Origin of the sequence: Paenibacillus sp. FSL W8-0186 (genome assembly GCF_037969765.1) — a bacterium.
Taxonomy (GTDB): Bacteria; Bacillota; Bacilli; order Paenibacillales; family Paenibacillaceae; genus Fontibacillus; species Fontibacillus woosongensis.
Genome location: NZ_CP150207.1, coordinates 1674386 through 1731933, shown reverse-complemented (window position 1 = coordinate 1731933; position 57548 = coordinate 1674386). Strand labels below are relative to the sequence as shown.

The window sequence follows — 57548 nt, the reverse complement described above, 5'->3', positions numbered from 1 at the left end:
GAAACAACTGGCCGAAGCACACTTTGTCAATACCCGTCCGTATTTGGAAGGCGTGCTGCGTGACAACAACACAGGCCAAGAAATTCCGAATGCGAAAATCATCGTGACGAACAAGAAGACCAACGAACAGCAGACGATTTGGACAAATGATAAGGGTGAATATTCGATCCCTGCCCAGGCGGATACCGACTATACGATCACGTATACGAAGCTGTATCAGGTAGGCGGGACGGATGTCCCTGTCGAGTTCACGCAAAAGGCCAATGTGGACAGCAGCGTGACGGACCAGACCGTTCCGGCGGACATTACGGCGGTAGGGATCGTTATTTTCAAGCAGCTGGATGGAACAACAGAGCTATTCAACGATTCGTTTACCAGCAATATGTATATCTATTTGAAGGACAAAGACGGCAATTATATTAAGGAGAACGGCCACCTCAAGGCGTTTCCGATAGCTTCGAACGGCACCTTCTCTGTGGAAGGGCTAAGCGAGCAGAAGTACACCATGGAAGTTCGCTATAAAGCTGAAACCGGCGAGGAACTGCTCTTCAAGGTGACGCAACTGAACGTGAAAGCTAACGGAGAGCTGAATATTTCCGAGGAATTGGTCGACCCTTACGGTACGGTTTATGATGAATCGACAGGAGATGCCATTACTGGCAAAAAAATTGACGGAGCCAAAGTAACACTGTATTATGCGGATACACAGCGGAATAGAGATAACGGCCGCATTCCGGATACGAAAGTAACGCTTCCTCCAGTTCCGAATTTCCCGCCGCACGATAACGAGAGCCCGGAACAGGATAGCGATGCAAACGGCTTCTACGCGTACATGGTGTTTCCTGAAGCGGATTACTATCTGATCGTAACGAAGGACGGATACGAAACGCACAGGAGCGATACGATTTCTGTCGATTTTGACATTGTAAGATACGACGTGCCAATGAAGCCGATCCGTTCCGGTGGCGGCTCCGGTGACGGCTCCGGCAACGGTAACAGCGGAATCGGCAACGGTAACAGCGGAACCGGCAACGGCTACAGCGAAGCTGACAACAGCAACAGCGAAGCTGACAACGGCTACAGCGAAGCTGACAACGGCTACAGCGAAGCTGACAACGGCTACAGCGAAGCCGATAACGGCAACACCGAGGCCGCTAACGGCAATAGCGAGGCCAATAACGGCAATAGCGAGGCCAATAACGGCAACAGCGAGGCCAATAACGGCAATAGCAAAGTTGGTAACGCCAACGACGAGCTGGACGATGTTCCGAAAACAGAGGATAATAGCACATCGCCATTCTTCTATATGGCTTTGGCGTTGATGTCCTTAATGGTAATCGCGTTCTGTCTGTCCAGCAGCAAGAAGAAGAAGCACATTCAGTAACCGGAAAGGCGGTAAGAAAATGAGCAAATTCAAAAAAGTTCTTATCGCCTGTTCCACTCTTCTGTTAATTTTCTCTCTCTTCTCTGTTGCGCGAATTCTTTTACGGGATTATGCTGAACAGCAGCGAATGAAAGAGCTGGCAGCGGTCTGGAAAAACGGATCAGACACAGGCGGGGGCTCTGCCTCCCCCTCCCCTTTCAGCACGAAAGCGCACGGGCAAGTCATGCTCCCCGAATTTCAAGAGCTTTACGAGAGGAACCCGGACATCATCGGTTGGCTGAAAATGGACGGCACCCGTATTGATTACCCGGTTATGCGGAACCCGCAGGATCCGCAATACTATCTCGATCATGATTTCGATAAAAAGAAGAGCAAAAACGGCCTCCTCTTTTTGGACGCATCCAGCCGGATAAACGATGCAGGCATTTTGCTGATTCACGGACATCATATGAAAAGCGGCCTGATGTTTGCAGACCTGATGAAGTACAAGAAAGAAAGCTATTATAAGGAGCATGCTACCTTCGAGTTTAGTACGCTTTACGAGAAGGAAGAGTATGAGATCGTTGCGGTTTTTCTTTCACAGGTCTATCGCAAATCGGACGAGGTTTTTAAATACTACCAGATTGAGAAGGCAGGAACCCCGGCCGAGTTCGAATCTTATGTTCAGAACATCAAAAAACTTGCTCTCTACGACACAGGCGTAACAGCCCGGTATGGCGACAAGCTGCTTGTTCTGTCTACTTGTGAGTACTCAACCGAAAACGGCCGGTTAGCGGTGGTCGCCCGAAAGCGTATATGACACTGTTGAACCACGGGTTCAAGCAAAGCAAATTTTTCATATCACGTTCTCCACTGGAGGACGTGATTTTTTTGATTAGGTTTGACTTTCACTGTGAACATTTATCGCAGCCAAGCTGGAAATGTGATTTTGCGGACGATTTGTCCATGGTTCACTAACACGAAGAAGAAAAAAATGCCCTTAGGATAAGGGCATAGAAGAAAAGATTATGAAGGAATTAAGGAAGCACATTCCCCGCCGCGCGGTAAATTTCATACCACTCTTCACGCGTCAGCGTGATGTCAGCGGCTTTACAGCAGTCCAGAATTCTCTCCAGATTCATTGTACCGGTTACCGGCTGCATTTTGGCCGGATGACGGAGAAGCCATGCAATCGCGATCGTCGTGTTGGAAACCTCGTATTTCGCGGCGATTTCATCGATTTTGCGGTTCAGCTCAGGGAATTTCTCGTTGCCGAGGAAAACCCCTTCAAAAAATCCGTATTGGAACGGCGACCAAGGCTGGATCGTAATATCATGCAATCGGCAATAGTCGAGAATGCTGCCGTCACGGTTAACCGCAGCTGCGTTCTCCATGTTCACGTTGATTCCGCTGGAAATCATCGTAGCATTCGTGATGCTCAGCTGCAGCTGATTCGCAACCAGCGGCTGCTTCACATGCTTCTTCAACAGCTCGATCTGCATGGGATTTTGATTGGAGACCCCGAAATGGCGCACCTTGCCTGAGCTCTCCAGCTTGTCGAACGCCTCTGCTACTTCCTCCGGTTCCACCAAAGCGTCAGGACGATGCAGCAGCAGCACGTCGAGATAATCGGTTTTCAATCTTTTCAGAATACCGTCTACCGAATTTAATATATGCTCTTTGGAGAAATCAAACATGCCCTGGCGAATGCCGCATTTGGACTGCAGAATGATTTTCTCGCGCACATCGTCATTCATATGGATCGCGTCTGCAAAAATCTCCTCGCATTTGCCGCTGCCGTAAATATCCGCATGGTCAAAAAAATTCGCCCCAGCTTCAAGCGCCGTCTGCACAAATTTCTCCGCCTCGGCTTGTTCCAGCGAATTGATGCGCATGCAGCCAACAGCAATCACCGGTACCTCCAGGTTGCTGGTTCCCAGTTTCATCGTTCTCATGATTCATATCCTCCTTGTCTAAACTTTTGAATCAACGGCTTGTATTGTACAATAGAATCTTAAAGCTTAAAGTTAACTTCAAGTCAAGAGCTGCACACCAAATTATATTCGGGAGAGAAATAAGATGGCGATGATCTACTCCATTAAACAAGTATCGGAAAAAACCAATTTACCTAGTCACACACTGCGTTATTATGAAAAAGAGGGGCTGCTGCCGTTCGTGAAACGGAGTGAAGGCGGCATACGCCGCTTTACCGACGACGACTTGGAATGGCTCGGGTTAATCTGCTGTCTGAAGGAAACGGGCATGCCCATTAAGCAGATCAAAGAGTTCGTCGATTTAAGCGTGCAAGGCGGTGGCACCCTGAAGCAGCGCTGCGAAATATTGATCGAGCACAAGAAGAACGTCGAGAATGAAATCCAAACGATGCAGAAGCATCTGAAAAAAGTAACGATGAAAATCAACCATTTCAGCGCGCAGTACGAAGAATACGCTCGCCGGTGACCTGTTGCAATAAAGCCAGCTCTCTGAAATAATAAAAGGACACTAGTCTTCCATCTTTATGCAAAGGAGGCGATTGACTTGGATTCATCCATGATCCATGAATTTTTTGATGCAGTACAGGCAGGCAACGCAGCCAGGCTGGAGGAGCTCATGGAAAATCATCCTCATTTGGCGAATACGGCTAACAGCGACGGTCTCACCCCGCTAGGATATGCAGCGCATTTCGGACAGAGGGAAGCAGTGCGGGCGCTGCTCGATCACAACGCTGATGTGAACGCGGTGTCCCGCTCCACAATCTCTTACATCCCCTCGAACACGGCTCTGCATGCTGCCATCGCAGGGGCAAGAAATCTGGAGGTCATCCGCCTTCTGCTTGCCCGTCATGCCAAAACTGATCTGCTGGACAGCAATGGCCATACCTGTCTGCATACTGCGGCCTTTCACGAGGATAATCGAGAGATCATTGAGTTATTGATCGAGCATGGCGCCGACGTCAATGCTCGGACGAAAGACGGCGAAAGCCCGTTGTCTCTTGCCATCAAACAAGGGAACCACCTTGTGGCAGAGCTTCTTCGCGAACATGGAGCCCTGTTATGATTCATAGCAGGGCTTTTTTTTTACCTCGCTTTCTCTTGACCTTTCCTCGCTTTATTGCTGTTTGCGATCCACCGCTCCGTATAAATTCCCCTGGTATTTCGGCTTTTCTCCCCTAGCAGCATGCTCCGGTTTGCAGCTTTTATTTTATTCACAAATGGTAGATTTTTCTCCCCGGATCACATAAACCTCCCCCTTCATACAAATCTATCTACCAATTACAATAATAGGTAACTCAGGGTGATAGATACGGTATTCCGATCCCTTGTATTGAAAACGCTTCATTACGGCCGCTCGACTCTCTGTTTCCTGTTTCCCGCTGATTATTTCATGAAGGGGGTGATAGATTCTTAGATTTGCCTGCAATCTTCATGCACTACAAAACTATGGGACGAGAGGTGGATTTAAGTAATGGCACTACACAAACAATGGTTTTCAAAGAGCAGCATCCTGCTGCTGGCTGTCGTCACGACTCTATCTGTGTTTTCCTCATTAGCTTACGGGGGGCAAAAAGCGGAGGCTGCTTCGGATTATAAAATCATCGGATATTATCCATCCTGGGGAGCGTATGGAAGAAACTATAACGTCTCCGACATCGATGCCAGCAAAGTGACGCATATCAACTATGCGTTCGCGGATATTTGCTGGAACGGCATTCACGGAAACCCGGATCCTACCGGACCTAACCCGGTCACATGGTCCTGTCAGGACGAGGTCGGCACGATCAACGCTCCGAACGGAACGATCGTACTCGGCGATCCCTGGATCGATGCCCAGAAATCCTTCCCGGGCGATACTTGGGACAAACCGATTAAAGGGAATATCGGCCAGCTGATCAAGCTGAAGCAGGAGAATCCCGGACTGAAAACGATTATATCCGTCGGCGGCTGGAGCTGGTCGAACCGCTTCTCCGATGTGGCGGCAAACGCGCAAACCCGCGAAACCTTCGCCAACTCGGCAGTTGACTTCCTGCGTAAATATCAGTTTGACGGCGTGGATCTGGATTGGGAATACCCGGTTAGCGGCGGGCTGTCCGGCAATAGCGTCCGGCCTGAGGATAAGCAGAACTACACACTGCTGCTGCAAAAAGTCCGCGAGAAGCTGAACGCCGCCGGTGCGCAAGACGGCAAAACCTATCTGTTGACGATCGCCTCAGGCGCAGGCCCTTCATTTGCACAGAATACCGATCTCGCCGGCATCGCCTCGGTAGTCGACTGGATCAATATTATGACCTACGATTTCAACGGGGGCTGGCAAACCATTAGCGCGCATAACGCTCCTCTGTACTACGATCCTGCCGCTGCTGCCGCAGGAGTGCCCGATGCAGCGACATTTAATGCCGCCGCCGGCGTACAAGGCCATCTGAATGCGGGCGTTCCAGCCAGCAAAATCGTGCTGGGCATGCCGTTCTACGGCCGCGGCTGGGCCAATTGCGGCTCCGGCAGCAACGGACAGTATCAAAGCTGCTCCGGCGTATCGAATGGAACATGGGAGTCGGGGATCTTCGATTTTAGCGACCTGGAAGCAAAGTATATCAATAAAAACGGGTATACGCGGCATTGGAACGATACGGCTAAAGTGCCGTACCTATATAACCCTTCAAACCGGACTTATATTTCCTATGACGACGTAGAGTCCTTCGGCCACAAAACGGCCTTCATTAAGAGCAATGGCTTAGGCGGGGCTATGTTCTGGGAGTTCAGCGGCGACCGGAACAAGACGCTCTTGAACAAGCTGGCGAACGATTTGTCTATCGGCGCAGGCGGTCCTGGCAACGGTTCGGATACGACGCCTCCAACGGCACCGGCGAATCTCCAGGCCACTGGAAAGACATCGAGCAGCGTTACCCTATCCTGGAGCGCATCCACCGATAACGTCGGCGTTACGGCTTATACGGTCAGCTACGGCTCGAACGAGCTGAACGTATCCGGTACGAACGCCACAATCAGCGGACTTGCACCAAACACGACGTATACGTTCACAGTGAAAGCACGGGATGCCGCGGGCAATGTCTCCGCCCCAAGCAGCCCATTATCCGTCACGACCGACCCGGCCTCCGGCGATACGACACCGCCAACGGAACCGGCGAACCTTCAGGTCACCGGAACGACGGCGAACAGCGTTACCCTGAGTTGGAGCGCGTCGACCGATAACGTCGGTGTTACGGGTTATACGGTCAGCTACGGCTCGAACGAGCTGAACGTATCAGATACGAGCGCCACAATTAGCGGACTTGCACCGAACACGGCGTATACATTCACGGTCAAAGCCCGGGATGCCGCTGGCAATGTATCGGATGGCGTTGCCGTAACAGCAACGACCGATGCAGACGGCGGGAACGCCATCGCTCCTTGGGCGCCAAACGTCAACTACAAGGCTAACGACCAAGTAACTTACGAGGGCAAAACATACTATTGTATCCAATCCCACACTTCCCTGCCGGGCTGGGAACCGGCAAACGTTCCGGCATTATGGGGTTTGCTGTAAAAATCAAATACAAAACAGCAGCACAGGAGCAGAGCTCTTGGCTGCTGTTTTTCTAAGTGGTGTTACATAAGAAAATATTTCCCCAGATTCCTTCCGGAAGCTTCAGCGGCTCGCACCGCTGCGCTTGCCTTCTGCAGCTCAAAGCGCGGCCCTGGCGGCTGCAGCGCCAGCTTCTTCGCCTGAATTAAGGATATCAGCTCCCTGAACGTATCCTGCCACACTTGAGCGCTAACCGTCTGATTCCATTGCCGCAGATGAAACATCGTCGCTGAAGCATTCGTACTGCGCCTGATTTCAGCCCAATCCAGCGGCACGCCCGACAGAAGCCCCACTGTGACGAACATTCCATCTGTACGCACACAGCAAGCCAGCTCCGTACCAGGACTGCCGCCGATCATATCCACCGCAGCGTCTGCCCCCAAGCCGCCCGTCAGCTCCATGACAGCCTGCTTTAGCGGAGTCTCGCCCGTATTGATCACAGATTCCGCGCCCAGCTCAAGCAGCTCTTTCGTATGATGATCGTTTCTCGTCACAGCGATGAGTCTTATGCCAAGAAAAGCGCACAACTGGGCCAATATCCGCCCGAGCGCAGAGCCGCTTGCATTGACGACAAGGACGGCCCCCGGCCTCAAACTCAGTATATTCCGGCAAATAAGCCAAGCAGTTACCGGGTTGATATACAGCTGCGCTGCCTGATCATCCGTGACGTCATCGGGAATCACAACGGCCCAGGACGCCGATGCCTTCACAAATTGCTGCCAGGTGCCTTCGCCCCGCAGCGGCAGCACCCGCTTGCCGATCAGCTCCGGGGCGACATCCATTCCAACGTCCTCCACAATGCCAACGCCTTCGTATCCGGGAATGCAGGGAAGCGATATCCGGTGCGAATACGCTCCCCGGATCGGAATAAGATCCGAAGGATTGATCGGCCGTGCGATCATTCGTACCAGCACCTCGCCCTGTCCGGGAGGTGTAACGGGCCTTTGCTCGACCCTTAGGACGTCTTCAGGCGTTCCAAATTCATTAAAGACAATATATTGATTATCGACACGCATCGCCTAGCCCCCTGTTGCCGTAGCCTATCATATTTATGTTCTAACCATTTATTAAGCTCTAGCATCCCTTGGTCAAGTTGATGACCCTGTCCGCCGCTAAATCAGCTGCGGGCGGTCGGACATGAGCATCGTATTGCCGTAAGGGTCAGCCCCGAACACCATCGTTCGGAAGCCGCCATAATAATCTTGTGTTTCCTGCTCCCTTAAATTATGGTAAGTACCAGGTTCTATTTCCACAAAACGGCTCATTTCTCCTGCATGGCTGACGAGCAGGCATCCCTCTTTGTCCAGCTGTACAGCCGGTCCGGCATTTTAAAGTCCAAGTAATGATATCGGCTTTTATCCATCATAAATGCGGGAGGTTATGAAATAATCCTAGTTATGGTAATTAAGACAAAACGATGAATAACAGCTGTCAGTTGTCGACAGGCTAACTGGTTTATGCTATCGTTATTGTATAAGGCATTTCGCTTCCAACGAAGCGGGGTGCCTTCACGCATATATACATTTTATTACATTTAATGTTAACCAGGGCGGTGATGTCATGGTGCTCTTTATATCCCCCGCGCAGGGGGCGAAATCAATGTTCACGGACGGATAGGGATTTTGGGAGCACAAAATATTATGGTTGAATAACAAGGAGTGTTGTAGTGATGAGAGCATGTTTTGCAGCGGAACAAAGATCACCCATGAACAGGTCGGGCCTGAAGCGCCTGCGTCAAAGCGGACGTCTTCCGGGCGTAGTTATGGGATTGAACAAAGAAAGCGACATGATTCATATTTCCTCGCAGGAATTTCAACGTTGGGTCAGAGGCGGAGGATCAGGGTTATTAGAGGTTCAAGTGGGAGGCTCCGATAAAGTCCCTGTACTGCTCGAAGGATTGCAGCGGGATGCTGTGACACGCGAATATATTCATGTGGATTTCCTCCGTGTAAAGAAGGATGAACTCGTTCGTACGAGAGTAACGCTTGATTACGTCGGTACCCCGAAGGGTACTAAATTAGGCGGCATCGTGCAGACACAGAGCACATTCATCGAGGTCGAAGCATTGCCTCACCAGCTGCCGTCATCCATCAGCGTCGATATTAGCGAGCTGGATGTTGGCGATTCACTTCTAGTCGGAAATGTAGAGCTTCCGCCTGAAGTTACGCTGCTGTCTTCGGAAAACGAGCTTCTCGTTTCTGTCGTTACTCCGAGAATCCAAGCTGAGGATCTCGAGTCCCAGGACGAGTCGGCGGAAGAATAATTATAAATGCACAAGCACAATGCGGCGGGTCCGGAATAATAACGGGCCTGCCGCTTTTTTTAATTGGATGAAGATGATACATATTCCTCTTGCAAAATGCCGTAGATTTCCAAATCAACCACGCCCTTGCCGGACCATAAATGAGCTTGCCGCAGGATGCCTTCCTGCCTAAAGCCGTTTTTGAGCAGCACCTTCTTGGATGATTCGTTGGGCGATTAGGTCTCTCGATTCCAACAGCGGAAATGCATCAAAAACAGCTTGCATATTCATCGGACCGCTCCTCTGCAAATAAAGTGCCTACTCCATTATAATCCATATTTCTTTCGGCCGTTAGGGATATGGAAGAATGGGTATAAAGATAATTAAGGCATATCATTTCTTAACGGAGGCTGCTATGACACTGACACCGAAGCAGCGTGTAGAGCTGCACGAATTCAACAATCTGACCAAATCGCTAAGCTTTAATATGTATGATATCTGCTACACGAAAACGAAGGAAGAACGGCAGGCCTATATAGAATATATCGACGAGCAGTACAATTCCGACAGACTGACCCAGATTCTGATAGCCGTGTCCGACATCATCGGAGCCCATGTGCTCAATGTGGCCAAGCAGGATTATGTGCCGCAAGGGGCGAGTGTAACCGTTCTTGTATCGGAGGGCCCTGTCGTGGAGGTGCCTACGGAATCTTTTGAGGAATCGCCGGGGCCGCTGCCTGACAACGTAGTGCTGCAGCTCGACAAGAGCCACATTACGGTCCATACGTATCCCGAATATCACCCGGACGAAGGAATCAGCACGTTCCGGGCTGATATCGACGTGTCGACCTGCGGTGAAATTTCGCCGCTGAAGGCGCTAAATTATTTAATCCATTCCTTTGATACGGACATTATGACGATCGATTACCGGGTCCGCGGGTTCACCCGGGATATCAACGGACACAAGCTGTTCATCGACCACGAGATCAGCTCCATTCAGAATTACATCCCGGATGAAGTTGTCGATGCGTACCATATGATTGATGTAAACGTCTATCAGGAGCATATTTTCCATACCAAATGCAAGCTGAAGGAATTTGACCTGAACAATTATCTGTTCGGCTATACGAAGGACAAGCTAAGCCCGCAGGAGCAGGCGGAAATCACTGAGCTGCTGAAAACGGAAATGGATGAGATTTTCTATGGCAGAAACATCTCATCCTAAGGCTTTAAAGCTATTCGTTAAGTGCTAATTTTAACGCCTCTAAATTTTGCCGCATCAGTACGATGTAATCCCGGCTGCTGCTCAAATCTTCCTCCGTCAACCCTTCGATCGGGTTAAGAACGGCCGTTTGGGCGCCGATTTCCTTAGAGATGGCTTCGGCTACTTTGGAGGATACCAGAGTTTCGAAGAAAATCGTTTTTACATCATTTTCCTTAGCAAACTTAACGATTTCTGCCATCTGGGCTGCCGACGGCTCCAGCTCCGGCGACAGCCCGGCGATCGGCACCTGCCGGAGCCCGTATTCCCGGGCAAGATAACCAAATGCGGCGTGCTGTGTAATGAAATCCTTGCGCTTCACGCTTGCAAGCGTCTCTCTGAACTCCTGATCCAATGCCTCCAGCTTCGCCACGTAGGCGTCCGCATTTTTCTTGAATAGCTCTTGGTGTTCCGGCGCAGCCTGGGACAGACCTGCTTCAATATTGCGAACCTCTTTGATCGCAAGGGCCGGAGAGAGCCACACATGCGGATCCAGCCCGCCGTGATTATGAGCGTGATCATGATCATGGTGACCGGCTGCTTCATGTTCATGGTTGTGATCGTGCGCCTCTTCATGCGCCTGCTCGTGGTCGTGGTGATGCTCCTGGTCATGCTCATGCTCGTGGTCATGCTCGTGAGCCTCTTCTTCAGCAGGTTCATGCTCATCTCCGTCAGGATGATCATGAACTTCAGCATCCTCGATCATATCGATCCCTTGGCTGGCTTCGATTTTCACGAGCTTCCTGCTGCTGACGGCGGATAGAACCTGCTCCACCCAGCCCTCCATGCCAGCGCCGTTATAGACGAACACATCGGCCTCCTCCAGCTTGGCGATATCCCGGGGGGTTGGCTCCCAGTCATGCGGCTCCACACCGCCTGGAACAAGCATCTGCACATCAGCCGCATCTCCCGCCACCTGTTTCGTGAATTCGTACATCGGATAAAAGCTGACCTGAATATCGAGTTTACCTTTGCTGGGAGAATCGGGAGACTCCGCTTCTGCTCCGCTGGCGCCTGCTCCCCCCTTAGCGCCGCATGCCGCCGTAACCATGATGACTGCAAGCAGCAGTGCGGCGGCAGCCAGCCCTTTATTCCATACTCTATTCCTCTTTGAACTTTCTGTTTGATTGCGATATTGATTCACCTTTCCACTCCCTCTCGAAGATTTGTAGTTCTGTTTCCTTGTCCCATAAGCAGAGCTTGTTGCTTGTACCTGCCCTGTCTTCGCAGCAGCTTCTGCGCAAGCATGGCGGACAGCAGCATCAATAGCAGCATGAGTGAAATCGTCCCCCCGGGCGGTACGTTCACATAATATGAAATGGTCAAACCGCTGAAGATGCCCAGCCATCCGGCAGCCACCGAAACCAGAATTGCCATCGTGAACCCGCTGGCCATGCGCAGGGCCAGCGAGGCTGGCAGAACCATAAGCGAAGAGACGAGCAGGACGCCGACGATCGGCATCGCTGCGGCCACCGTCATCCCGGTCAATATCGCAAACGAGAATGACAGCCGCTTCACCTGCATACCGCTGATCTGCGCCGTCTCTTCGTCAAAGGTCATATTATAAAGCGGCCTTCGCAGCACGAACAAATAAATCAGGCCTGCAGCCGTCACGCTGCCAATCAGCCATAGTCCCGCATCATTCACCGCGACGATCGAACCGAACAAATAGGAGCTGAAGCTTTTGCTCCAATTGGTGCGCAGGCTCATGAGCACGATGGCAAGGGCAAGACCCGAGGTCATAATGATCGCTACAGACATTTCGCTATAGGTCCGATAAGCCCGCCTCAGCCCATCCACAAGAACTCCGCCAAGCACCGCGGCTGCGATTCCGGTCACGGCAGGACTCATTCCAAGGAGGGAACCAAGCGCCACCCCGGCCAAAGAGACATGGGACAGCGTGTCCGCCATCAATGCCTGCCGCCTGAGCATCAAATAGACGCCTAAGACGGGAGCGATTATTCCAAGCATAGCTCCGGCCCAAAACGCACGCTGCATGAATTCGTAGTCAAACACTGCCATCCCTCGCTCTCCCGCTGTTCCAATGAAATGATGCGATCCAAGTATTTTCCCGACTCCTGAAGCTCATGCGTCACCATGATAACGGTCATGCCATGCGATGTAACATAATGGCGCATAAGCTGATAGAAGCCCAATCTACCCTGCTGATCCATTCCCGCCGTAGGCTCATCCAGAACAAGCACGTTCGGCTGCCCCGCCAAAGCTCTGGCAATGCAGATCCGCTGCTTCTGTCCCCCGGACAGCTCCCCGACTTTACGATGCCGGTATTCCCACATTCCGACCTGCTTCAAGCTCTGTTCGACGATCTCGTGCTGATCCGCGGCAAGCCGCTTGAACAGGCCCAGCCGGGAATAACAGCCTGACCTGACCAGCTCCAGTACGCGGCTGGGAAAACCGCTATTGAAAGACGCCACGTTCTGCGGCACGTAACCGATACTCAAACGTTCCCCTTCCAATGCCTCGGTGTGAATATGCACCGAGCCGCTCCATGGCTTCAGCAAGCCGAGCAATAGCTTTAGCAGCGTTGTTTTGGCGGCGCCATTCGGACCGGTAATCCCGACGAATTCCCCTTGATGAATATCCACGGAAATGCCGCTTAGCACGGGCGTATCCCCATATCCGAATACGACATTCCGCATGGAAGACAAAATCATGCAAATCCCTCACTTATACGTAAATATTACGATTAAACAAAACGGCATTTCGCCCTTTCATCCGTCGAAGTAAGACGCTGCAGCGCGTTTATGTCCTCACCCTATCTAGTTTCGCGATGAATCGTATATTTCTTTAGACGCGGCGAGTACTTTCTTAACTCTAGGCGTTCGGGATGCGTTTTTTTGTTTTTCGTTGTGGTATAGTTGCGGTCCCCGCATTCAGTGCATGCCAGCGTTACGACTACTCTCATTCGATACCCTCCTTTCTATCCGTTAGCTCTTCCTGCTCTGTTCCCTACCTAAGGCCTGCTGCCAAATATTCCTCATCGCTGATCCACGGCAGCGGGTTATGGAAGCTGGCCCAATCCAAGCTCATTTCTTCCTCAGTTAACAGACATTGATCCAACGATTCTTCGATCTCGGCACGGTTCATATGTATGCCGATAAAGACTATTTCATTGAGACGGTCCCCCCATACTTCATCCCATTTCCGCCTCATCTCCGGCTCGCTGTGGAAGACCTCCTCCTGCTGCTCTGGAGGAAAAGACGCCAGCCACTGCCCCGCCGGACCGAATTGAATCGACGGCCCGGCCTGGCTCAAGCTGGCCGCCAAATCCGTCTTGGCCGCGATCCATGCCAGACCTTTCGCCCGTACGACCTCTTCAGGCCAGTCGCTCATAAAGCCAGCCAGACGCTCCGGATGAAACGGCCGCACTCTGCGGTACACGAAGGAACTGATGCCGTATTCCTCCGTCTCGGGGGTATGGCTCTCCTGCTGCAGCTCCTTGATCCAGCCCGCAGACATACTCACCTCATCAAAATTGAACAAGCCTGTATTCAATATTTCCGCAGGATCAATGCTGCCATGCTGCGTCCGGATGAACTTGGCAGCGGGCTGCAGCTTCCTGAGGACTCCCTCCAGCTCATCCAGCTCCCCCTCTCCGACCAGGTCGCATTTATTCAGGATCAGCACATTGCAGGTTTCGATTTGATCGATCAGCAGATCCACAACATCCCGTGCATCCCCTTCACCACTGGCTTCGCCTCTCTCCAGCAGTGTCTCTCCGGAGGAGAAGTCATGCCAGAAACGATAAGCGTCCACGACAGTTACCATGCAGTCCAGCCTAGCCAAACCACGCAAATCAATCCCTGTCTCCGTATCCTCATAAGTGAAAGTCTGGGCAACCGGGATCGGTTCGCTTATGCCGGTAGATTCAATGAGGATATAATCAAATCTCCCTTCCTCCGCCAGGATCTGTACTTCCTTCAGCAAATCATCCCGCAGGGTGCAGCAAATGCAGCCGTTGGACATCTCCACCAGCTTCTCCTCTGTCCGCGACAGATTCGTTTCTGCGCTTACCAGCTCTGCATCGATGTTTATTTCGCTCATATCGTTGACAATGACGGCAACTCTCAGCCCTTGGCGATTATTCAGCACATGGTTCAGCACCGTTGTTTTCCCTGAGCCCAAGTACCCGCTGAGCACGGTAACCGGTAATGGTTGATCAGTCATTCAACCAACTCCCTTCGCAATTCAGATTAGTTTTTTACAGCGATAATTATTCGTAATTATTACGATTAACAAAACCTAATATAATGCCAACTCCCCGGTTTGTCAATGCTGGATGACCGGCAAAATTCATGATTTATTGTTCTGAACCTCGTCCGTTATTAATAGTAATTATTATGATTAAGATAATCCTATGAAAAATAGAGGAGATTGCTATGAACCCATTGCCCCTAACCCGATGGCTTCCCTTTTTGCTTCCCGCCGCCTTTGTGCTGGCCTGTCTCATTGTCATCGCCCCCGCTCTGCCGCCTTTGGTATCGTTCGACTTCAATTATCTCCATCTGTTCAAGACAAGCTTTATCGGCATACTGCTGGAGGCGCTCCCTTTCGTGCTGATCGGGGCCCTGCTCTCCTCGCTCGTACATCTGTATATTTCCGAGGACATGTTAAGCAGATGGATTCCAAAGCACCCTGCCGCCGGCATTTTGTTCGCCTGTACGCTGGGCTTCATATTTCCGGTGTGCGAATGCGGGATGATCCCCCTAATCCGCAAGCTCATTCAAAAAGGCATGCCCGTATACATGGCCGCCGTGTTCATTCTGGCCGGACCGATCGTGAATCCGGTTGTGTACGGAGCGACCTATATGGCGTTCCGGCTGCATCCGGAAATGGTCTATGCCAGAATGGGATTAGCCTTCCTTGTCGCCGCAGCGATCGGCTGGATGATCTACGCCACCTGGAAAGGAGATCCGCTAAGAAGCAAACCCCTTTCCGGCGCAGCTTCAAGCCACCATCATAATCATAATCACAGCCATCCCCATGAGCATGCCCATGAACATCCCCATAAGCATGAGCACAACCATAGTCATCATCACGGCCCTTCCCGGCACGGCGGGAAAATAACAGCGATATTTGTTCACGCGGCCGACGAGGTATTTGATATGGGAAAATACTTGATCATGGGCTGCCTCATTACGGCCGCGATTCAATCCTTCGTTCCCAGAGAGAGCCTTCTCGCCATCGGCGGGGGTCCTGTTGGTTCCTACGCCTTCATGATGGGCTTCGCTTTTCTATTGTCGCTGTGCTCAACCTCCGACGCCTTTGTCGCTGCCGCGTTCACGCATACGTTTTCCGCCGGCTCCCTGCTCGCTTTTCTCGTATTTGGACCGATGCTGGATCTCAAGAACGTCCTCATGCTCCTGTCCGTCTTCAAAGCCAAATTTGTCATATATTTCGCTTTTCTCATCTGTACTGTCGTATTTGTTGGTTCTGTCCTCGCAGGCAAACTCTATTTAAGCTAATATCCAATTCTTAAGCGATGAAAGGAGGTTACCGGAATGACAAATCCCCGCACAACGCTGCGGCGGCAGCAGCTGGCACGAAGCTTCATTTTGCTGGCCTTTGCCTTATTTATCGCCCATTTGTCCAGAAGCGGCACGCTGCATTACTACATCGCCCCGAAAATGGAGCCTTGGCTCCGCTACAGTGCGATCCCGCTTACGGCCATGTCCCTGAGCCTCGCCTGGGAGGCGCTGTTTTCCAGCGCTTCTCCCGCATGCGGCTGTGAGCACCATGATACCCCTGCATCCCCTCTAAAGAATGCCGCTGTATACACCCTCTTCCTCGTTCCGCTGCTGCTAGGCGTAGTTATGCCGGATCAGGCGCTCGGCAGCATGGCTGCCGATCAAAAGGGCATGCAGCTCTCTTCACCTGCGCTGAACGCAGAGCATCTGAACGATATTTTCACCGCCCCGGATAAGTACAACACGGAATTCGCCGAACTCGCCAAAAAATTATACCCTCAAGACATTATCGAGGTTAAACCGGAAATTTACTCTGAAACGATAGGCGCCTTCGAGCTGTTCAAGGATCAATTCCGGGGTAAAACCGTAAAGCTGAGCGGTTTCGTCTATGAGGATCCCGGCACGGACAGCCCGCGTGAATTTGTAGTTGGCCGCTTCCTTGTCCAATGCTGTACCGCGGATGCCTATCCGTTCGGCGTCGTCGTTTCCTCTGCGCAGCCTCTTCCCTGGTTCAAGCGGGACGCCTGGATCGAAGTACAGGGAACCCTGCAAACGACGGTCAGGAACGGCCGGGAAATCCTCGCTGTCTCAGCGGAGGAAATCCGCGAAATCCCCCGCCCTGCAACGCCTTACGTTTATCCGAATGATCATCCCCTTGAAGCTCTCGACAAATGATGCAAAAAAAGCTGCCATCCCGCGCCGCATTTACATGCGTCAAGGGAATGGCAGCTTTATGTTATGCGCACAATCTGCTGAGCAGATGTCGCATGATTTCTATCCGAGCACGACGCGGTCATCCGACAGCTTGTGCCCGCTGATTCTCTCGAATTCACCGAGCAGCTCTTCGATCGTCAGCGTCTTCTTCTTCGCTTCATTCACGTCAAGAATGATGCGGCCCTTATCCATCATGATGAGGCGATTGCCTAGACGTATGGCCTGCTCCATATTATGCGTCACCATCAGCGTCGTCAGCTTCATCTCGTTTACAATGCTCTGCGTAAGCTGGGTCACCAGCTCGGCACGGGCCGGATCAAGCGCGGCGGTGTGTTCGTCCAGCAGCAGAATTTTCGGCTGTGTGAAGGTTGCCATCAGCAGGCTGAGCGCCTGGCGCTCACCCCCGGATAACGTACCGACCTTGGCCCGCAACCTGTTCTCGAGTCCGATCCCAAGCCGGCTAAGCTGCTGGCGGAACAGAACGCGGCGCGAGGCGTTGATGCCCAGCCCCAGTCCTCTTGTCTTCCCCCGTGAATACGCCATCGCCAAGTTCTCTTCGATCGTCATATTCGGCGCCGTTCCGGCCATCGGATCCTGGAACACCCGGCCGATCCAGCGGCTTCTCCGGTGCTCGCTCAAATGGCTGACCTTGCTGCCCGCGATGCGAATTTCACCAACGTCAGGTTTGAGTACGCCGGAGATCATATTCATCAAGGTGGACTTCCCGGCGCCATTACTGCCAACTACGGTGACAAAATCCCCTGGCTGTAAATGCAGACTAACGTCAGCGAGCGCAATCTTCTCATCCGGTGACCCGGGATGAAACAGCTTGGATACATTCGACAGCTCCAGCATTAACGCCCACCCCCCAAACCTGCATGTTCACCAAGCGACTCCGCAACCTCTGTTGAACGTTTCCGGGCAAGCGAGCGCTGCTTCGATGCGCGGCGCGCGGATGGAAGTACCAAAGCAACGATGACGATCACCGCAGTAATCAGCTTCAAATCCGAAGACTCGAACCATGGGATACGAAGAGCGAGAGCGACCACTACCCGGTATACGATTGAACCTACAATAGCGGCCAGCGTAGCAAAGAATACCGTTCTCGCCCCCAGAATGGCTTCCCCGATAATGACGGAAGCCAGCCCGATCACGATCATGCCGATCCCTGACGTAATATCGGCAAAGCCGGACTGCTGGGCGATCAGCGCACCCGACAAGGCAACCAGCCCGTTCGACAAACTTAGGCCAAGAATAATTGTATTATCGGTATGCGCACCGAAGCTGCGAATCATGCGCTTGTTGTCTCCGGTCGCGCGCAGCGCAAGCCCGAGATCCGTCTTAAAGAACAAGTCCAGCAGCAGCTTGACCACTACGACGACAAACGGCATCAGCAGCAGCGGAGAAACGGAGCTAAAGAGCGTTGTTTCACCAAGCAGCGCAACGTTTGGCTTGCTCAGAATCCGCATATTAATCGAGTACAGCGCGATCATCATCAATATCCCTGAGAGCAGCCCGTTAATGCGGCCTTTCGTATGAAGCAGCCCCGTCAGCATTCCGGCGATAATCCCGCCGAAGCAGGCGAGCAGGGTAGCCGTTACCGGATTTGCTCCTTTCGTAATCATTACCGCAGCGATCGCGCCGCCCGTCGTAAAACTTCCATCTACCGTTAGATCCGGAAAATCCAAAATCCGAAAAGTTATATATACCCCGAGCGCCATCAACGCATAGAGCAGGCCGGATTCAAGGGCTCCGATTAACGAGTTCACCATGATGAGTACCTCCTAAATGATTGAAACCAGCCTATTCAAGCAAGTTATTCTCCTTGTCGTTAACCATGTCCTTCATGGCGTCGGTAACCTCGATTCCTTGCTCGGCGGCTGCCTTGAGGTTCAGGATTAGATCCAGCTTGTCAGGGAAGGTAACCGGCATGTCGCCAACTTTCTTGCCTTCCTTCAGCACTTCAACGGCCATCTCGCCCACCTGGTAGCCATGATCGTAATATTTAAAACCAACGGTGGCAAAAGCACCCTTCTCTACCGTATCACGGTCGCTGGAGAAGAACGGGATATCATGCTCATTCGCAATTTGAATGACGGTGCTGACTGCTTCGACAACCGTATTGTCCAGCGTCGTATACAGTGCATCGGCACGGCCAACGAGCGATTCTGCCGCCTGCTTCACTTCAGAGGTGTTCGTTACCGGCGCTTTGATCAGCTTGATGCCGTGTTTTTCAAGCGCTTTTTCCGCATGATCCGCCATAATCACGGCATTCGGCTCGCCTTGGTTAATCACGACGCCAACCGCTTTTACTTCCTTGAAGTTCTCAGCGATGAAATCCATCAGCTTGACAATGGCTTCCGGGTTCGTGTCAGATGCCCCCGAGACATTTCCGCCTGGCTTCTCCAGATTATCGACCAGCTTGGCATCCAGTGGATCGGTAACACTCGCGAACAAAATCGGCGAGTTCTTAACCTGGCCTACAAGAGCTTGAGCAGGAGGAGTTGCAATCCCGAGTACGAGATCGTATTTCTCTCCGGCAATTTTTTGCGCAATCGTTAAGTTATTGGTTGGGTCTCCCTGCGCGTTGTTATAGTCGAGCTTCAGGTTCTCTCCCTCCACGATGCCCGCATCTTTCAGCGCAGCGAGGAACCCTTCGCGAGTCGCGTCCAAGGATGGATGCTCGACGATTTGCGAAATCGCAACTTTGTAGCTTTCCTTGCTCGTATCGGCCGGAGCCCCAGCCTCAGCATTGCCTTGGTTGGCCGCATTACCAGTGTTGCTGCCGCCTCCGGCATTATTGCTGCCGCAGCCGATCACCGTAATCAGCATAGCGGCAATAACCATGAATACTCCAATCTTCTTTTTCATACCGATAACCCCTCTCAAAACAATAATAGATAACCCCCATAAAGATTTAGGCCACGAAAGCATGATCCTGCTAACGCTTTCACAGATGAAAGTATTAAAGCAACAAATCATGACGGGCTGCTCTTTTTGAAGAAAGTATTATTCCTATCTTAAATGGAGGTTTATTGTACGTCAATTATTAAATAGCGGTCAATTTGCTAACTAAAAAAAAGAACTGCGAGCCTATCCGGTTCCCCGAACAAGCCGCAGTTCTTCTCTGCTGAATCTGGTTCACGCCGACGACTGGCAATTAGTCGCGCGTTACCGTAATCCAGCCATCCTCGTCTACATGCACCTTCGCTCCCAATGCTTCAGAGATGAACCGAAGCGGCACATACGTCTTGCCGTCCGTATGGATGAACGCCGGCTCGGACAGTGCTGCTGCCTGCCCGGCTACTTTGGCTTGGCTGGAGCCGACCGTCAGCACAATCTCCGCTTGCGTGATATCATCGATGATCGTAATTGTCTTCGTTTCCTTGTTCCATTTGATCTCTGCGTCCAGCTCAGCGGACATATAGCGGAGCGGCACGAAGCTGGTGCCGTTCTTCTTGATCACTTCATAGTAATCGCCCGGATAACCGATCAACACATATTTGGAAGTGATTTGCATCTCGTCCTTAAGCAGCTTGTAAATGATCGAACCCGGCTCGAAATTACGCAGGATTTGCCCCGGAGTGATCTCCTCGTCCGCAAGATCCAGCTTGCCTGCGCTTAAGTCAACTTGATCGACAGCTACAGCTCCGCCAATATTCCACATTTCGGCTTCGCTGCTCACCTTAAACGCTTTGACAGGCACGCCTTCACCTTGAGGGATCGCTACCGTCAGCTCCATGTTCTGTTTGCGCGTGTTCAAATCGCCGTCAAAATACAGATCCGTTGTGAGCACGGTATCTTTGCCGAGCACAGTGCTTAGCTCCGGCGATTCTTCAAACAGAGCGGCAGCCTGCTGGTCGTAATCCTTCAAGATCTCGTCCAATGCTTCCTTAACTACGCCGTACATGGCGGCTACGACGAACTCTTTGGAGGATGCCGGTTCTTCATCAAAAGCGTCCGTTCCCAATTGGGCGCTAAGCATCGGATACATGGCGTCATAGAAAGCGCCGATCAGCTCTTTCAAGCCCGCTTCGTCCTTCGCAACATTCGTCAGCAGCGGCTTGGCCAGCTTCACCAGCTCATCGCCGCGAATTTCGGCATGCAGATGAGTCAGACTGAGTGTTTCTTCATTGACTTTCTCCTGCACTTTTTTCACAGAAATCGTGGAAGGGTTCGGCATATGCTTCAGCAGGAAGCCAGCAGCCTTAACCCCAAATTCCTGAACCTGCTCATTGTATTGCTCAAGGTCTAGATAGTCAGAGGAATCCTCTAAGGATATGTACAGCGGCTGTTGTGCCCCTTCAACTTGGATCGCCATGCTAGTGGCGTCCATGGAAATATGGTATGGAAGCTCCTCGCCGGAAAAACCGATCGAGCCCTTCAGCGACATCGTCGAAGCATCCTTGATTTTGGCATGGTCAACCGTTAAAGAAATGGAATTGATCAGATCTATAATTTCCTTGTCTTCCGCGGACACGTTATCCGCAGGGACAACCTCGACCGAAACCTTCTGTCTGGATTCGCTGGACTGAACTTCCAAGCTCTTCTGCAGAGCTTTGTTGACATCAAAGCCCCCTACAGCCTGGCAGCCCGTCAAAAAAACTAACATCAGCACTAGCGGCAGCGCCAGCCATTTGCTCATTTTCTTCAAAACATAACCTCCTACGAATTAATATATTCTATTATCCTGTATCCCCAGCGCCTTGTAAATAAGAGAAAACAACTAGTTGACAGCTCTTGGAACAACAGCTTCCCCTTTATTTATGCTATAATGGCATCGAACATTAGCCACAATTGAAGAAGATCCATGCTGCTAAGGCATGGGAGAGGTTCGCGAACTCCCTCTATAAAAAACTAACGGCGCGTTGCGCCCTTTTTGCCGTGCCCATCGGGGCCAACGGCGTGTTTTTTCATAGTGTCACAGTTCAAGAACTCTCTTTCTTCTATGTAAATGATGCTCCTCGCATCCTTTCACAAAATTCAGAAGAAGAGAGGTTTTTTTATGCTTCAACAGGAAAAAGCCGTCGTCGTATTCAGCGGCGGTCAAGACAGCACCACCTGCCTGTTCTGGGCCTTGAAGCAATTCCGCGAAGTCGAAGTCGTCACCTTTGATTACGGCCAGCGCCACAAGCAGGAAATCGAGTGTGCCCGCGGAATCGCCGAAGAGCTCGGGGTCAAATTCCACCTCCTGGATATGGGTCTTTTATCACAATTAAGCCCGAATGCGCTGACCCGCCACGACATGGACATCGTCCACGAGGACGGCGAGCTTCCCAACACGTTCGTAGAAGGACGGAACCATCTGTTCCTCAGCTTTGCAGCAGTCCTCGCCAAAGGAGTCGGGGCAAGACATATCATTACCGGCGTATGCGAAACGGATTTCAGCGGTTATCCGGATTGCCGGGACGCCTTCGTCAAATCGCTGAACGTTACGCTTAACCTGGCCATGGATCATAATTTCGTCATCCATACCCCGCTTATGTGGCTTGATAAAGCCGCCACATGGCAGCTTGCCGACGAGCTTGGCGCCTTCGACTATATCCGGGAGCGTACGCTCACCTGCTATAACGGCGTGATCGGCGACGGCTGCGGAGAATGTCCAGCCTGCAAACTAAGGCTTGCCGGAATGGAAGCCTATCTCGAGACGCGAGCAGAGGGGGCGACATCATGAGCTTCATACCCGGCGAATTTCGCATCGTTGATAAGCTGCAGAAGCTTGGCGAGGACATCCCTCGCTCCAAATTAAGATATCATCAGCGGCGCGTGCTGGTGAGCAAAGAGTTCACATTCGACGCCGCACACCACCTACATGCATATGACGGCAAATGTAAAAACTTGCATGGTCATACCTATAAAGTCGTATTCGGAATCAGCGGAATCCCGGACGAACTCGGCCTGACGATAGACTTCGGCACGATCAAGACGATCTGGAAGCAGGAGATCGAAGGGTATCTCGATCACCAGTATCTGAACGAGTCGCTGCCGCTGATGAATACAACGGCGGAAAATATGGCCGTATGGCTGTATGAGCAAATGGAGCAGGCGCTGCAAAAAGAGGCTTACCGTTCCCCCGAGCTGCAGGCCCGAGTGGAATTCGTCCGCCTCTACGAGACGCCGACCAGCTATGCCGAAGCGAGACGGGAGTGGATGAACGGTGAGTAACCAGCATCAGCCGATTCCCGTCCTGGAAATATTCGGGCCAACGATTCAAGGGGAAGGCATGGTCATCGGCCAGAAGACGATGTTCGTCCGCACGGCGGGCTGCGACTACCGCTGCTCCTGGTGCGATTCGGCCTTTACCTGGGACGGCAGCGCCAAGGATGATATCCGCACGATGACGGCCGAGGATATTTATGCCGAGCTGCAAGCTCTAGGCGGCAGCCGCTTCTCCCATGTGACGCTGTCCGGCGGCAACCCTGCCCTCCTCGGCGGGCTCGGCGCATTGGTGACACTGCTCCATGACAATGGGATTGCCGTTGCCGTCGAGACGCAGGGCTCCCGCTGGCAGGACTGGCTCGCCGAGATCGACCAGGTGACCCTGTCGCCGAAGCCGCCCAGCTCGGGCATGACGACCGACTGGAGCGCGCTGGACGACGTTGTATCACGGCTGGCAGACCGGGATCATCCTTACAGCCAGAGCCTGAAGGTCGTCGTCTTTGACGAGGCGGATCTGGCCTACGCGAAAAAGGTGCATGCCCGCTATCCGGACATTCCGTTTTTCCTGCAGGTCGGCAATCCAGACGTCAGAAGAATGGATATTCAGCAGCATACCGCCGACCTTCTAGAGAGATACGAGCAGTTGATCGATCAGGTCGTCGCTGATCCAGAGCTGAACGACGTCCGCGTACTGCCCCAGCTTCATGCTCTTGTATGGGGCAACAAACGCGGTGTCTAGCGTTCTCTATTATTGTTGATAACAAGAATCAACCCGCTTAGGAGGAATTAAACATGACTGGAAGACAAAACGAAGAGCTTCAGGATTTAACACTGCTTGGCAATCAAAAGGTGCAGTACTCTTTTGCCTATGATCCAGGCATTCTTGAAAGCTTCGATAACAAGCATCCCTACCGCGATTACTTCGTGAAGTTCAACTGCCCGGAATTCACGAGCCTGTGCCCGATTACGGGACAGCCCGATTTCGCGACCATTTATATCAGCTATATTCCCGATATCAAAATGGTTGAGAGCAAATCCCTGAAGCTGTATCTGTTCAGCTTCCGCAACCATGGCGATTTCCATGAGGACTGCGTGAACATCATTATGAACGATCTGATTAAACTGATGGATCCGAGATATATTGAGGTCTGGGGCAAATTTACGCCACGAGGCGGCATTTCTATCGATCCATACTGCAATTACGGCCGTCCCGGCACGAAATACGAGGCCATGGCCGAGCAGCGCCTGATTCAGCATGATATGTATCCGGAGAAAATCGATAACAGATAAATCAGGGTTCAGACTGCTGCAATCTGATACAATAAATAAATAGACGATTGCAACCTATTCCGGAGGGGAGAGAACTGCCTTGAAGCCGAAAGTATTCATTGCCCGCAACGTTCCTAAGGAAGTAGAAGACTATATTGCCGAGCATTGCATCTATGACAAATGGGACCGCCCCGAGCTGATCCCGCGTGACGCCTTGCTGGCCAGCCTGTCCGATGTGGAGGGGCTGCTGACCTTTGGCGGGAAAATCGATGCCGAGCTGCTGGATCATGCGCCAAAGCTGAAGGTCGTCAGCACGATGAGCGTGGGCTACAACCATTTCGATCTGGAAGCGATGAAAGCCCGCGGGGTCATGGGAACCAATACGCCGGACGTTCTCAACGAGACGGTCGCGGATCTGATCTTCGCCCTGATGCTGGCTGCCGCCCGCAGGGTTGCGGAGCTTGACCGCTACGTAAAGGATGGCCGATGGAAACGCGGCAACAACCAGGATTTGTTCGGCCTGGATGTCCATCATAAGAAGCTGGGAATCATCGGCATGGGCGGCATCGGGGAAGCCGTTGCCCGCCGGGCCAAATGGGGCTTCCAAATGGACGTCCTGTACCATAACCGCAGCCGGAAGCCCGCTGCCGAATCGGAGCTTGGAGCCAAGTATTGCTCCATGGATGAACTGCTTCAAGAAGCCGACTTCATCGTGCTGATGACGCCGCTGACCCCGGAAACGCAGCGCCTGATCGGCGAGCGGGAATTCGGGCTAATGAAGCCGAGCGCGATCTTTATCAATGCTTCCCGGGGGCAGACCGTCGATGAGCAGGCGCTTATCCAGGCTTTGGAGCAGCGGACCATTTACGGGGCTGGCCTGGACGTCTTTGAGCAGGAGCCTGTTTCTCCGGACAACCCTTTATTGAAGCTGCCGAATGTCGTTACCCTGCCTCATATCGGCTCGGCAACGAGCAAGACGCGCTTCGACATGGCGATGCTGGCCGCCGAGAACCTGGTCGCCGCCCTCAGCGGCAAAATCCCGCCGCAGCTTGTCAAGGAGCTGCGCCCGTAGGCTGTGCCTAGAGCAACTGCTGCGGTTTTTGCCTAACAACAACAAAGGATGGATCAGGGCCGCTGATCCATCCTTTTCTTTTTGCCGCATGACGGCTATTCGTCGTCCTCAAAGCCGGTATGATACTTGCCTTCGCTTGAAGACCGATGCTTGGTTACCGCCTTTTCCCTTTCCTCCCGCACTTCCAGCCTCAAATCCTCCACGGGGATCGGGTCGACATGCATCTCGCTCTCATGCATATCAAACAAGCTTGGCTTGCTCGTCGGGTACTGCTCGGGATGATCCCACTCTCTTGCCTGGCCACCGGGCTTAGAACCACGTTTGGACTTGTCCACCATGTCATCACCTCGTACGCGTTGTAATCTTTTTATACCTCAAAAAGCTGCAAAATAAACGTACCTATGAGGAATGCTGCGGCTGCTCCTCCCTTTTGCCCTTGGGAGAAATACGGTCGTTCGGCATGCATAACACAACGAGAACCGCTAATCCAGCAGGAATCAGAGCCCACATAAACGTATGCGCGATGGATGAGGAGAGTGCTTCCGTTATTGTCTCCAGCACCGGCGGCGGAATTTCTCCCCTCTTCTCCGGGGACAGCACTTCCCTTATATCCCCGAACGACTGCCCGGCTTGACCCAATCCCATCCCTTCGAATGCCAGCCTCATTTCACCTGCAACCAGATTTCTCTGCACGATTCCAAAAATCGTGATCCCCAGCGTCATGCCTAGCGACCGCAGGAATGAGTTCGTGGACGTGGCCGCTCCGCGCTGGCGCATATCAAAATGATGCACGGCCGCCATGCTCAGCACAGAAAAGGAGTAACCGACTCCGAACCCGGTCAGGATGCTGTACAACGTAAGCAATGTACGGGTCGTATCGATGGACATCGTGCTTAAGGCGAATATTCCGCTCACAAAGCAAATGACGGAAATAGTCATGATCGTCCGGTAGGACAGCCGCGTGGATAACATCCCGCCCAGCATGCTGCCTATGACCGAGCCGATCATCATCGGCATCAAAATGAGACCCGAGTTCGTCGCCGAACCGCCGAATACACCTTGAACGTAGATAGGAATGAATACGGTCGCCACGATGAACACGCTGCCGTAGAGCAGGGCCAGTCCGCTGCTCGTGGCGTAAAGCCTGTTCTTGAACATGCTAAATGAAATAATCGGCTCCTCCGCCCGCGTTTCGATGAACAGAAAAGCGATAAATAAAACAGCAAATCCGGCGAATAGACTTAGTATGGCCGTGGAGTCCCAAGGGTAAGTTTCACCGCCCAATTCAAGCGCGAACATCAGGCACACGACAGCCCCGACAAGTGTAGCTGCGCCGCCCCAATCGATGCGCTGCTTGGAACGGGATAGCGATTCGCGATAGAACAAAATAATGAGGACGAGACAGACCAGGCCGATCGGCACATTGATGAAGAACACCCAGTGCCAGCCCAGCGTGTCTGTAATATAAGCGCCAAGCAGGGGGCCGAAGATGCTGGAGGTTCCAAACACCGCGCCGAGAAGGCCGGTCATCTTTCCGCGCTTCTCCAGAGGAAAAATGTCATATATAATCGTAAAAGCAATCGGCATCAGCGCTCCGCCGCCAATCCCCTGAATGGCGCGGAAGATGCTCAGCTGCGCAATGCTGCCAGCGATGCCGCACAGCACCGAGCCGCCCAGAAATGTAATGATCCCGAAGATAAAAAAACGCTTGCGCCCATACATATCGGACAGCTTGCCAAAAATCGGAGTCCCGGCCATTACGGCAACCATATAGGCCGAAGTGACCCAAACGAACTGCTCCATGCCGCCAAGCTGCGACACAATCGTCCCCATAGCCGTAGTAACGATCGTGTTGTCCATCGCCGACATCAGGATCGCCAGCATCAAGCCGATCAAAATGAGAGATGTGTTGTCCTTCGGTTTGGTCATCAAATAGGTATGCTCCTTTAACTGATTCAAATTGGAATTACTTGCTTCTGTTGTTTATTTTATTGAAAACAGGCGGAATGTAAAGCTGCTCCTCCTGATTCGCTCTCTCCTGCCTCGGCTCGACAAATAATTATAATACGACAAAGTACGAGCATTCACTTACAAATATTGTAATAATATGATACAATAAAACCGTGATCACAACCTCATCTATTTCAAGCTTGATTAGATAACTTCACATGAGGATGTCCTGAATGAGGACGTCTTTTTTCTTGAAAAACTTGCCCCGAGAAGAGCTGCTAAACTATCTGCATCGAATCTTTTACCCTATAATAAATAAATAGTTTTAAAGAGAGGGAGGTTCGCCATATGAACTCCAAATGGACCATACTGGAACAAAAAATGCGGGAGGTGGGCATACAAACTCTAATCATTACAGATCCCAAGCACGTCTATTATCTGACAGGCTTTCTCAGCAATCCTCACGAACGGTTTCTGGGCGCCGTATTCTCCATGGGTAAACAGCCCTTCCTGCTCGTTCCCGAGCTGGATGAAGAGAACGCCCGCGCGTCAGCCGACATCGCCGAAGTCGTCACGCACAGTGATACGGACAACCCTTATGAAGTGTTGAAAAAAAATCTGAAATCCTCAGTCGGTACGATCGGCTTTGAAAAGGACCATATGTCCGTAGCCCGCTTCGAGCAGCTCCAGGACTCCCTATCCTTCGCTAGATATCTGGATGTCGGGCCTTGGCTGCGCCAGCTCCGCAACCGTAAATCGCCAGAGGAGATCGAGAAAATCCGCCATGCGGTCAACCTGATCGAGCAAGTATTGCAGGACACTTTGCCCCGTGCGGCAATAGGCGTTACTGAAAACGAGCTCGTTGCCGAAATCGAATACCTCATCCGTAAAGTAGGCGCCGAAGGCCCGGCTTTCGATTCCATGGTGCTTACCGGCAAAAAAACCGCCCTCCCCCACGGAGTGCCAGGCAGTCAGGCCATCGCGAGCGGCGATTTGCTGATGTTCGATATCGGCCTATACGCTGGCGGTTACGCTTCAGACATTACCCGGACCTATGCTGTCGGCCATTTGGACGAACCGCTGCAGCGCATCTATAATACGGTCCGCGCTGCAAATGAAGCCGCGATCCAGGCCATTAAGCCCGGCGTGTCCTATGCCTCGATTGACAAAGCTGCCCGCGACGTCATTGCGGACGCCGGATACGGGCCCTATTTCATTCACCGGCTCGGTCACGGCCTCGGCATCGACGTTCACGAGTTCCCTTCCGTCCACGGCGAGAACGAGCTGCTGCTGGAAGAAGGCAACGTATTTACCGTCGAGCCGGGAATTTACGTCCCAGGACTGGGGGGCGTCCGGATCGAGGACGATGTCGCGGTAACGGCTTCAGGAGTCGAAGTGTTAACGTCGCTTCCAAAGGAGCTGACCTATTTGTAAACCACTTTATGAGGCCATAACCAACCTGAAGCAGCCTTCGTCGTCAAGACGGAGGCTGCCTTTGCATTTGCAATATTTTTACGTGAATAACCGCCTCGGCGGAGCCGCCTGCCATTGTTACCCGGACACGCCGGATGAATTCCGGCTACCTGGTTTGCGCCGTTTCAACCTCATCGGGATGATAGTTTCGAGCGATATACAGGAATGGGGTACCTGCAGCCGTAAGAATAAATTTGATGACATAAGTGGTAAGCAAAATTTCCGTCCAAATGGGCAAGCTGTATTGCCCGGCAAAAGCGATGGTGCAGAAGATCAGTGTATCGACGAACGAGCTGACCATCGTGCTGAAATTGTTGCGAATCCACAGCTGGCCCCGGCTCGGGTAGAACTTCCTGATCCATGCAAACAGCCGCACATCCAGAAATTGACTGATGAAGTAGGCCGTCAGGCTTGCGAGCGCAAGCCGCGGCATCCACCCGAATATGCTATTTAGCGATTCTTGGGCAAAGTCCCCGGGTTGGGGGGTAAAGACCAGAGCCATCTGCATCAGGATGGTCGTCATAATCAAAGTAAAGAAACCGAACCACACCGCTTTTTTGGCTTCGCCGCGGCCGTATTTTTCATTGAGCAAATCACTGGTCAGATAGAGGCTGACATACATCGTATTGCCGAGGGTCATCACGATCCCGAACATTTCGATCGTTTTCACCACTTGAATATTAGCGATGACCGTAGCTACACCGATCCACGCATAAAGGCCTTTTTTACCGAACCATCGATAGCATATCAAGAAGAACGTAAAGTTCACGAGCACGAACAGAACGCCCCATCCGAAATTGAACATATGACTTCCTCCCTATGTTTATGTCGCTTAAATGAAAAATCAGTGAAAGTTTTATGAAAGAAGGCAGAAATCACCAAAATCCCTATTTTCAAATGGGAGAACTTGCTATATTATATGTCTAATAAACCAATGGTTAATATTTCGCTTGGGTGAATGGAAGGAGATCAATAGCAGCAGCGACCAACCAACACGGTTTAAATAGATTAGGAGGATTTTTTGTCATGCTCGGAATCAAGCATTCTATCAGCCGTAAATTCATGACAACCTTTGCCGTCGTCATTGTATTGTCTTCGCTTTTATTCAGTATTAGCTTTTATTACGTATCCATGGGCATTGTCAATAATAACGTCTTGCCCCAGTTTGATAAAGTTCTACATACGAGTACGCAGGACATATACCGCAGACTCGATACTACCATGTCCCTCCAGCTGCTTAAGGGCGGAGAAAATAACCGGTTCGGCGTGGAGGCTTACTTAACAAAGAGCGCAGAGGATTTTCAACTAGATACGGTTTATCTCATTCACCTGCACGATGAGCAGGCTACCGTCATTGCGGCGAGCTCTGGCTCTGCCGTACAAGCCTCCGAAGCGATCGCCGTTCAAAGTGCGATGAAGCAGGCGTCCGCAGGCAAACTGGCTATTAGCGACCTGTATTCGGACAAATTCGGCTACCATAAGACGGCTTATATCCAAGTTCCGGGCAGCGAGCTAATGCTGGCTGTTGGTATGGATGCCACTTTCGTCAAGGAGAAGCAATCGGAAATTTTCTGGATCTGCTTTGGCATTACCGCCCTCATTATCATTGTTGGATCTACTGCAGCCTTTTGGATCAGCAAACGGATTACACGGCCGTTAAAGAGCCTGACTCAGGTGACCGAGGCCATGGCCCGCGGTGATTTGCGCCAATCGATTCAGGTTCAGGGTCACGACGAGCTGGCCCAGCTCTCGCTAAGCTTCCGTACGATGACAGAACAGTTGAAAGGAATGATTTCGAGCGTACACGATACGTCCCAGGCTGTCGTTAACACTTCGGATAGCTTGCTGAGCTCGGCACAAACCTTCGAGCAATTGATTTACAGCTCCAATGAAGCGGCGCAGCAAGTGGAAACAGGCAGCACGACGCTCGCCTCGACTGCAGCAGAGAATGCGCGGGCCATGGAGGAAATCTCCAAAGGCATTCAATATATCGCGTCCTCCTCGGCTGACATCACCGAAAAAATCGGCGAAGCCTCGCAGAAGGCAATCACAGGCAATGAACTGGCGCACGGCGCTGTCGACGGCATGCTCCTCGTTGAAGAAGCCGCAGCCGAATCGATGAACCATATTTCCCTGATGAACGAGCGCTCCGAAGCGATAGCCCAAATCGTTGGAACGGTTAAGGAAATCAGCAAACAGATCAACATCCTGGCGCTCAATGCCGCCATCGAGTCGGCCCGCGCCGGCGAACAAGGCAAGGGCTTCGCGGTCGTAGCCGAAGAAATACGCAAGCTTGCCGAGCAATCCCGCATCGCTACCGATGAAATCGGCGATTATCTCCTCGCCATCCAGGAGGAGTCCGGCAACTCGGTTCGTGCCATGCAGCGGGTCAGCGAGGAAATCCAGTCCGGGACGTCCCGCGTCAAAAACGCGGAAGAAGCCTTCTCCCAGCTGACAGAATGGATTCAATCGATAAACTTGACCATTCAATCGATCTCCTCTTCGACCCAGCAGGTTTCGGCCAGCGCGGAAGAGGTCACCGTCTCTGTAGAAGACGCTGCCAGCATCACAGCTAAATCGCTCGAGATGATCGAGGAAATTGCCGGCAACTCTACAAGACAGGCGGAGGAAATTAAGGATCATGCCAACACCGTGCGCAGCCTGCATGAAGGCGCACTCTCCCTGCGGGAATCCGTTAGCAAATTTATCATCTGATAAATGGGTAAAAATTATTTACTGCCTCAGCAAAGCCGTGATACTCAAGGTACCACGGCTTTGTTGTTTTTTACCCCAGACAAATCACCGCTGCTAGCAGTACCGCTGCCTCAATGCCTTCGTTCAAAGCGCCGTAGACATCCCCCGTTAATCCGCCTAGCCGCTTGCTGATCCTGCTGGCGGCCAGCGTGCCTGCGAGCCAAGCAACGCAAGGAGCAGCACAGTATAACAGCACAAGAGAGCCTAGAACAGTTCCCTGTTCCAGTGAAATTATTGCCGTTAATCCAGCGGCGGATAGCAGCAGGGCGGCAGCCGTGGAAACAGCAATACTGCCCGGCTTCAGCCCGCGAAAATTGCCCGCAAGCCCTTCACCCTGCCGCGCCGTCGGCCATGCCTGCATAGCATAGGTCATGAACCAGCGGCTCCATATCGCTGCCGTCAGAAGCGCTGCACCCACCTGGGCAAAGCCATAGCCGATCAGCGTGTAGAGGAGAGACATTTTCAGCAGAAGCAGCAGCACGCAAGCGATGACTCCCATGGCGCCGACCCGGCTGTCCTTCATGATTTCCAGCATTCTCTCCCTGCTCCGGTAGCTGAGCAGCGCATCCGCTGAATCCATCCAGCCGTCGAGATGCAGCCCCCCGGTCAGCCAAATCCATAAAGCGAGGATGAGCACTGCAGCCGGCATTGGCGGGAGCACCCAAGCACAGCCTGCAGCAGCCAGACCGAGCGCAGCACCTATAGCGAAGCCGACCAGCGGATAGTATTTGGTACTGCGCCGCAGCACCCCCGGCGTAAAATTCACCTCAACCGGCACAGGAAACCGCGATAAAAATTGAAACGCCGCCGCCAGCGGCCAATCCTTGCCGGTATCCTTAATGGAACTGGCATCGGGTAAGCCCGGACTGTTAGTGCTGTTAGTGCTGTTAGTGCTGTTAGTGCTGTTAGTGCTGTTAGTGCTGTTAATGCTGTTAATGCTGTTAATGCTGTTAATGCTGTTAATGATGATGGGGTTATTGACGCTGTTGGTGCTGGATACGCTGTTATTGTTGCTGTTTGCGCTATTCGTGCGGGGATCGTCCACAACGTTTTTTTCGCTTTCGTTGCCTCTGCTCATAGCTTATACTCCCTGCTTTTCAGCTCGATCGGAATTCCCGCTGTAACAAGAAATACCTGATCAGCTATAGCGGCTACACGCCGGTTCAAAATCCCCGCCAAATCCCGGTACTGCCTGCCCAGCGGATACGCGGGAACAATCCCGCTCCCCACCTCGTTAGTTACAATTACAAGCGTGCCCCTGTAACCTGCGATCGCCTCAAGAAGATGATCGATTTCCTTCATCATCCTGGATTCGGCATCAACCTGTTCGCCAACAGCGAGCAGCATATTGGACAGCCATAGCGTTAGGCAATCGATCAGTACGGCAGGAGAGGTTTCGACTTCAGTTTCTGCGTTCGCTTCTTCAAGCTGACCGTTTCCCAACTCAAAGAGTAAATTGCTTAGCTGAAGCGGCTCCTCGATCGTCCTCCATGTATAACCTGCCGCTGCCCGATCCTCGCGATGCAGAGCAATTCTCTGCTCCATCTCTTCATCGAAAGCCTGAGCAGTGGCGATATAGTATGACCTGGATGCGTGCTTCATACACCAGCGTTCGGCAAAGCTGCTCTTCCCGCTCCGGGCGCCGCCAGTCACCATAACGATCACTTCGCATCCTCCTCGACAGCCGTTTCACCCGCAGAGATTCCCGCACTTTCGAAAGTAGCCATTTCCTTCATGATCCGGCAAGCTCCGTCAATCAGATGCAAAGCAAGCGCACCGCCCGTTCCTTCACCGAGCCGCATATTCAGCTCCAGCATCGGGGAAAGTCCAAGCTCGCGCAGTACCTGAATATGCCCCGGCTCCTGCGAGTGGTGGGAAGCCACCATATAACTTGCCGTCTCCGCGCATAGCCTTTGAGCGACTAAAGCTGCAATGCTCGAAATAAATCCATCGATAACGACCGGGCACCGATGGGCGGCTGCGCCAAGTATAACCCCAGTCAATCCGGCTATCTCCAGTCCGCCCACCTTGGAAAGCACATCAACCGGATCATTGGCGTCCGGCTGATTTACCGCAATGGCCCGGTCTACTACGGATGCTTTATGCTCTAACTTGCGTTCGTCAATTCCGGTGCCGCGGCCGACGCATTCGGCTGGAGCAATGCCCGTAAGCACACTCATGATAGCGGCGCTAGCCGTTGTATTGCCAATGCCCATTTCACCGGTGACGAACAATGTTGTGCCTTTATTCACAGCCTCCTTCACGACGGCCACCCCGGCCAACACAGCCGCTTCTGCTTCCGCACGGCTCATTGCCGGTCCAAGGGCCATATTGGCCGTTCCCATCCTCACCTTCCGCTCCAACAGATCCGGATGACTCAGCTCGGCATTCACGCCGATATCAACACATAACACTTCCGCCGAAGCCTGACGGGCAAATACATTAATCGCCGCTCCGCCAGACAAAAAATTCAACACCATTTGCGGGGTAACCTCAGCCGGAAAAGCGCTAATCCCTTCCTCGCAAACCCCGTGATCCGCAGCCATCACAATGATCGCGCGCTGCGAGAAACTTGGTTTAACCTGCCCGGTTATACCGGCAAGCTGAACCGCCAGCTCCTCCAGCTTGCCAAGACTGCCCGGCGGCTTGGTCAATCGATCCAGGTGCTCTGCCGCTGACTCTGCCGCTTTCTTTTGCAGCGGCGCAATTAATCCAATGATGTCCGAAATGGAATAGCTCATCCATCAGCCCTCTTCTCTAAATTAATCTACAATATGTCGAAAGTTTTGCGGTACCTTTGCTTACGGACACAGAAGGCGCTACAAACTCGTTGGTTGCTGGCTCGTTGGTTGCAGTTCGTTGGTTGCAAGTTCGCTAACGGACACAGGAGGCGCTATTTGACCTGTTTGCGTTGTTTTCAGCGACCTAACGGACACAGGAGACCTTATTGGCACCAACTCTGTGCAAAAAGCCATGATTGGTGCATATTAGCGGAACCACGGTCCGTTAGCCGCCCGTAAACCGAGGTTTTCGTGAAATAGCGGAACCTGTGTCCGTTACGCTGGCATGGGAGTTGCAAAACTACTAGCCAGGGCACCAGTAGCCTAAGTTGCTGCAAACTCGCTGGTTGCTGGTTCGCTTACGGACTCAGAAGGCGCTATTTGACCTGTTTGCGTAGTTTTCAGCGACCTAGCGGACACAAGAGACAGGTACTGGCACTGGTACAGCAGACACGGACAATGATACTGGCAATGATACTGGCACATTTACAAGTAAAGGTACAGGTACGGTACAGGTACGGACACAGATACTAGCACATACTCACATACTCACATACTCACATACTCACACACTCATACCTCATACCTCATACCTCACACCTCATAACTCATAACTCATAACTCATAACTCATAACTCATAACTCATGCCTAACTTCTCACGCCTCGCTTCTCCCACTCATGTCCCCTGTTCACTACGCAGCAGCAATTGGGGCACGCCGCGATCCGGATGCATGACCGAATAAGCATCCACTTCAAACAGAGACTTCACTATTTCCGGGGTAATAATTTCGTTTGGCGTTCCCATGGCAACGATTTTGCCATCCCGCAAAGCAAGCAGCTTGTCGCAATACAAGGCTGCCAAATTCAAATCATGCATCACGGCAACGACCGTTAAATGTTCGGCCCTCTGCCAGCTCGAGACCAGTTCCATGAACTGCATCTGGTAGCGGATGTCAAGGTAGGTCGTCGGTTCATCCAGCAGCACAAGCTCCGGCTGCTGCGCCATCACTTTGCCGAGGGCCACCCGCTGTCTTTGCCCGCCGCTGAGCACATGCAGCGGCTTGTTCTCCAGCCCTTGCAAATCCAGACGGCTTACAATTTCATTGAGCAAAGCCTCGGCACCGTTGCCTTCTTCCTTCCCGCGCCAATTTTGAAAAGGGAATCTCCCCATTTCCAGAACCTGGCGCACCGGAAAAGCCATCGGCGGCAAGCCGTCCTGCTGAAGCACGGCGAGTCTCCTTGACAGCGCCTTGCGTCCGTAGGCTGCCAGCGGCCTGCCGTCCAGCGTTACCTCCCCCGCCTCAGGACTCTCTACGCCTGACAGCACGTTCAGAAGCGTCGTCTTTCCGCTGCCATTCGGCCCGATAATTCCCCAGAAGTCGCCCCGCTGCACCTGCCAGTCAATCCCCTTGAGCACTGTTTGGCGTCCGTAGGATTTCTCTACCCCTTGTACTTCGATCATTGCAGCTCCTCCATTCTCCGCTTCTTATTGCGGTACAGCAGATAAGCAAAGAACGGAGCGCCGACGAAGGCCGTGACCACGCCCAAAGGGATCTCCGTTGGGGCCAATACCGTCCGGGCGGCCAAATCGCTCCACATCATGAATATCCCTCCGCCAAGCGCGGAGAGCGGAATAATCAGCCGATAATCTGGTCCCGTGATCAGCCGTATCATATGGGGAATAACCAAGCCGACAAAACCGATAACCCCAGACACGGATACAGCCGCCGCACTCATTAACGTTGCCACGAGTAAAACCAAGACCTTCGTGCGATCAACATTCAGCCCGGAATGGGATGCCTGCCGCTCACCAAGCGCAAGCAGATTTAAGCTGCGGGCCTGGCTCCATAGGAACAGCAGCCCAATGACCAGATAAGGGAAAAGGATGATCGTATACGACCATCCGCGCAAACTGAGACTTCCCATCGTCCAGTATAGTATTTCGTTCACCGTCTTTTTCGACATGGCCGTCAAAAAAGAAACGATCGCACCGAGAAAAGACTGCATGACCACGCCCGACAAAATAAGGCTTTCGATCGGAATTTTCCCGTTTTCCCTGGCCAGCCACATGACAACAAGCAGTGTGCTTGCCCCTGTTATAAACGCGATAACCGGAAGCGTAAACACGCCGATTAAGGAGAACTGCCAACCAAAGAAAATCAGCGTAGCCGCACCGACCGCCGCGCCCGAGGAAACGCCTAAGGTAAACGGGTCTGCCAGCGGATTGCGCAGCACGCCCTGAAATGCGGCCCCCGCCACCGCCAAAGAAGCGCCGACCAGCATGCCGAGCAGTACGCGCGGCAGCCGTACCTGCATAACGATCTGCTCTGCCGAGACGTCCCAGTCCGGCGTAATCATACTGCCGATCCATGGCAGGCGGTGAAGCAAAATGCCGAGAATCTGGCCGGTCGGCAGAAAAACGGAACCAACGCCGATGCAGACCAGCAGCGTAACAGCCAGAAGTGCCAAACCCGCCGTTCCGTATCCCGCCAATTTATTCATCATTGCTGGATCAATTCCGGATAAATGGCCCGTGCCATTTCAATCAATCCCTGGGTCACGCGCGGTCCAGGACGGCTGAGCAGGTTATCATCCAGGCCGATGACACGGTCTTCTTTTACGGCCGTAATTTGATCCCAGCCACCACGTGCTTTAATCATATCTCCAATCGTCTTGTTGTTCTCGTCGACGACATTTTTGGCAAACAGAATAGCGTCCGGGTTGGCCTTAATGATGTTCTCTTCATTGATTTCGTTCCAGCCTTCCAGATCGGAAGCTACGTTCTCTCCCCCGGCCAGCGTAATCAACTCGTCCATAAACACGCCTTTCCCAACGGTCCAGCCAGGCGAAAACTCGATGTAGACTTTCTTTTTCTGATCCGGAGTCAAGGACTTAACGGCATCCAAGACCATATCGCGTTCTTTCTCCATTTGGGCGACAACTTCCTCGGCTTCTTTTTGCCGGTCGGTAATTTCCCCTACGGCTCTAATATTCGCCAGCGTTTCGTCCAGATTGGTCGGATTCGATTGATAAACCTTGATTCCGAGATCGGTAAGGCTTTTTACGGCAGCCGGATCGATCAGATTGCCGGCCAGTACCAGTTCAGGCTTGGCAGCGATGACCGCCTCAACGTTGACCTGGAACCCGCCCATACGCGGCTTGTCCTTCACCGCTTCGGGATAATCGTCGACATCGGATACACCTACGATTTGCTCATCCAGCCCAAGCGCGAATAATCCTTCCGTCTCCGATGGAGCCAGCGAAACGATTCTTTGCGGCGCGGCTTCGAAAGTGAATTCCGCGCCAGTAACATCCTTCACAGTCAACGGATAGACTGTGCGCTGCGCATCAGACGCAGAATCCCCCTGCTCCCCCTGTCCGGTTTGAGTGTTCTGTTCCTGCTGAGCTGGAGCATTTCCTGTGTTCGTGCCTGCCGCATCCTTGCCGCAGCCAGCCATCACGACGAGCATGATCGCTAAAAGCCAAATGCCCCAGAACTTTCTAAATTTGTTCATGAAATCTCTCTCTCCTTACAAGGCGTATAATTTGTACATGAAAAGCCCGTTCTCAATGGAAATACAGCAAAAAGACAGGAAAAAACCCCATCCGTTCAGGATCGGGCTACGTCTACAAGCAAGTCCATGTACGGTACAAGCCACCCAGCTTGTCCGCAGCATAACTCTTTTAGCAGAACGTATCCTTTCCTCGAAGGACCGTCTCTTGATTCCCATAGGCAGGTCTCCTGACTCCAGGTTGCCGATTCGGCTCGCCTTCCCATCTTCGCATGTCCCTTTCCTGCAAGTACCTTCAAAGTAAGGCAGAGTGCGGGTTTAACGAATGACAGTGGCATACAATGAGCTTCATCCCTGTTTACAGTGGCGGGACCGTGCCGGAATTGCACCGGCTTCCCTATTAACCCGTGGCGGAAGCTTGCGGACAAGCGCCGCCTTGGGACCTACGGTTTTTCCATTTGGCAATAGGCATTCATACATCTTCGTCTGTATTGGATTATAGGGGAAAACCGCACAGATGACAATCATTCATCCCTTACCGATTAGCTCCGCAAACCCAAATATGTCTGACAAAAGAACTTTTGCTGACCGTTCCGTAATCGTGAATTCGAAAACCGGCGTCAACTATCTCCTTCTCCAGCTGCTCCGTGGAAACGATGACAGTCCTCTGGCTAAACCGTCTTATGCTGCGCAGCATTTCGCCGCGCTCCACGGGTGACAGCACGGAGCATAAATTGTACGGCATGTCCACGATAGCCGCATCATATAGCTCGCCTATTTCATTCAGATCGCCCAGGCTGACCCGATCATCGCCGTATCCGAAATGGCACAAATTGATTCTCGCTCCCCGGACTGCCAACGGGTTAATATCCCGGCCTACGATATCGATCCCCATTGATAACGCCTCGATCAGCACATTCCCCATTCCGCAGCAAGGGTCGATGGCCTTGACGGCGTACGGCTCGGGCACCGCGATGTTCACCAAAGCCCTGGCGACAGCCGTGCTCAGTCCTGTGGAATAATTGCGCGGTTTGCTTTTATGGCGCAGCCAAACGGACTCTGCCGCATGGCATATTCCAAGCAGCCAGTTCCCGTCAATGAGCATTAGGCCGAACGTCACCTCGGGAGTGCGCATATCCGCTTTACCTCGAATACGACTGCCGATCTGCCGCTCGAGCTCGCGCTGCTCCTCATAGCTAAATGCAAGCATGCCGCCCCGCTTTATGCATACGACTTTAAAAGTTGCACCCTGAAGATCAAGCTCAGCCGCTTGCAAAGTCACGCTGCCCGGATCGCCGCCAGTTAGCAGGATATCTATCCGGTATGAAATAAATGGACTGCGGCTCGGATCCATCCGTTTGTCCGTTGCGATGTACCCTTCCGTATTCGGCGAATGTCCAAATAAAGCCGTAAGCTCCATTTCGCATAGCCGCCGCTCATTCTCATGGCAGGCGTAAGTGTAAATGTAACCGCAGCTGTTTTCTTTATACATATAAATCTCGCTCCTAACCTTGAACTCACCTCTGCACGTCTGCACGGGATCAAGTTTCCTTTACAGCGATATACGGGTCATTATTCCGCACCGTCAAACACCGCCAACCCCCGTAGTGCCTCGGCCAGCAGTCTGTAGCATTCCAGCCTTGCCGCATAGTCAGGAATAGGGCAAACGATCAGAAATTCTTCATTGGCGTATTCGAGCTGCATATCTTTAAGCTGCTTATGCACGCTATGCGGCGTACCGCTTATGCTTCGGAACGAACCCCGCCCCGTTTGTCTCGCCGTCTCAGCGAGCACCTGGACCCAATGGGCAGCTTCACTCTCCGTCCCTGCGCAAATTACGCTAACGGCCAGCAGCGTCTTTGGCGCACTTTGCAGCGCAGAGGGCGTAAAATCCGCCCGATAGGCAGCCAGTATGTCTACGCCGTCACGCTCGCTCATAAACTGCCCAAAAACATAACCCGTTCCAAATTTGGCCGCGTATTCCGCGCTTTTCTTGTTCGTTCCGAGCATCCAGACCGCTGGTCCGATTTGCGGCTGGGGCCGTGCGGTTACGGCATGCCCCTCATACTCGTAAACGTCCTGGAGCAGCTCCAGCAATGAAGCAATCGTCTTCGGCAGCTCAGCAACCCGTGCTAAAAAATTGCCGCTAAGAGCCATGACAGTGTGGGCTTCTCCGCCCGGAGCACGTCCCAGTCCCAAATCTATCCTGCCCGGATATAATGCAGCCAGCAGCCGGAACCACTCCGCTACTTTCAGCGGGCTGTAGTGGGGCAGCAGAACGGCCCCCGAACCGAGGCGAATCCGTTCTGTCTTTGCTCCGACATGGGCCAGCAGCACCTCTGGCGAAGTACAGGCCAGCCCGGGCATATCGTGATGCTCAGCCGTCCAATACCGGGTGTAGCCCCATTTTTCGGCATGCTGCGCCAAAGACACAGCTTGTCTTAACGCCTCTTCATCCGAATTCCCGGGCAACCGGGGAACCAGATCTAGCACACTAACCGCCAGTTGCACGGATGTTCCCGTTCTTGTTTCTGGCATGCCCATCACTTCCTTTGTCGGTATTGATGCATAATAATGAGCTTTGATTTATTTTCTCCAGCACAAGACCTCGCCTTGTGCTGTTGGGGCGTGATTAATCATAATACTCCTGAGCCGCTAAGCCGCCTGCAGCTCTTTCTCCGATTCCAAGCCGAAGTACGCCTCCAGCTTCGACAGCCGTATCCCAAAATCCCGTTCCAGGACGCTGCAATGAGGCTGCGAGCGAGACGACGCCCCCATGAGTGACAGCAAGAATCCGCTGCTCCATATTATGATCTGGGCATGGGTTACGTTGCGCCAGGTTGACCCACTCCTCATAGATACTTCTTACCCGCCGGTGAAAATGGTCCCACGTTTCCCCGCCGGGTGGATTTACCGATACCGGATCATCAATCCAGGCGCGATAAACCAGGTTATCCTTGAGCATTTCATACGTCTGCCCTTCCCATTGCCCAAAGTTCATCTCCCGCAGACGCGAGTCGTATACAGCCTTCCCGGCAAGATCTGGCCTGACTCTCTCCAGGGTCTGGCGGCAGCGCAGCAGATCGCTGCAATATACCGAAGAGAAAGAAACGCCCTCAAGCTCCTTCTCCAGACCCTCCAGTCCAGACGCTTCATCATCCAATAGAGCAACATTCGAATGCCCCTGATAGCGCCGCTCCCTATTCCAGCTAGTACGGCCATGGCGGACCAGCCAGAGCTCAGCTGCGTAACTCCTTTGCTTCTTCAATCATCCCGCCTCCCAGTAACATCCCAGTAACAGCCTTTACCTATTGATCGGGAACTAAAATCCGCCCGTTAACGCCAGCCCCGCTACTGTTCCCAGCAGCACGAACATATCTGAAACTGCAAACAGCATTCGGCCCGTTTTTGGAATGTCCTCCGCCTCCAGCTCACGGGTCTTGTCCCCCATATACGCGCGAAAAGACACCACGCCATGATAGGAATTCTCCCCGCCCAGGCGAACGCCAAGCGCTCCGGCGACGGCTGATTCGGGGTACCCGCTGTTCGGGCTTGGATGAGAGGAAGCATCGCGCCGCACGATGGCTGCAGCCCCTTTGGCATTGAAGCGCAGCAGCCAGGCAGCGGCAATTAACAACAGGGCCGTAAGGCGCGCGGGAATATAATTCGCGATATCGTCAAGCCGGGCCGACGCCCAGCCGAGATCGATGTATTTCTCATTTTTGTAGCCGACCATCGAATCGAGGGTGTTGACGGCGCGGTAAGCCATCGCCAGCGGAGCCCCGCCCAGCAGCGCGAAGAAGAGCGGCGAGACGACAGCGTCGACGATATTCTCGGCGACCGTCTCCACCGCGCCGCGCGCCACTTCCGGCTCCGGGAGAAGTGCGGTGTCGCGCCCGACGATCATGCCGAGTGCGCGCCGCGCTGCCGGCATATCTCCGCGGCGCAAATGGCCGCACACCTCCATGCCGGCAGCCTGCAGCCCCTTGGCCGCGATGGTCGTGGCAATCAGCGCGGCTTCCGCCAGCGTGGCGAGCCACGGGCTGACCTGGGCCAGCAAGCGCAGCACGGCCCAGGTCAGGGCAAAGCTGCCGCCCGCAACAAGCAGCGGCAGCAGCAGCCCCGCGGCCCGGTAGGCGTGGGGCTGCACCAGGCGGCGAATGGCCGCCTCGATCGCGGCGATCGCCTTCCCCATCCCGACGACGGGATGGGGAAGCCAGCGCGGATCGCCAAGCAGCCGGTCAAGCGCATACGCGACCGGCAGCACCCACCACGCGGCCGTCACTTCGGCCCTCCGGCCGCAGCCAAAGATTCGCGAACCGCGTCGTACACCAGGCGGCCAATCGTGCCGCCCAGATCGGTCGCGGTTCCCGCGTAGGCGTGCAGCAGCGGCCATTCGGCCCGCTGGCTGACGCCCAGCATGACCGCGTCCGTCGTCGTGCCGGTTGCGGTCAGGCCGTTCTCGGCGTCGCGCACGCCGAGATCACTCAGCGCGGCCGCCTTGGCCTCCGTCGCCGTGATGACGGCGTTCACCATGGCCGCGGGGGTCATTCTGCCGTCGACGACGAGCATAATGTTGATCGTCCCCGGCGTCCACGAAGCGGGGAACGTCGCCCGCGGCACGCCAGCCCGGGCCGCGTTGGACACGCCCGCCGTCGCGCAGCACAGCACGCCGAAGTCGGCGCCCTGCTCCTCGGCGACCGCCGCATGCTTCAGCTGCACTGCCGTAAGCAGCCCGGCCGTTCCCTGCTCGGGATATCCCCATTCGCCTAGCAAATTCCGGATATCCCGCACCGGGTCTTCACAGTGATAGAACCGATCCACGTATATATTCACATAGCGCTGGAGCAAATGCATTCCGCCGCCGTATACCGCGCTGCCCAAGCTGTCCATTGGCTCTGGCGCTTCCAGCAAAATATGCCGCTCCTTCCGATACAGCTTCAGTCCCGGCCATATTTTCGAGTGGTAGACCGTTTGGTCAACTTGATCCGCTTCGCCCATTTGGCGGGTTTCATTCACTTCGGCGGGTTTCGCCTGACCGGCTAAGCCAGTACGATTAGCTTTATTCATTTCAATGGTCTCGCTAACTTCAACGGCCTCATAAATCCCATCGGCCTCACTAGCCTTACTAGCCTTACTAGCCTTACTAGCCTTGCCAGTGTCTCTGGCTCCGCCAGCCTTCACCGCTTGTTCCGCCTGCACATGCAAAAAAGGGGTTGTCATCCCTCTCCTCCTCCTATCACTTGCTCCATCTCCCGGATCAGCACAGCATTGGCCGCCCGATCCTTCACGGCGACGCGGATATGGCAGGCGTCAAGCCCCGGATACATCGCGCAGCTTCGCACGAGTACGCCGCGCTGGCCTAGCGCCTCCTGCATCGCTTCAGCCGTCCACGGCCCCGGAAGCCCTAGTAGTAAATAGTTGGCTTCTCCCGGCGTCACCTCACAGCCTAAGCGCTCAAGCTCACCACTAAGATGCTTTCGCTCCGCTGCAATCGCATGGATCGTCGCCGTTTCATATTCCTCTCCAGCCTGAAGGCTGATCTCTCCTGCCCGCAGCGCTAAAATATTAACACTCCACGTCACCTGCTTGCCTCTCATCGCCGCGGCCATATGCGGGTGGGCGATGCCGTAGCCGAGCCGCAGCCCCGGAATCGCATAGAACTTCGTCATCGACCGAACGATGATGATGTGCGGATACCGTTCCAGCTCAGGGAGCAGCGACTGGCGCCGCTCTGGAGGTATGAAGTCGATGAACGCCTCATCCAGCACGATGTAGGTCTCATGCCGTTCACCCGCCTCGGCAAACTGCCGTAATTGCTCCACATCATATTGCACCCCGTTCGGGTTGTTCGGCTGGCCGAGGAACACGAGGTCGCTGGCCGCGATCAGTTTCACGATTTGCCCGGGCTCGGCGCGATAGGCCCGCTCTGCGGTGCCGTAAACTGCCTGTACCTCCGCCCCGAACTGCCGGGACAGCGTTTCGTATTCCGAGAAGCAGGGCTGTACGACGCCGACTTTGCCTGGCGCCAGCGCCAATAAGATAAGAGCCATGATTTCCGCCGCGCCGTTGCCTACGCAAACGGCCTCCTGCCGAACCCCGTGGCGTTCAGCCAATAAGGCGAGCAGCGCCCGATGGCCCGGATCGGGGTACCGAATAATTTCAGGCAGCGCGGCCTGCAGCGCCTCCAGCATGCCCGGCGGCGGCCCGAGCGGGTTAATATTTGCGCTAAAGTCGGTGAATTGCTCCGGCTCAAAGCCGTATCGCAGTGCTGCCGACTCTACATCTCCTCCATGTCCGTACACTTCCAGCATATTGCCATTCCTCTTTTCCACAAAACCGTTTATGTATTTATGCATTTCTTTCGTCTTCACTGCTTCTCGCCCCAAGTTCGATGCCCTCATTATGAGGCGAATTCCTGTGCGCCGTCAATGACGACACCCCTTGCCACGGAATAAATGGAAAATGCCCGCACCCGCTTTTTCCCTTTGGTTTCAGCCTGAATTGGTTTACAATGTACGTTAGGATAATTCTAATTTGCAGGTTACAAATATAGATTTGGATGGAGGAAGAGTCATGCTGTTTATTGACAACCAGGGAATCACAGACGCCTCGGTCAATCTGGCCATCGAGGAGTACGCGCTGAAGCATCTTCCGCTCGAAGATGACAGTTATTTGCTGTTCTACATTAATGCGCCGTCGATTATCATCGGCAAGCATCAGAATACGATCGAGGAGATCAACCTCGATTACGTCAAAGAGAATAATATCCAGGTCGTTCGCCGTTTGTCCGGCGGCGGTGCGGTGTACCACGATCTGGGCAATTTGAATTTCAGCTTCATTACGAAAGATGACGGACAATCCTTCCACAACTTCCGCAAATTTACCCAGCCCGTCGTTGAAGCGCTGCAATCTCTCGGCGTTAATGCAGAGATGACGGGGCGCAATGATCTGCAGGTCGGCGAGCAAAAAATTTCCGGCAACGCCCAATTCTCCACCCGCGGCCGCATGTTCAGCCACGGCACGCTGATGTTCAACCTGAATCTGAGCGATGTCGCTGCTTCACTGCATGCAAACCCGGAGAAATTCAAATCCAAGAGCACCAAATCCGTGCGCAGCCGGGTAGCGAACATCATTGACTTCTTGGAGCAAAAAATGACGATCGAGGAATTCCGCGCCGAGCTGTTGCGGCATATTTTTGGCATGGATGCGGACAAGGTGCCGCAATATCGCCTGACCGAGGACGATTGGAGCAAGATTCACGAAATTTCCAAGGAACGTTATAAAAATTGGGATTGGAATTTCGGCTTATCTCCGGAGTCCAATGTGAAGCATTCCAAAAAATTCCCCATCGGCATCATCGATCTGCGCATGGACATTAAAGACGGACATATTCAGGAGATTAAAATTTACGGCGATTTCTTCGGGGTAGGCGATGTCGCTGATATCGAGGACAAGCTGCGCGGTGTGCGCCATGAGGAAGAAGCTGTTCGCCAGGCGCTCGCGGGCATCGACATTAAGCACTATTTTGGCAACCTCGAATTTGATGATTTCGTCGGCCTGGTCTTTCTGAAAGAGTAGCCGATCGTGATAAAAATAAACATGCCGCGTTCCCGCATCGCCGACTTGAGCCTGCTCTTCGTCGCCTTGATGTGGGGCTGCACTTTTCTGATCGTGCAAAATGCGGTGCAGGCACTCCCGCCGCTCGCCTTCAATGCGATTCGGTTCATCGGAGCCTCCCTGCTGCTGGCGATCATTACGACGCTGTTCTACCGGAACGACTGGCGCCGGTTCAATATGCGCTTGCTGGGCCATGGCGTGCTGCTGGGATTGTTTTTATGCGCGGGCTACGGTTTTCAGACGGTCGGTCTGCTCTATACGACAACCTCGAATGCCGGGTTCATTACCGGCTTGTCGGTGGTGCTTGTACCGTTCCTGTCGGTAGTTCTTTTTCGGCACAAACTGTCCGTGTTCACCTGGATTAGCGCCATACTGGCTGCCGCCGGACTGTACCTGCTAACGTTCACGAACGGCAGCTTCTCACTGAATCGCGGAGACGTCCTGATTCTGTTCTGCGCCTTTGCCTTTGCGCTGCATATCGGCTTTACCGGGCTCTATGCCCCGCGTTATCCGGCGCTGCCGCTGGCAACGGTCCAGCTTGGCGTGACCGGGCTGTTCAGTCTGGCCGCTTCCCTCATGACCGAGCATGTCGGAACATTAGCGCAAACGACGGAACTGCTGCTGCGGCCTGAAGTACTGCTGGCGCTGCTTGTTTCTATCGGCCCGACCAGCGCCTTTGCCTTTTGGATTCAGACTGTCTGTCAAAATTACACGAGCCCGGTGCGGGTTGCTGTTATTTTCGCGATGGAACCGGTATTTGCAGCGATTACGGGCGTGCTGTTCGCCGGCGAACAGCTTGGCTGGTCTGCCCTTCTGGGCTGCGGCTTTATTTTTACCGGAATGATCCTGGCCGAATTAAAAGCAGGGCACAGCCCGAATCAGGGGAGCAAAAGCGCCTGCATTGCGAAGTCTGAGGACAATAAGGAGGGCGGCAAGAAGGAGAGCATCCCTTCCCCGTTGCCTACCAAGAGTGCTACTTAGCGTTTGTTGCTATTATAGCTTCAATCATGACTAGAAGAGGAGATATCCAGACGATGTATAAGCTTATTGCAATTGATATTGATGATACTTTAATTAACGATGACAAAGAGGTCACCCCAGCCACGCAAAGAGCATTGGAAGAAGCGATTGCCGCCGGTGTCGTCGTTACCCTCGCGACCGGCAGAGCCTATTCCTCAGCTCAAGCCATCGCCCGCCAGACTGGCCTCAACGTGCCGATCATTACGTATCAAGGCGCCTATGTCAAAAATCTGCTCGACGAGAAGGTGCTCTATGAGCGCTATCTCCCTTTGGACGCGGCCAGCAAGCTTTTTGACTATTGCGTAGAGCACAATTTGCATCTGCAAACGTATATCGATGACAAGCTCTATGCGAGAGAGGAAAATCAGAAGCTGATCGACTATACGTCCCTCAACAACACGGAGTATTTTATCGAACCGGATTTTGCCAAGCTCGTGGCGCTGCCTACGCCAAAAATGCTTATTATCGATGAGCCGGATTACTTGGATGAAGTTGCCCCTGTGCTCAGGGAGCTGCTTGGTCCTTCGGTGCATATTACCAAGTCCAAGCCGAACTTCCTGGAGTTTATGCACAAAGAGGGGACAAAAGGCCATGCGCTGAAATTTATCGCCAACCATTTCGGCTGCGGACTGGATGAGACGATCGCGATCGGGGACTCCTGGAATGACCATGAAATGCTGGAGGCCGCTGGACTCGGCGTCGCCATGGGCAACGCCATCCCCGCGCTGAAACAAATCGCCGATTACGTTACCCTGAGCAATAACGAGGATGGGGTCAAGCACGCGATCGATAAGTTTATTTTCAATCGTGAAGCATAAAGCTTGCCGGGATACATTCATAGATAAGCGGTACAGTAAAGAACCTCGCATGGATAGGAATGCGAGGTTCTTATTTGTTGGATCTGATTTTTGAATCTGAATTATTGAACCTGGATTTAAGCTAGGGACGGATCAATGTGGAGGCAATAAAGCAATAATACTGCAAAGCTGCAGAGTTCTGTTGGATTTTAACTTACGTTTGAAGTAGATGCTGCAACATTACCTTAATATGGAGTTTTCCCTTCGTTTTCGAAAGCAAACACCGATTATTTAAAAGCGGAATGTATTTTATACATCTAGTTAAGCCATTTTATCGAAAATTACAGGCACTAAATGTAAAACATGCAGTTAGTTAACCTGAATAGAGCGAATTCGCCGAAATAGCTTAAAACTAAATGCAGGTATTGCAGTTAGTTCCCTCTAACACGCCCAAATCGGACGAACTAACTGCATGAAATACATCTAGTTACCTAATCTTGACCAGTCTTAACCATCTAGGAACAATCATAAATCAGTAGTTTCATTTTTGGAGAGAAAGACTTCTGTTCAATTAAGGGGCCGAGTTAGAGGCCGAGACCTTTTCGCATCAATACGCCTATTTAAGTCTCTATACGAGAAAATTCCTGTACTTTGGCATAAGATCAACCTATCCCTTGCAGCTCCCAGTACGCGGTGCCTGGCATCTCATGACGGTTGCATTCTCTTAGTTACAACCATGCGAGCTTCATGATTTATTTGGGCTGGATGCTACCCTAATTCAACCAGCTGGCCCGCATAAGCCAGCTCCACGCCCTCGGGCAGCGCATAGTCTCGTCGCAGGTCGATATCGTGGGACATATGGGTAAATAGCGCACGCTTCGGCTGTACTTCCTGAAGCAGCACCAGCGCCTCTTTGATGTCATATACAGAGCGGGTCGAGAACTCTGCCTTCTCCTCATAGAAGCTCGTTCCTAAAATGAGTAAATCCAATCCGCGAAGCGGCTCTTTCTGTTCCTCGGATAGCGCGATCGCATCGGAGCAATAGACCCAGACGTATCCCTGCTTGGAAAGGCGATAGGCGTAGGAGTAGCCGTTTTTGCCGTGGAATACCTTCCAGCCCTCGATATGCCACCCAGCCAAATCAAAGCCTTGATCAATCGCATGCATATCCAGTTGTGCCGCCAGCCAAGGATATTGGCGCACAATCATGTTTATTACTTCCTGCGGCGCATACAGCTGTCCCCGCCGGTTCAGCCAGCGACAGGAATCTGCCCATTCCGGCAGCCCGCCGATATGATCGAAGTGAGCATGCGTCACCACAATATGCTCTATAAAACGCAGGCCCTTCCGCTCCATCGCCTTACGCCAATCCGGTCCGCAATCAATAAGAAATGACCCCTCCCTGCCTTCCAGCAGCACGGACGAGCGGTACCGCCGATTGATGCCCTGCTGTCTCGCTTCATCGCATATTTCGCAATCGCAATATACCCTGGGTACGCCCATCGCGTCTCCCGTTCCCCAAAACATTAATCGATCTCCTGCCGCCTCGGTCAAGCAACCGGCTTGTTGTTCATTCCATTGTTCCTTCCGTTGTTCATCCTGTTGTTCATTCCATTGTTCCTTCCGTTGTTCATCCTGTTGTTCATTCCGTTGTTCATCCTGTTGTTTATCCTGCTGCTCTCTCAATCGTCTATTCAGTCTCTCATTCAATCGTACATCTCGTCGTTCATTGAATTGGTCATCCATTAGCTCATCCAATGTACCCGCCGTCCGCCCGGCCTTCTCGCCGTCTGCTCCTTTTCTCACTTCTCTAATCACCCCGTTGACAACAATGTTTTGGATAGATTGTCTATTGATATTGACTCTGTGCAATTCTGTTTAATCCGTTTGAACACATATGACATCATTTTAACACAGTCTAGCGGCTATATCCTTAGCCCTCGGTCATCCTCCTATGTGCCGCAAGTACGAACCCGCCGCCCGACAATACCAGGCAAAAGCCCCTTCATACATTCGCTGTACAGTTTCCCGTCTCCAGCAAAAAACAACCGTCCTTATCAATTCAAGGACGGTTGTTGAAGTAACTAATATGATAATTACCATTTAAATCATTACGCTCAGTGGATCGCCTTTCAGCGGATTCTCCACAATCCAGCTCTTCTCGTCATTAAACAGATAGGCCCGGTGCACCAGCACTCTTACCTCCTGTCCGGCATGAAGCGTCTCTTTTTCCAGCGACCGGAACGTCGTTAATTTATGTCCGCCAACCTCAACCTCCACGAGCCATTCGCTCCCCCGGAAGTGCAAATGCTTGACGACTCCCGGTGCGGTTGCGGACTTCAAGATGAACTCCTGCTCCGTTCCCACCTCAATGTATTCCGGACGAACAAATGCCCGTATACCTTGGCCTTCCGCTGCCTCCTCAAAGCCCTTCAACTCGGAGGCTCTCTCCACGAGCGTGGACTGCCCGATAAACGACGCAACAAACGGCGTAATCGGCTCTTTATAAATATCCCAAGGCGTTCCCTTCTGTTCCAGGCGGCCCTGGTTGATAATCATAATTTCATCCGCAACCTCAATGGCCTCATCCTGGTCATGCGTGACGAAAATAGAAGTAATCCCAACACGCTCGATCAGCTCGCGGAGCCAGGAACGAAGCTCCTGTCGTATCTTGGCATCAATCGCGGCAAAAGGCTCATCCAGCAGGAGCAGCTGCGGCTCTGGAGCCAAAGCACGGGCAAAGGCGACCCGCTGACGCTGCCCGCCGGACAGCTGATGCGGATAACGCTGCTCAAACCCTTTCAGGCCGGTGAGCTCCACAAGTTCCATGACCCGCTCCTTAATCGCAGCCTTAGGAACCTTCTTTACCTGCAGGCCGAATGCGATATTGTCAAAGACCGTCATATGCTTGAACAAGGCATAGCTCTGAAAGACGAAGCCAATCCCGCGCTCTTGCGGAGCTAGGTTGTTAACCTGTTGTCCATGGAACAAAATTTCCCCGGAATCAGGCTGTTCCAAGCCTGCCAACATACGCAAAATGGAAGTTTTTCCTCCACCGCTCGGTCCGAGCAGACCGATCAGCTGTCCTTTCTCGATTCCAAAGCTGACGTCTTTGACGGCATGAAAATTGCCAAAATGTTTATCCAAGTTTTTTACTTCCACATGCATTCGGAGGCCACATCCTTTCGATTAAATCCTTTACTCGACTCACTTTATATATTATTCTTATGAACTTACTCGGCATTATATCTAAAACAAAAGCACCCATGGATTGGTGCATACGAATTTTCTAGCTGTGATCTTACAAAATACTTTACCAAACCCTGCCTTTACCGTCAATCCATTACGTTTCAATAATTTCGTAACATTTGTTATAGGGAAAATGGGCAATCTCCCACCGTCAAAGGGGTTTAGGCATGTACCAACAAATGGAATGATTAACGTTAATCATTTTTTCGATGAAAACGTTGACATTTCGTCAGGTTATCTTTTATGATTATTTCGAGAGCAGGGATGTGAAAGGTGATGAACATGTCAAAAGAGTCTTACAACAAAGTAACAGTGAAAACGCTAGCGGAAAAACTCGGTTTATCAGTAGCTACGATCGATCGGGCATTGAACCAGAGGGGGAATGTTAAGAAGGCCACCTATGACAGAATCATGCAAGCTGTCGAGGAGCTCAACTATTCACCAAACAAGTCAGCAAGCTACTTATCCAGGAATAGAATGATTTCCATAGCCGTCATATTCCAAACATATCCCGTTTATTTCTGGGAGCAAATCGAAATCGGCGTAAAGAACGCGCTCGATGAGCTGTCTCATTTCGGCCTTCAAGTGGACATCATCCGTACAATGAATACCAACATTGAAGAGCAGATCGAAAAGATCAACGAAGTTGTGGACAGCGGTAAATACGATGGTATCGCTATTTCCTCCGACGGTTCCTTCGAAATCGCGGAGCTGATTGACAGAGCTGTTAACAGAGGTATTGCCACCTGCACATTCAACACTGACTCTCCAATTAGTAAGCGCTTATTTTACGTTGGCTGCGATTATCGGGACGCAGGTAAATTAGCTGCGGAATTGCTGTGCAAATTTATCGGCCGCAAAGGGAAAACAGCCTTCATCCTAGAGACAGAGAACATGTTTCAGTTCCAGCAAAAGATCCTGGGCTTTCGCGAGGTCATCGGCCATTACGACAATGTGCAAATGATCGGCCCTCTCAAGCTGGACCGGAATAATATCGAGGTCTCGATGGAACACTTAATGAAAGACCAGCTTTCGGAGGTGGACGGCATTTATTTGGCTACTGGCCAGCTTGCCGCCATGGCCCAATATATCGAAAAATGGGGTCTAGACGTAGCCCTCATCGGTCATGACATGACCCCGGAAGTACATGATTATTTGCAGAAGGACATCATTACGGCAACGATTTGCCAGGATCCGCATAATCAAGGCTATACAGCCGTCAAACTGTTGTTCGATCATTTGACTCGTCCAACCGATTTCATTCCATCTCTTAACTTAAGCAAGCTTGAAGTCGCCCTGCGCGAAAATGCCAATTTCTTTTTGTAATTTTTTGATATTCCCGTTCTTGCATTACTTTTGCGCTAAAATGATTAACGTACATCATTTCTAAAACATTCCAATCATATTTCAACTCATTTAAAAACCAAAGGGGCTCGTAAATATGAAAAAAAAGGCATCGCTTACCCTCATTGCTATGATGATCTTCTCGATTATGCTTACCGCATGCGGGGGGAATCAAACAAACGCCGACAAGAACAGCTCTAGTGATGGCGGAGCCAAAAAACAAGTTACATTCTGGTATTATTTCGGCGGAAATGAAGAAACTGCGATTAAGGACGCTATTCAAAAATACAACAGCTCGCAGGATCAATATCAGGTTATTGGGCAATATGTGCCATTTGGCGACATGAAGAAAAGACTGTCCGTAGGCCTCATGGGCGAAGAATTACCGGATATCGTAACCATCGATAATCCTGACCACGCTTCCTTCGCTGCTGCCGGAATATTCGAAGACCTTACCGACCGCGTCAATGAATGGGGTCAGGGAAGCCAATACCTTGACGGCCCTTTCGAGTCCGCTAAATATGAAGGCAAGCTATATGGCCTTCCGTTTACGAGCAACACGCTCGCCCTCTACTATAACACCGATATGTTCAAAGAAGCCGGAATCGCCGAGCCGCCTAAAACTTGGGACGAGCTTCGCGAAACCGCTAAAAAATTGACGACTGGCGATCGTTACGGGCTTGGATTTGCTGCCGTTAAATCCGAGGAAGGTGCATTTGACTTCCTTCCATGGCTGCTGTCCACCGGTGCAAACTACGACAGCATCGACTCTCCCGAAGCTGCCCGTGCATTCACTTTCTTAACAGATCTCATCAAAGACGGCTCTGTCAGCAAAGAAGTCATTAATCTATCCAATAGCGACACTCTAAAGCAGTTCTCTTCAGGCAAACTAGCGATGATGATCAATGGCCCTTGGAATATTGCCGGCGTAAAAACTGATGCTCCTAACATGAATTTTGCCATTGCCAAGCTGCCGATCGACAAACAAGAGGCCTCCGTACTTGGCGGCGAGAATATCGGAATTATTAAAGGCAACAACGTAGATGGCGCCTGGGATTTCTTGAAATGGATGTCCGAAGCGGATAATCTCGAAGCTTTCCTTGTGCAAACCGGCTATTTCTCGCCTCGTGAAGACGTGGCCGAGAAGTCCGATCATTGGAAGAGCGACAAATATCTGAGCGGATTCCTGGAACAAATGCAGTCCGCGCAGCCACGCGGTCCGCATCCGAAATGGCCGGAAATTTCCTCCGTCATCCAGGAGGCATATCAAAAATCGTTCTCCATGGCGATGGACCCAGCCGATGCAGCTGCAGAAGCCGGACAAAAAATCAATAGCATTATTAATCCGTAGTACTAGAAGGCAATAAAGACTCCATGCTCCTTCCCCTTCGTCTTAAATCTAGGCTGCTGGGGAAGGACAATCCCTTGAAAGGGGCAGTTCTTGTGGAAATAAACAAAAGAAATCTGCTGATCAGTCTGGCATATGTCGTTCCAGCGCTTATTTTCATGCTTGTGTTAATCGGCTATCCGCTTTTCTACAACATCAAAATCAGCTTTCAGCATTTGGATCTGATGACGCTGAACAACCCGGATGTCGCGTTTGCGGGCCTTGAAAACTACCGTAAAGTGATCGGCTTGGATTCATTTCATATCGCGTTTAAAAATACTTTTTTCTTCACGTTTTGGAGCATTTTCCTGCAATTTACGATCGGTTTTGCACTCGCCTTGTTCTTTAATATGAAATTCCGATTGGCTGGATTTTTAAGAGGTTTGACGCTCGTATCCTATCTAGTTCCGATCGTCATTACATCCCTCTTGTTCAAATTCATGTTCAACCAAAGTGTCGGGATCATTAACTACATCCTGCTCTCGTTCGGGTTCGTGGATCAGCCGATCGAATGGCTGACGCATCCAGAGCTTGCAATGTGGAGCGTCATTATCGCCAACGTATGGGTGGGAGCGCCATTTAACATGATGCTGCTGTCTACCGGGCTATCTTCGCTTCCCGACGATATTTATGAAGCGGCGTCGATCGACGGAGCGAATAAATTCAAGCAATTCGTCTACATGACTCTACCGATGCTTCGTCCGGTCATTATGATCGTCATTATGATGGGCTTCATCTTTACATTTAAAGTGTTCGATCTGATCTTTGTCATGACCGCCGGCGGACCGGTAAATGCAACCGAAGTACTGTCGACCTTGGCATACAAGCTGTCCTTTGACCAATTCAATTTCTCTCAGGGCGCAGCGGCCTCCAACATTCTCTTCTTCATTCTCTTCATAGTCAGTCTGATTTACTTGCGCATGGTTCGCAGCGATGAGGTGATGTAAAATGCCAAGATCAAAAGAACTTTTGTTAAATATAGTTGGAATTGTCATTGTAGGCGCAATCCTCTTCCCAATCTATTGGATGGTCGTCAGCTCGTTCAAAGTACAGGGCGAAATTTTCCAGATGCCGCCGACACTTTTTCCCAATGAATGGTATGTGGAGGGCTACACCTCGCAGCTTGGCGGCGCTCTCGGAAGAAGCTTTATTAACAGTCTAATCGTTGCTCTAAGCTCGATGGCTATCGTCGTTATACTGGCCATCCCTGCTTCCTACGGATTGGCTAGATACCCGGTTCCCGGCAAAAAGTGGATGATCCTATTCTTCCTTGTCACGCAAATGCTGCCGGTAACCGTCGTTCTTACGCCAATGTTCATTTTATTCAAGAAGCTGGCTCTGCTCAATAGCTTGGCAGCGCCTATTCTCGCAACGGCAACGTTAGGGATCCCTTTCTCGGTGCTCATACTTAGAACCTACTTCCTGAATGCACCGAAGGAGCTGGAGGATGCGGCGATGATCGATGGCTGCAACCGGTTCACCGCATTCCTGAGAATCATGATTCCGATCTCTTATCCAGGAATTATTGTATCGGCAACGTTCTCGTTCCTTTTCGCCTGGGGAGATCTGATTTACAGCATGACCTTTATTAGTAATTCCGATATGTGGCCATTAACGGCAGGAGTCTACAATTCTATGGGCAAATACGGCATTCAGTGGAACAATCTGCTGTCCTTTGCTACCATAACTGTCCTTCCCGTACTTGCCATGTTCATTCTGTTGCAGCGTTACATCATTAGCGGGCTTACTAGCGGAGCGGTAAAATAATATAGATATAGGTGGGGAAATCCATGAAGCATTATCAAACTAGCAGACTTAATGAAGCAATCGACGTTAGCATTCCCTTTCATCAATCGGATACATTGAACTTTATGGGGGATCATGTCACAGACTTCGATCCGCAATCGAGAAGCGGCCGCATCAAATGGCTTCGCTCTACCCGCAAGCCGAGACTTGCGTTCAACCAATACGATTTCTTTATTGAACCAACCCAGTCGTGGGAGTTCCCCGTAGAATACCCGGAATCCCCTGAAATGCCTTTTGATATTTCTTTTGTTACACCAAGAACAGCGCGTATTCGGATACAAACTCGGAGAAAAGTTGCTAAAGAGCAGCCTTCTCTCATGATTTCAGGAGAAATCAGCGAGGATACAACGTGGACATCGGCAACAAAGACCGATAATGGCTATGTATGGGAGAGCCAATTTGGAAAGGTCGAGCTTGGCCTCCATCCTTTCCACCTGACTTTTAAAGACGCGAACGGTAAAGTGCTGACACAAACCTGGCATCATCAGGATACCTTCAGCTTGCAGAATATGTACCCTGTCCCATTCTCATTTGCCCGTTCGATTCAAGATATGTCCCATAAAATCGCAGCTACCTTCAGCCTCTCGCCAGGCGAGAAAATTTATGGCACCGGCGAGTCCTTTACCGGTCTCAACAAACGCGGACAGCGCATCGACCTGTGGACCCGCGATTCGCTAAGCGTGCAGACCGGCGATATGTATAAACCGATTCCATTTTTCCTGAGCAGCAGGCAATACGGGATGTTCATCCATTCCACTGCGCCAATCACGCTCGATATCGGCAAAGAGTACGATGCGGCCAATACGATTTATATGGATGATGACAGTATGGATCTCTTCTTCTTCTTCGGCGATCCGAAGGAAGTCCTAAGCGAATATACGGCATTGACCGGTAAAAGCCCGGTACCCCCACTATGGTCTTTTGGCCTGTGGATGAGCCGGATTACGTATGATTCGGAGGAACAGACCCGGGAAGTTGCGCAGAAGCTCCAGGAGCATCAGATTCCATGCGATGTTATTCACCTCGATACAGGATGGTTTGAAGAGGACTGGCGCTGTGATTACGAATTTTCCCATACCCGGTTCGACGATCCGCGGAAAATGATTGAAGACTTGCGCAAACAGGGACTTCGCGTCAGCCTATGGCAAATTCCGTATTTTACGCCGACGAACCGCTACTTCCAGGAGCTGATCGATAGGGGGCTTGTCGTCACCGATCCTGACGGAAACCTGCCTACCGAGGATGCGATTCTCGACTTCAGCAATCCGGAGACTGTAGCCTGGTACCAGGAAAAAATCGCCGAATTGCTCAAAATGGGCGTAAGCGCCATTAAAGCGGATTTCGGAGAAGGCGCGCCAATTTTTGGACGATTCCATTCTGGCCAAAGCGGCCGGTTAGAGCATAATTTGTACCCGCTCCGCTACAACAAAGCCGTTGCTGATGTGACCGAACGCGTTAATGGTGAACATATCATTTGGGCGCGCAGCGCCTGGGCCGGCAGCCAGCGCTATCCGATCCATTGGGGCGGCGATACGGAGAATACTGATTCCGCTATGCTGGCTTGCTTGAGAGCAGCGCTCTCGATCGGTTTGAGCGGCTTCACTTATTGGAGCCATGATATCGGCGGATTCGTGAAGGAGAGCCCGGAGGCGCTTTACCGCCGCTGGATGCCTTTTGGCATGCTGACCTCCCACAGCCGCTGCCACGGTGCTCCACCGAAGGAGCCTTGGGCTTACAGCGCTTCGTTTATGGACGATTTTCGTGCCGCTGCTGAAATGAAGTACAAGCTCATGCCATATATTTATACGCAAGCCTATTTAAGCTCTCAGGCTGGTCATCCGCTGCTCAGAGCGATGTTCCTGGAATTTCCGGAGGACCCGACCTGCTGGATGATCGAGGATCAATATTTCTTTGGCTCCGATATTCTCGTCGCGCCATTGTTCGAAGAGACAGACCGCCGCATCATCTACTTGCCGCAAGGGCAATGGGTCGATTACCAGACCGGGGCCGTCTATGAAGGGCAGCAATGGTTAACGATCCAAGCGGGCCAAATTCCGATCGTTATGCTAGTTCGCGCAGGCGCTTCGATCCCGCATGTGGAGGCCGCACTGACGACAGATCATATCGATTGGGACAAAGTAAGCATAACTGCATACACCAGTGAAGGAATTACAGAAGGCCAAGGCAAATTCTATCATCCGCTGCACCAGAAATGGGTGGAAGTGAACTAATAATATGTTCATATAAAACAATAAAGAAGTAGGGTATCCTCATACCTTACTTCTTTATTTATTGTTTATGCATGTTAAAGATGATGACTCCTTCGGAAGCATGTCACGAACCAATCCATGATAGCGATTTAATAGTGAATTAACAAATTGGAAGTTTATTACGTTATTAAAGTAACGTAATAAAGGAGTACAGCTATGACAATGTAAATGATTAAAGCGTAACCTGAAAACAAAAACGTCCTATGACGTCAATCGG

The 57548-nt window shown here is 52.1% G+C and carries 53 protein-coding genes, 2 pseudogenes and 2 riboswitches (2 of these 57 running past the window's edge); of the genes and pseudogenes, 24 read left to right on the top strand and 31 right to left on the bottom strand.

The window, feature by feature from the left end; genetic code table 11:
• On the top strand, nucleotides 1-1384 hold the 3' portion of the coding sequence (locus MKX50_RS07495) for a DUF5979 domain-containing protein (protein WP_339159031.1). 4991 nt of this gene lie to the left of the window's left edge; the window shows 1384 of its 6375 coding nt (coding positions 4992-6375); its start codon lies off the left edge, out of view; its stop codon occupies nucleotides 1382-1384.
• A gap of 19 nt (nucleotides 1385-1403) precedes the next feature.
• Nucleotides 1404-2183, top strand: a complete 780-nt coding sequence (locus MKX50_RS07490; protein ID WP_213589118.1) for a class B sortase — start codon at nucleotides 1404-1406, stop codon at nucleotides 2181-2183.
• 217 nt (nucleotides 2184-2400) lie between these two features.
• Here the strand turns inward: MKX50_RS07490 and MKX50_RS07485 are convergent, their stop codons facing one another.
• Nucleotides 2401-3318 (bottom strand): aldo/keto reductase family oxidoreductase, encoded by a 918-nt coding sequence (locus tag MKX50_RS07485; RefSeq protein ID WP_283927556.1) that lies wholly within the window; start codon nucleotides 3316-3318, stop codon nucleotides 2401-2403.
• Nucleotides 3319-3442: 124 nt separating this feature from the next.
• Between MKX50_RS07485 and MKX50_RS07480 the strand changes: the two genes are divergently transcribed.
• The 3 genes and pseudogenes from MKX50_RS07480 to MKX50_RS07470 all read left to right on the top strand — a co-directional run.
• On the top strand, nucleotides 3443-3823 hold the full coding sequence (locus MKX50_RS07480) for a MerR family transcriptional regulator (protein ID WP_196427052.1): 381 nt from the start codon (nucleotides 3443-3445) through the stop codon (nucleotides 3821-3823).
• A 78-nt stretch (nucleotides 3824-3901) separates the two neighbouring features.
• Nucleotides 3902-4420: an ankyrin repeat domain-containing protein gene (locus tag MKX50_RS07475; RefSeq protein ID WP_306422041.1), complete on the top strand. Its 519-nt coding sequence runs from the start codon at nucleotides 3902-3904 to the stop codon at nucleotides 4418-4420.
• A 408-nt stretch (nucleotides 4421-4828) separates the two neighbouring features.
• A pseudogene (locus MKX50_RS07470) lies at nucleotides 4829-6901 on the top strand (glycosyl hydrolase family 18 protein); the annotation flags it as partial.
• Nucleotides 6902-6966: 65 nt separating this feature from the next.
• Here MKX50_RS07470 and MKX50_RS07465 read toward each other — a convergent pair.
• Both MKX50_RS07465 and MKX50_RS07460 read right to left on the bottom strand, forming a co-directional pair.
• Nucleotides 6967-7959: a zinc-dependent alcohol dehydrogenase family protein gene (locus tag MKX50_RS07465; protein WP_339159025.1), complete on the bottom strand. Its 993-nt coding sequence runs from the start codon at nucleotides 7957-7959 to the stop codon at nucleotides 6967-6969.
• 96 nt (nucleotides 7960-8055) lie between these two features.
• A complete protein-coding gene (locus MKX50_RS07460; protein WP_339159023.1) occupies nucleotides 8056-8208 on the bottom strand; it encodes a hypothetical protein in 153 nt (50 codons plus the stop codon).
• A 404-nt stretch (nucleotides 8209-8612) separates the two neighbouring features.
• On the opposite strand from MKX50_RS07460, the gene MKX50_RS07455 reads away from it, so the two are divergent.
• Nucleotides 8613-9206 carry a 50S ribosomal protein L25 gene (locus MKX50_RS07455; protein ID WP_213589123.1) on the top strand — a complete coding sequence of 198 codons (594 nt, stop codon included), beginning with the start codon at nucleotides 8613-8615 and terminating at the stop codon, nucleotides 9204-9206.
• A 59-nt stretch (nucleotides 9207-9265) separates the two neighbouring features.
• Here the strand turns inward: MKX50_RS07455 and MKX50_RS07450 are convergent.
• A pseudogene (locus MKX50_RS07450) lies at nucleotides 9266-9415 on the bottom strand (GNAT family protein); the annotation flags it as partial.
• Between the two features lie 185 nt (nucleotides 9416-9600).
• Between MKX50_RS07450 and speD the strand changes: the two are divergent.
• Entirely contained in the window at nucleotides 9601-10410 is an 810-nt protein-coding gene (gene speD / locus MKX50_RS07445; RefSeq protein WP_155609403.1) for an adenosylmethionine decarboxylase, read from the top strand.
• Between the two features lie 10 nt (nucleotides 10411-10420).
• Here the strand turns inward: speD and MKX50_RS07440 are convergent, their stop codons facing one another.
• The 5 genes from MKX50_RS07440 to MKX50_RS07420 form a co-directional block, all read right to left on the bottom strand.
• Complete coding sequence (locus MKX50_RS07440; protein ID WP_339160043.1) at nucleotides 10421-11497, bottom strand: metal ABC transporter substrate-binding protein; 1077 nt, start codon at nucleotides 11495-11497, stop codon at nucleotides 10421-10423.
• Between the two features lie 89 nt (nucleotides 11498-11586).
• Nucleotides 11587-12468, bottom strand: a complete 882-nt coding sequence (locus MKX50_RS07435; protein WP_213589124.1) for a metal ABC transporter permease — start codon at nucleotides 12466-12468, stop codon at nucleotides 11587-11589.
• Complete coding sequence (locus tag MKX50_RS07430) at nucleotides 12405-13121, bottom strand: metal ABC transporter ATP-binding protein (protein WP_339159020.1); 717 nt, start codon at nucleotides 13119-13121, stop codon at nucleotides 12405-12407. The genes MKX50_RS07435 and MKX50_RS07430 overlap by 64 nt, the downstream gene beginning before the upstream one ends.
• A gap of 101 nt (nucleotides 13122-13222) precedes the next feature.
• Nucleotides 13223-13372, bottom strand: a complete 150-nt coding sequence (gene rpmG, locus MKX50_RS07425; protein WP_148450702.1) for a 50S ribosomal protein L33 — start codon at nucleotides 13370-13372, stop codon at nucleotides 13223-13225.
• Between the two features lie 44 nt (nucleotides 13373-13416).
• Nucleotides 13417-14634, bottom strand: a complete 1218-nt coding sequence (locus MKX50_RS07420) for a GTP-binding protein (RefSeq protein WP_339159014.1) — start codon at nucleotides 14632-14634, stop codon at nucleotides 13417-13419.
• A gap of 212 nt (nucleotides 14635-14846) precedes the next feature.
• Between MKX50_RS07420 and MKX50_RS07415 the strand changes: the two genes are divergently transcribed.
• Both MKX50_RS07415 and MKX50_RS07410 read left to right on the top strand, forming a co-directional pair.
• A complete protein-coding gene (locus tag MKX50_RS07415; protein ID WP_339159012.1) occupies nucleotides 14847-15932 on the top strand; it encodes a permease in 1086 nt (361 codons plus the stop codon).
• Between the two features lie 36 nt (nucleotides 15933-15968).
• Nucleotides 15969-16829 carry a TIGR03943 family protein gene (locus tag MKX50_RS07410; protein ID WP_339159010.1) on the top strand — a complete coding sequence of 287 codons (861 nt, stop codon included), beginning with the start codon at nucleotides 15969-15971 and terminating at the stop codon, nucleotides 16827-16829.
• 99 nt (nucleotides 16830-16928) lie between these two features.
• On the opposite strand, the gene MKX50_RS07405 is transcribed toward MKX50_RS07410, so the two are convergent.
• The 4 genes from MKX50_RS07405 to MKX50_RS07390 all read right to left on the bottom strand — a co-directional run bounded on the left by MKX50_RS07405 (nucleotide 16929) and on the right by MKX50_RS07390 (nucleotide 21513).
• A complete protein-coding gene (locus MKX50_RS07405) occupies nucleotides 16929-17723 on the bottom strand; it encodes an ABC transporter ATP-binding protein (RefSeq protein ID WP_339159008.1) in 795 nt (264 codons plus the stop codon).
• Nucleotides 17723-18640 carry an ABC transporter permease gene (locus tag MKX50_RS07400; protein ID WP_339159006.1) on the bottom strand — a complete coding sequence of 306 codons (918 nt, stop codon included), beginning with the start codon at nucleotides 18638-18640 and terminating at the stop codon, nucleotides 17723-17725. The genes MKX50_RS07405 and MKX50_RS07400 overlap by 1 nt, the downstream gene beginning before the upstream one ends.
• Nucleotides 18641-18671: 31 nt before the next feature.
• Nucleotides 18672-19739 (bottom strand): ABC transporter substrate-binding protein, encoded by a 1068-nt coding sequence (locus tag MKX50_RS07395; protein ID WP_339159004.1) that lies wholly within the window; start codon nucleotides 19737-19739, stop codon nucleotides 18672-18674.
• Between the two features lie 289 nt (nucleotides 19740-20028).
• A complete protein-coding gene (locus MKX50_RS07390) occupies nucleotides 20029-21513 on the bottom strand; it encodes a copper amine oxidase N-terminal domain-containing protein (RefSeq protein ID WP_339160041.1) in 1485 nt (494 codons plus the stop codon).
• Between the two features lie 178 nt (nucleotides 21514-21691).
• Nucleotides 21692-21735: riboswitch (PreQ1 riboswitch) on the top strand.
• Between the two features lie 138 nt (nucleotides 21736-21873).
• Here MKX50_RS07390 and queC point away from each other — a divergent pair.
• From queC to MKX50_RS07365, 5 genes are all read left to right on the top strand, one after another.
• Entirely contained in the window at nucleotides 21874-22542 is a 669-nt protein-coding gene (gene queC / locus MKX50_RS07385) for a 7-cyano-7-deazaguanine synthase QueC (protein WP_213589133.1), read from the top strand.
• On the top strand, nucleotides 22539-23033 hold the full coding sequence (gene queD, locus MKX50_RS07380) for a 6-carboxytetrahydropterin synthase QueD (protein WP_213589134.1): 495 nt from the start codon (nucleotides 22539-22541) through the stop codon (nucleotides 23031-23033). The genes queC and queD overlap by 4 nt, the downstream gene beginning before the upstream one ends.
• Nucleotides 23026-23766 (top strand): 7-carboxy-7-deazaguanine synthase QueE, encoded by a 741-nt coding sequence (gene queE / locus MKX50_RS07375; RefSeq protein WP_213589135.1) that lies wholly within the window; start codon nucleotides 23026-23028, stop codon nucleotides 23764-23766. Before queD ends, queE begins: the two co-directional genes overlap by 8 nt.
• A 53-nt stretch (nucleotides 23767-23819) precedes the next feature.
• On the top strand, nucleotides 23820-24317 hold the full coding sequence (queF, locus tag MKX50_RS07370; RefSeq protein ID WP_019639298.1) for a preQ(1) synthase: 498 nt from the start codon (nucleotides 23820-23822) through the stop codon (nucleotides 24315-24317).
• A 79-nt stretch (nucleotides 24318-24396) separates the two neighbouring features.
• Entirely contained in the window at nucleotides 24397-25368 is a 972-nt protein-coding gene (locus MKX50_RS07365) for a D-glycerate dehydrogenase (RefSeq protein ID WP_213589136.1), read from the top strand.
• A 95-nt stretch (nucleotides 25369-25463) separates the two neighbouring features.
• On the opposite strand, the gene MKX50_RS07360 is transcribed toward MKX50_RS07365, so the two are convergent.
• Nucleotides 25464-25706, bottom strand: coding sequence for a hypothetical protein (locus MKX50_RS07360; RefSeq protein WP_213589137.1), 243 nt, complete (start codon nucleotides 25704-25706; stop codon nucleotides 25464-25466).
• Nucleotides 25707-25767: 61 nt separating this feature from the next.
• The gene (locus MKX50_RS07355) at nucleotides 25768-27297 is read right to left on the bottom strand and encodes an MDR family MFS transporter (RefSeq protein ID WP_213589138.1); all 1530 of its coding nucleotides are present in this window, start codon (nucleotides 27295-27297) and stop codon (nucleotides 25768-25770) included.
• Between the two features lie 369 nt (nucleotides 27298-27666).
• Between MKX50_RS07355 and MKX50_RS07350 the strand changes: the two genes are divergently transcribed.
• Nucleotides 27667-28752 carry a Xaa-Pro peptidase family protein gene (locus MKX50_RS07350; protein WP_213589139.1) on the top strand — a complete coding sequence of 362 codons (1086 nt, stop codon included), beginning with the start codon at nucleotides 27667-27669 and terminating at the stop codon, nucleotides 28750-28752.
• A gap of 145 nt (nucleotides 28753-28897) precedes the next feature.
• On the opposite strand, the gene MKX50_RS07345 is transcribed toward MKX50_RS07350, so the two are convergent.
• Entirely contained in the window at nucleotides 28898-29596 is a 699-nt protein-coding gene (locus MKX50_RS07345) for a queuosine precursor transporter (RefSeq protein ID WP_213589140.1), read from the bottom strand.
• A gap of 221 nt (nucleotides 29597-29817) precedes the next feature.
• On the opposite strand from MKX50_RS07345, the gene MKX50_RS07340 reads away from it, so the two are divergent.
• On the top strand, nucleotides 29818-31506 hold the full coding sequence (locus tag MKX50_RS07340) for a methyl-accepting chemotaxis protein (RefSeq protein WP_339159001.1): 1689 nt from the start codon (nucleotides 29818-29820) through the stop codon (nucleotides 31504-31506).
• 70 nt (nucleotides 31507-31576) lie between these two features.
• On the opposite strand, the gene cobS is transcribed toward MKX50_RS07340, so the two are convergent.
• The 12 genes from cobS to cobD all read right to left on the bottom strand — a co-directional run bounded on the left by cobS (nucleotide 31577) and on the right by cobD (nucleotide 44173).
• Nucleotides 31577-32623 (bottom strand): adenosylcobinamide-GDP ribazoletransferase, encoded by a 1047-nt coding sequence (gene cobS / locus MKX50_RS07335; protein WP_339159000.1) that lies wholly within the window; start codon nucleotides 32621-32623, stop codon nucleotides 31577-31579.
• A complete protein-coding gene (gene cobU / locus MKX50_RS07330) occupies nucleotides 32620-33210 on the bottom strand; it encodes a bifunctional adenosylcobinamide kinase/adenosylcobinamide-phosphate guanylyltransferase (RefSeq protein ID WP_339158999.1) in 591 nt (196 codons plus the stop codon). The genes cobS and cobU overlap by 4 nt, the downstream gene beginning before the upstream one ends.
• Entirely contained in the window at nucleotides 33207-34286 is a 1080-nt protein-coding gene (gene cobT / locus MKX50_RS07325; protein WP_339158997.1) for a nicotinate-nucleotide--dimethylbenzimidazole phosphoribosyltransferase, read from the bottom strand. The genes cobU and cobT overlap by 4 nt, the downstream gene beginning before the upstream one ends.
• Before the next feature lie 716 nt (nucleotides 34287-35002).
• The gene (locus MKX50_RS07320) at nucleotides 35003-35788 is read right to left on the bottom strand and encodes an ABC transporter ATP-binding protein (protein WP_339158995.1); all 786 of its coding nucleotides are present in this window, start codon (nucleotides 35786-35788) and stop codon (nucleotides 35003-35005) included.
• A complete protein-coding gene (locus tag MKX50_RS07315) occupies nucleotides 35785-36831 on the bottom strand; it encodes an iron ABC transporter permease (RefSeq protein WP_213589146.1) in 1047 nt (348 codons plus the stop codon). The genes MKX50_RS07320 and MKX50_RS07315 overlap by 4 nt, the downstream gene beginning before the upstream one ends.
• Nucleotides 36828-37841, bottom strand: coding sequence for a cobalamin-binding protein (locus MKX50_RS07310; RefSeq protein ID WP_339158992.1), 1014 nt, complete (start codon nucleotides 37839-37841; stop codon nucleotides 36828-36830). The genes MKX50_RS07315 and MKX50_RS07310 overlap by 4 nt, the downstream gene beginning before the upstream one ends.
• Nucleotides 37842-38040: 199 nt before the next feature.
• A riboswitch (cobalamin riboswitch) is annotated at nucleotides 38041-38300 on the bottom strand.
• 73 nt (nucleotides 38301-38373) lie between these two features.
• Entirely contained in the window at nucleotides 38374-39330 is a 957-nt protein-coding gene (locus tag MKX50_RS07305) for an RNA methyltransferase (RefSeq protein ID WP_339158990.1), read from the bottom strand.
• A gap of 80 nt (nucleotides 39331-39410) precedes the next feature.
• Nucleotides 39411-40376: an MsnO8 family LLM class oxidoreductase gene (locus MKX50_RS07300; RefSeq protein WP_339158988.1), complete on the bottom strand. Its 966-nt coding sequence runs from the start codon at nucleotides 40374-40376 to the stop codon at nucleotides 39411-39413.
• A 94-nt stretch (nucleotides 40377-40470) separates the two neighbouring features.
• Nucleotides 40471-41106: a histidine phosphatase family protein gene (locus tag MKX50_RS07295; RefSeq protein ID WP_213589149.1), complete on the bottom strand. Its 636-nt coding sequence runs from the start codon at nucleotides 41104-41106 to the stop codon at nucleotides 40471-40473.
• 54 nt (nucleotides 41107-41160) lie between these two features.
• Nucleotides 41161-42123, bottom strand: a complete 963-nt coding sequence (gene cbiB / locus MKX50_RS07290; RefSeq protein WP_339158986.1) for an adenosylcobinamide-phosphate synthase CbiB — start codon at nucleotides 42121-42123, stop codon at nucleotides 41161-41163.
• Nucleotides 42120-43061 (bottom strand): adenosylcobinamide amidohydrolase, encoded by a 942-nt coding sequence (locus tag MKX50_RS07285; RefSeq protein WP_339158984.1) that lies wholly within the window; start codon nucleotides 43059-43061, stop codon nucleotides 42120-42122. The genes cbiB and MKX50_RS07285 overlap by 4 nt, the downstream gene beginning before the upstream one ends.
• Nucleotides 43058-44173 carry a threonine-phosphate decarboxylase CobD gene (gene cobD / locus MKX50_RS07280; RefSeq protein ID WP_339158982.1) on the bottom strand — a complete coding sequence of 372 codons (1116 nt, stop codon included), beginning with the start codon at nucleotides 44171-44173 and terminating at the stop codon, nucleotides 43058-43060. Before cobD ends, MKX50_RS07285 begins: the two co-directional genes overlap by 4 nt.
• Before the next feature lie 241 nt (nucleotides 44174-44414).
• On the opposite strand from cobD, the gene MKX50_RS07275 reads away from it, so the two are divergent.
• From MKX50_RS07275 to MKX50_RS07265, 3 genes are read left to right on the top strand one after another with little or no spacing between them, the layout of a single operon-like run.
• Complete coding sequence (locus tag MKX50_RS07275; RefSeq protein WP_339158980.1) at nucleotides 44415-45419, top strand: lipoate--protein ligase; 1005 nt, start codon at nucleotides 44415-44417, stop codon at nucleotides 45417-45419.
• 21 nt (nucleotides 45420-45440) lie between these two features.
• Entirely contained in the window at nucleotides 45441-46439 is a 999-nt protein-coding gene (locus tag MKX50_RS07270) for a DMT family transporter (RefSeq protein WP_339160038.1), read from the top strand.
• Nucleotides 46440-46492: 53 nt separating this feature from the next.
• Complete coding sequence (locus MKX50_RS07265) at nucleotides 46493-47296, top strand: Cof-type HAD-IIB family hydrolase (RefSeq protein ID WP_339158978.1); 804 nt, start codon at nucleotides 46493-46495, stop codon at nucleotides 47294-47296.
• A 747-nt stretch (nucleotides 47297-48043) separates the two neighbouring features.
• On the opposite strand, the gene MKX50_RS07260 is transcribed toward MKX50_RS07265, so the two are convergent.
• Both MKX50_RS07260 and MKX50_RS07255 read right to left on the bottom strand, forming a co-directional pair.
• A complete protein-coding gene (locus MKX50_RS07260; protein ID WP_339160036.1) occupies nucleotides 48044-48778 on the bottom strand; it encodes an MBL fold metallo-hydrolase in 735 nt (244 codons plus the stop codon).
• Nucleotides 48779-49378: 600 nt separating this feature from the next.
• A complete protein-coding gene (locus MKX50_RS07255; RefSeq protein WP_213589153.1) occupies nucleotides 49379-50443 on the bottom strand; it encodes an ABC transporter ATP-binding protein in 1065 nt (354 codons plus the stop codon).
• Nucleotides 50444-50800: 357 nt separating this feature from the next.
• Between MKX50_RS07255 and MKX50_RS07250 the strand changes: the two genes are divergently transcribed.
• From MKX50_RS07250 to MKX50_RS07230, 5 genes are all read left to right on the top strand, one after another.
• Nucleotides 50801-51850: a LacI family DNA-binding transcriptional regulator gene (locus MKX50_RS07250; RefSeq protein WP_213589154.1), complete on the top strand. Its 1050-nt coding sequence runs from the start codon at nucleotides 50801-50803 to the stop codon at nucleotides 51848-51850.
• A 115-nt stretch (nucleotides 51851-51965) separates the two neighbouring features.
• Entirely contained in the window at nucleotides 51966-53219 is a 1254-nt protein-coding gene (locus MKX50_RS07245; protein WP_213589155.1) for an ABC transporter substrate-binding protein, read from the top strand.
• A gap of 92 nt (nucleotides 53220-53311) precedes the next feature.
• On the top strand, nucleotides 53312-54202 hold the full coding sequence (locus MKX50_RS07240; protein WP_213589156.1) for a sugar ABC transporter permease: 891 nt from the start codon (nucleotides 53312-53314) through the stop codon (nucleotides 54200-54202).
• A 22-nt stretch (nucleotides 54203-54224) separates the two neighbouring features.
• Nucleotides 54225-55022 carry a carbohydrate ABC transporter permease gene (locus MKX50_RS07235; protein WP_339158974.1) on the top strand — a complete coding sequence of 266 codons (798 nt, stop codon included), beginning with the start codon at nucleotides 54225-54227 and terminating at the stop codon, nucleotides 55020-55022.
• A 23-nt stretch (nucleotides 55023-55045) separates the two neighbouring features.
• Nucleotides 55046-57292: a TIM-barrel domain-containing protein gene (locus MKX50_RS07230; RefSeq protein WP_339158971.1), complete on the top strand. Its 2247-nt coding sequence runs from the start codon at nucleotides 55046-55048 to the stop codon at nucleotides 57290-57292.
• 240 nt (nucleotides 57293-57532) lie between these two features.
• Here the strand turns inward: MKX50_RS07230 and MKX50_RS07225 are convergent, their stop codons facing one another.
• Nucleotides 57533-57548, bottom strand: the final stretch of a protein-coding gene (locus tag MKX50_RS07225) for a TetR/AcrR family transcriptional regulator (RefSeq protein ID WP_213589159.1). Its footprint extends 581 nt past the window's final position; the window shows 16 of its 597 coding nt (coding positions 582-597); the start codon falls outside the window, past its right edge — the gene reads right to left on this strand; the stop codon is at nucleotides 57533-57535.

What these genes read in the sequence shown, in the direction of transcription:
- MKX50_RS07435 (WP_213589124.1), bottom strand. Translation starts at nt 12,468, where the DNA reads ATGGCAGTGTTTGACTACGAATTCATGCAGCGTGCGTTTTGGGCCGGA.
- MKX50_RS07245 (WP_213589155.1), top strand. Translation starts at nt 51,966, where the DNA reads ATGAAAAAAAAGGCATCGCTTACCCTCATTGCTATGATGATCTTCTCG.
- MKX50_RS07360 (WP_213589137.1), bottom strand. Translation starts at nt 25,706, where the DNA reads ATGGTGGACAAGTCCAAACGTGGTTCTAAGCCCGGTGGCCAGGCAAGA.
- MKX50_RS07305 (WP_339158990.1), bottom strand. Translation starts at nt 39,330, where the DNA reads ATGTATAAAGAAAACAGCTGCGGTTACATTTACACTTACGCCTGCCAT.
- MKX50_RS07405 (WP_339159008.1), bottom strand. Translation starts at nt 17,723, where the DNA reads ATGCTGGAGCTGTCGAATGTATCCAAGCTGTTTCATCCCGGGTCACCG.
- MKX50_RS07320 (WP_339158995.1), bottom strand. Translation starts at nt 35,788, where the DNA reads ATGATCGAAGTACAAGGGGTAGAGAAATCCTACGGACGCCAAACAGTG.
- MKX50_RS07340 (WP_339159001.1), top strand. Translation starts at nt 29,818, where the DNA reads ATGCTCGGAATCAAGCATTCTATCAGCCGTAAATTCATGACAACCTTT.
- MKX50_RS07260 (WP_339160036.1), bottom strand. Translation starts at nt 48,778, where the DNA reads ATGGGCGTACCCAGGGTATATTGCGATTGCGAAATATGCGATGAAGCG.
- MKX50_RS07485 (WP_283927556.1), bottom strand. Translation starts at nt 3,318, where the DNA reads ATGAGAACGATGAAACTGGGAACCAGCAACCTGGAGGTACCGGTGATT.
- MKX50_RS07490 (WP_213589118.1), top strand. Translation starts at nt 1,404, where the DNA reads ATGAGCAAATTCAAAAAAGTTCTTATCGCCTGTTCCACTCTTCTGTTA.
- MKX50_RS07460 (WP_339159023.1), bottom strand. Translation starts at nt 8,208, where the DNA reads ATGAGCCGTTTTGTGGAAATAGAACCTGGTACTTACCATAATTTAAGG.
- speD (WP_155609403.1), top strand. Translation starts at nt 9,601, where the DNA reads ATGACACTGACACCGAAGCAGCGTGTAGAGCTGCACGAATTCAACAAT.
- cobS (WP_339159000.1), bottom strand. Translation starts at nt 32,623, where the DNA reads ATGAGCAGAGGCAACGAAAGCGAAAAAAACGTTGTGGACGATCCCCGC.
- MKX50_RS07300 (WP_339158988.1), bottom strand. Translation starts at nt 40,376, where the DNA reads ATGCCAGAAACAAGAACGGGAACATCCGTGCAACTGGCGGTTAGTGTG.
- queF (WP_019639298.1), top strand. Translation starts at nt 23,820, where the DNA reads ATGACTGGAAGACAAAACGAAGAGCTTCAGGATTTAACACTGCTTGGC.
- MKX50_RS07395 (WP_339159004.1), bottom strand. Translation starts at nt 19,739, where the DNA reads ATGAAAAAGAAGATTGGAGTATTCATGGTTATTGCCGCTATGCTGATT.
- MKX50_RS07390 (WP_339160041.1), bottom strand. Translation starts at nt 21,513, where the DNA reads ATGAGCAAATGGCTGGCGCTGCCGCTAGTGCTGATGTTAGTTTTTTTG.
- queD (WP_213589134.1), top strand. Translation starts at nt 22,539, where the DNA reads ATGAGCTTCATACCCGGCGAATTTCGCATCGTTGATAAGCTGCAGAAG.
- MKX50_RS07345 (WP_213589140.1), bottom strand. Translation starts at nt 29,596, where the DNA reads ATGTTCAATTTCGGATGGGGCGTTCTGTTCGTGCTCGTGAACTTTACG.
- MKX50_RS07255 (WP_213589153.1), bottom strand. Translation starts at nt 50,443, where the DNA reads ATGCATGTGGAAGTAAAAAACTTGGATAAACATTTTGGCAATTTTCAT.
- MKX50_RS07230 (WP_339158971.1), top strand. Translation starts at nt 55,046, where the DNA reads ATGAAGCATTATCAAACTAGCAGACTTAATGAAGCAATCGACGTTAGC.
- MKX50_RS07310 (WP_339158992.1), bottom strand. Translation starts at nt 37,841, where the DNA reads ATGAACAAATTTAGAAAGTTCTGGGGCATTTGGCTTTTAGCGATCATG.
- cobT (WP_339158997.1), bottom strand. Translation starts at nt 34,286, where the DNA reads ATGAGCTATTCCATTTCGGACATCATTGGATTAATTGCGCCGCTGCAA.
- rpmG (WP_148450702.1), bottom strand. Translation starts at nt 13,372, where the DNA reads ATGAGAGTAGTCGTAACGCTGGCATGCACTGAATGCGGGGACCGCAAC.
- MKX50_RS07480 (WP_196427052.1), top strand. Translation starts at nt 3,443, where the DNA reads ATGGCGATGATCTACTCCATTAAACAAGTATCGGAAAAAACCAATTTA.
- MKX50_RS07275 (WP_339158980.1), top strand. Translation starts at nt 44,415, where the DNA reads ATGCTGTTTATTGACAACCAGGGAATCACAGACGCCTCGGTCAATCTG.
- MKX50_RS07430 (WP_339159020.1), bottom strand. Translation starts at nt 13,121, where the DNA reads ATGATTTTGTCTTCCATGCGGAATGTCGTATTCGGATATGGGGATACG.
- MKX50_RS07455 (WP_213589123.1), top strand. Translation starts at nt 8,613, where the DNA reads ATGAGAGCATGTTTTGCAGCGGAACAAAGATCACCCATGAACAGGTCG.
- MKX50_RS07285 (WP_339158984.1), bottom strand. Translation starts at nt 43,061, where the DNA reads ATGACAACCCCTTTTTTGCATGTGCAGGCGGAACAAGCGGTGAAGGCT.
- MKX50_RS07315 (WP_213589146.1), bottom strand. Translation starts at nt 36,831, where the DNA reads ATGATGAATAAATTGGCGGGATACGGAACGGCGGGTTTGGCACTTCTG.
- MKX50_RS07250 (WP_213589154.1), top strand. Translation starts at nt 50,801, where the DNA reads ATGAACATGTCAAAAGAGTCTTACAACAAAGTAACAGTGAAAACGCTA.
- MKX50_RS07270 (WP_339160038.1), top strand. Translation starts at nt 45,441, where the DNA reads ATGCCGCGTTCCCGCATCGCCGACTTGAGCCTGCTCTTCGTCGCCTTG.
- queC (WP_213589133.1), top strand. Translation starts at nt 21,874, where the DNA reads ATGCTTCAACAGGAAAAAGCCGTCGTCGTATTCAGCGGCGGTCAAGAC.
- MKX50_RS07420 (WP_339159014.1), bottom strand. Translation starts at nt 14,634, where the DNA reads ATGACTGATCAACCATTACCGGTTACCGTGCTCAGCGGGTACTTGGGC.
- MKX50_RS07265 (WP_339158978.1), top strand. Translation starts at nt 46,493, where the DNA reads ATGTATAAGCTTATTGCAATTGATATTGATGATACTTTAATTAACGAT.
- MKX50_RS07355 (WP_213589138.1), bottom strand. Translation starts at nt 27,297, where the DNA reads ATGACCAAACCGAAGGACAACACATCTCTCATTTTGATCGGCTTGATG.
- MKX50_RS07410 (WP_339159010.1), top strand. Translation starts at nt 15,969, where the DNA reads ATGACAAATCCCCGCACAACGCTGCGGCGGCAGCAGCTGGCACGAAGC.
- MKX50_RS07415 (WP_339159012.1), top strand. Translation starts at nt 14,847, where the DNA reads ATGAACCCATTGCCCCTAACCCGATGGCTTCCCTTTTTGCTTCCCGCC.
- MKX50_RS07350 (WP_213589139.1), top strand. Translation starts at nt 27,667, where the DNA reads ATGAACTCCAAATGGACCATACTGGAACAAAAAATGCGGGAGGTGGGC.
- MKX50_RS07440 (WP_339160043.1), bottom strand. Translation starts at nt 11,497, where the DNA reads ATGGTTACGGCGGCATGCGGCGCTAAGGGGGGAGCAGGCGCCAGCGGA.
- MKX50_RS07465 (WP_339159025.1), bottom strand. Translation starts at nt 7,959, where the DNA reads ATGCGTGTCGATAATCAATATATTGTCTTTAATGAATTTGGAACGCCT.
- MKX50_RS07400 (WP_339159006.1), bottom strand. Translation starts at nt 18,640, where the DNA reads ATGGTGAACTCGTTAATCGGAGCCCTTGAATCCGGCCTGCTCTATGCG.